The organism is Bradyrhizobium sp. LeoA1Lang (assembly GCF_055413685.1).
The window spans coordinates 1-57,671 of the sequence record NZ_JBVAPG010000001.1; the positions used below are offsets into that span (position 1 = coordinate 1).

45 protein-coding genes, 1 tRNA gene and 1 pseudogene (1 of these 47 running past the window's edge) are annotated in these 57,671 nt (G+C 63.3%); 22 read left to right on the forward strand and 25 right to left on the reverse strand.

Annotated elements, in window-relative coordinates:
• Positions 1–625: 625 nt before the first annotated feature.
• Both ACZYOF_RS00005 and ACZYOF_RS00010 read right to left on the reverse strand, forming a co-directional pair.
• A tRNA-Ile gene (locus ACZYOF_RS00005) sits at positions 626–701 on the reverse strand.
• An 85-nt stretch (positions 702–786) separates the two neighbouring features.
• The gene (locus ACZYOF_RS00010; protein WP_463714357.1) at positions 787–1,755 is read right to left on the reverse strand and encodes a Bug family tripartite tricarboxylate transporter substrate binding protein; all 969 of its coding nucleotides are present in this window, start codon (positions 1,753–1,755) and stop codon (positions 787–789) included.
• A 125-nt stretch (positions 1,756–1,880) separates the two neighbouring features.
• Here ACZYOF_RS00010 and ACZYOF_RS00015 point away from each other — a divergent pair, with 125 nt between their 5' ends.
• Positions 1,881–2,843, forward strand: coding sequence for a TAXI family TRAP transporter solute-binding subunit (locus tag ACZYOF_RS00015; RefSeq protein WP_463714358.1), 963 nt, complete (start codon positions 1,881–1,883; stop codon positions 2,841–2,843).
• 87 nt (positions 2,844–2,930) lie between these two features.
• Here the strand turns inward: ACZYOF_RS00015 and ACZYOF_RS00020 are convergent, their stop codons facing one another.
• A complete protein-coding gene (locus ACZYOF_RS00020) occupies positions 2,931–4,154 on the reverse strand; it encodes an ABC transporter substrate-binding protein (protein WP_463714359.1) in 1,224 nt (407 codons plus the stop codon).
• Between the two features lie 176 nt (positions 4,155–4,330).
• On the opposite strand from ACZYOF_RS00020, the gene ACZYOF_RS00025 reads away from it, so the two are divergent.
• Together ACZYOF_RS00025 and ACZYOF_RS00030 are read left to right on the forward strand one after the other, a co-directional pair.
• Positions 4,331–5,443, forward strand: a complete 1,113-nt coding sequence (locus ACZYOF_RS00025) for a molybdopterin-binding protein (protein ID WP_463714360.1) — start codon at positions 4,331–4,333, stop codon at positions 5,441–5,443.
• A gap of 8 nt (positions 5,444–5,451) precedes the next feature.
• The gene (locus ACZYOF_RS00030; RefSeq protein ID WP_463714361.1) at positions 5,452–7,398 is read left to right on the forward strand and encodes a molybdopterin biosynthesis protein; all 1,947 of its coding nucleotides are present in this window, start codon (positions 5,452–5,454) and stop codon (positions 7,396–7,398) included.
• A 702-nt stretch (positions 7,399–8,100) separates the two neighbouring features.
• Here ACZYOF_RS00030 and ACZYOF_RS00035 read toward each other — a convergent pair.
• Positions 8,101–8,517 carry a hypothetical protein gene (locus tag ACZYOF_RS00035; protein ID WP_394565777.1) on the reverse strand — a complete coding sequence of 139 codons (417 nt, stop codon included), beginning with the start codon at positions 8,515–8,517 and terminating at the stop codon, positions 8,101–8,103.
• On the opposite strand from ACZYOF_RS00035, the gene clcA reads away from it, so the two are divergent.
• Positions 8,407–9,672 (forward strand): H(+)/Cl(-) exchange transporter ClcA, encoded by a 1,266-nt coding sequence (gene clcA, locus ACZYOF_RS00040; RefSeq protein ID WP_463714449.1) that lies wholly within the window; start codon positions 8,407–8,409, stop codon positions 9,670–9,672. The genes ACZYOF_RS00035 and clcA overlap by 111 nt on opposite strands.
• A gap of 166 nt (positions 9,673–9,838) precedes the next feature.
• Here the strand turns inward: clcA and mobA are convergent, their stop codons facing one another.
• A complete protein-coding gene (gene mobA, locus ACZYOF_RS00045; protein WP_463714362.1) occupies positions 9,839–10,474 on the reverse strand; it encodes a molybdenum cofactor guanylyltransferase MobA in 636 nt (211 codons plus the stop codon).
• Between the two features lie 177 nt (positions 10,475–10,651).
• Positions 10,652–11,542: a formate dehydrogenase accessory sulfurtransferase FdhD gene (locus tag ACZYOF_RS00050; RefSeq protein WP_463714363.1), complete on the reverse strand. Its 891-nt coding sequence runs from the start codon at positions 11,540–11,542 to the stop codon at positions 10,652–10,654.
• 189 nt (positions 11,543–11,731) lie between these two features.
• On the opposite strand from ACZYOF_RS00050, the gene mobB reads away from it, so the two are divergent.
• The 7 genes from mobB to fdhF all read left to right on the forward strand — a co-directional run bounded on the left by mobB (position 11,732) and on the right by fdhF (position 20,810).
• Entirely contained in the window at positions 11,732–12,256 is a 525-nt protein-coding gene (mobB, locus tag ACZYOF_RS00055; RefSeq protein ID WP_463714364.1) for a molybdopterin-guanine dinucleotide biosynthesis protein B, read from the forward strand.
• A complete protein-coding gene (locus tag ACZYOF_RS00060; RefSeq protein WP_463714365.1) occupies positions 12,257–13,510 on the forward strand; it encodes a molybdopterin molybdotransferase MoeA in 1,254 nt (417 codons plus the stop codon).
• 52 nt (positions 13,511–13,562) lie between these two features.
• Positions 13,563–13,835, forward strand: coding sequence for a sulfurtransferase TusA family protein (locus ACZYOF_RS00065; protein WP_463714366.1), 273 nt, complete (start codon positions 13,563–13,565; stop codon positions 13,833–13,835).
• Positions 13,836–14,173: 338 nt separating this feature from the next.
• Positions 14,174–15,829, forward strand: a complete 1,656-nt coding sequence (locus ACZYOF_RS00070; RefSeq protein ID WP_463714367.1) for an OFA family MFS transporter — start codon at positions 14,174–14,176, stop codon at positions 15,827–15,829.
• Between the two features lie 88 nt (positions 15,830–15,917).
• Complete coding sequence (locus tag ACZYOF_RS00075) at positions 15,918–16,190, forward strand: hypothetical protein (RefSeq protein WP_463714368.1); 273 nt, start codon at positions 15,918–15,920, stop codon at positions 16,188–16,190.
• 151 nt (positions 16,191–16,341) lie between these two features.
• Complete coding sequence (locus ACZYOF_RS00080; protein ID WP_463714369.1) at positions 16,342–18,048, forward strand: NADH-ubiquinone oxidoreductase-F iron-sulfur binding region domain-containing protein; 1,707 nt, start codon at positions 16,342–16,344, stop codon at positions 18,046–18,048.
• Positions 18,045–20,810 (forward strand): formate dehydrogenase subunit alpha, encoded by a 2,766-nt coding sequence (fdhF, locus tag ACZYOF_RS00085; protein WP_463714370.1) that lies wholly within the window; start codon positions 18,045–18,047, stop codon positions 20,808–20,810. Before ACZYOF_RS00080 ends, fdhF begins: the two co-directional genes overlap by 4 nt.
• A 317-nt stretch (positions 20,811–21,127) precedes the next feature.
• On the opposite strand, the gene ACZYOF_RS00090 is transcribed toward fdhF, so the two are convergent.
• From ACZYOF_RS00090 to ACZYOF_RS00105, 4 genes and pseudogenes are all read right to left on the reverse strand, one after another.
• Positions 21,128–22,189: a fatty acid desaturase gene (locus ACZYOF_RS00090; RefSeq protein WP_463714371.1), complete on the reverse strand. Its 1,062-nt coding sequence runs from the start codon at positions 22,187–22,189 to the stop codon at positions 21,128–21,130.
• 166 nt (positions 22,190–22,355) lie between these two features.
• The gene (locus ACZYOF_RS00095) at positions 22,356–22,565 is read right to left on the reverse strand and encodes a cold-shock protein (RefSeq protein WP_130581396.1); all 210 of its coding nucleotides are present in this window, start codon (positions 22,563–22,565) and stop codon (positions 22,356–22,358) included.
• A 382-nt stretch (positions 22,566–22,947) separates the two neighbouring features.
• Positions 22,948–23,106, reverse strand: a pseudogene (locus ACZYOF_RS00100) (DUF1488 family protein); the annotation flags it as partial.
• 9 nt (positions 23,107–23,115) lie between these two features.
• Positions 23,116–23,358: a hypothetical protein gene (locus ACZYOF_RS00105; protein ID WP_028166547.1), complete on the reverse strand. Its 243-nt coding sequence runs from the start codon at positions 23,356–23,358 to the stop codon at positions 23,116–23,118.
• A 596-nt stretch (positions 23,359–23,954) separates the two neighbouring features.
• Between ACZYOF_RS00105 and ACZYOF_RS00110 the strand changes: the two genes are divergently transcribed.
• Positions 23,955–24,134, forward strand: a complete 180-nt coding sequence (locus tag ACZYOF_RS00110; protein WP_130581394.1) for a hypothetical protein — start codon at positions 23,955–23,957, stop codon at positions 24,132–24,134.
• A 114-nt stretch (positions 24,135–24,248) separates the two neighbouring features.
• On the opposite strand, the gene ACZYOF_RS00115 is transcribed toward ACZYOF_RS00110, so the two are convergent.
• Positions 24,249–26,207, reverse strand: coding sequence for a DEAD/DEAH box helicase (locus ACZYOF_RS00115; protein ID WP_463714372.1), 1,959 nt, complete (start codon positions 26,205–26,207; stop codon positions 24,249–24,251).
• Between the two features lie 339 nt (positions 26,208–26,546).
• Positions 26,547–27,497 carry a 4-hydroxy-tetrahydrodipicolinate synthase gene (dapA, locus tag ACZYOF_RS00120; RefSeq protein WP_463714373.1) on the reverse strand — a complete coding sequence of 317 codons (951 nt, stop codon included), beginning with the start codon at positions 27,495–27,497 and terminating at the stop codon, positions 26,547–26,549.
• A 245-nt stretch (positions 27,498–27,742) separates the two neighbouring features.
• On the opposite strand from dapA, the gene ACZYOF_RS00125 reads away from it, so the two are divergent.
• Positions 27,743–27,925 carry a hypothetical protein gene (locus ACZYOF_RS00125; protein ID WP_463714374.1) on the forward strand — a complete coding sequence of 61 codons (183 nt, stop codon included), beginning with the start codon at positions 27,743–27,745 and terminating at the stop codon, positions 27,923–27,925.
• On the opposite strand, the gene ACZYOF_RS00130 is transcribed toward ACZYOF_RS00125, so the two are convergent.
• From ACZYOF_RS00130 to ACZYOF_RS00150, 5 genes are all read right to left on the reverse strand, one after another.
• The gene (locus ACZYOF_RS00130; protein ID WP_463714375.1) at positions 27,926–28,354 is read right to left on the reverse strand and encodes a hypothetical protein; all 429 of its coding nucleotides are present in this window, start codon (positions 28,352–28,354) and stop codon (positions 27,926–27,928) included.
• Positions 28,355–28,391: 37 nt separating this feature from the next.
• Positions 28,392–28,787, reverse strand: a complete 396-nt coding sequence (locus tag ACZYOF_RS00135; protein ID WP_463714376.1) for a hypothetical protein — start codon at positions 28,785–28,787, stop codon at positions 28,392–28,394.
• Positions 28,788–28,868: 81 nt separating this feature from the next.
• Complete coding sequence (locus ACZYOF_RS00140) at positions 28,869–29,138, reverse strand: hypothetical protein (RefSeq protein WP_463714450.1); 270 nt, start codon at positions 29,136–29,138, stop codon at positions 28,869–28,871.
• A gap of 138 nt (positions 29,139–29,276) precedes the next feature.
• Positions 29,277–29,549: a hypothetical protein gene (locus tag ACZYOF_RS00145; RefSeq protein WP_463714377.1), complete on the reverse strand. Its 273-nt coding sequence runs from the start codon at positions 29,547–29,549 to the stop codon at positions 29,277–29,279.
• Positions 29,550–29,557: 8 nt separating this feature from the next.
• Positions 29,558–30,022 (reverse strand): hypothetical protein, encoded by a 465-nt coding sequence (locus tag ACZYOF_RS00150; protein WP_463714378.1) that lies wholly within the window; start codon positions 30,020–30,022, stop codon positions 29,558–29,560.
• Positions 30,023–30,506: 484 nt separating this feature from the next.
• Between ACZYOF_RS00150 and ACZYOF_RS00155 the strand changes: the two genes are divergently transcribed.
• The 7 genes from ACZYOF_RS00155 (at position 30,507) to ACZYOF_RS00185 (ending at position 39,076) form a co-directional block, all read left to right on the forward strand.
• Positions 30,507–30,596: a K(+)-transporting ATPase subunit F gene (locus ACZYOF_RS00155; protein WP_016846764.1), complete on the forward strand. Its 90-nt coding sequence runs from the start codon at positions 30,507–30,509 to the stop codon at positions 30,594–30,596.
• Between the two features lie 117 nt (positions 30,597–30,713).
• Positions 30,714–32,417 (forward strand): potassium-transporting ATPase subunit KdpA, encoded by a 1,704-nt coding sequence (gene kdpA, locus ACZYOF_RS00160; RefSeq protein WP_463714379.1) that lies wholly within the window; start codon positions 30,714–30,716, stop codon positions 32,415–32,417.
• Positions 32,418–32,440: 23 nt separating this feature from the next.
• Entirely contained in the window at positions 32,441–34,555 is a 2,115-nt protein-coding gene (gene kdpB, locus ACZYOF_RS00165) for a potassium-transporting ATPase subunit KdpB (protein ID WP_463714380.1), read from the forward strand.
• A gap of 149 nt (positions 34,556–34,704) precedes the next feature.
• Entirely contained in the window at positions 34,705–35,307 is a 603-nt protein-coding gene (locus ACZYOF_RS00170; protein ID WP_463714381.1) for a K(+)-transporting ATPase subunit C, read from the forward strand.
• 42 nt (positions 35,308–35,349) lie between these two features.
• Positions 35,350–38,073 (forward strand): DUF4118 domain-containing protein, encoded by a 2,724-nt coding sequence (locus tag ACZYOF_RS00175; RefSeq protein WP_463714382.1) that lies wholly within the window; start codon positions 35,350–35,352, stop codon positions 38,071–38,073.
• Positions 38,070–38,759 (forward strand): response regulator, encoded by a 690-nt coding sequence (locus ACZYOF_RS00180; protein ID WP_282528915.1) that lies wholly within the window; start codon positions 38,070–38,072, stop codon positions 38,757–38,759. The genes ACZYOF_RS00175 and ACZYOF_RS00180 overlap by 4 nt, the downstream gene beginning before the upstream one ends.
• Positions 38,760–38,827: 68 nt before the next feature.
• A complete protein-coding gene (locus tag ACZYOF_RS00185) occupies positions 38,828–39,076 on the forward strand; it encodes a DUF6496 domain-containing protein (RefSeq protein ID WP_463714383.1) in 249 nt (82 codons plus the stop codon).
• A 112-nt stretch (positions 39,077–39,188) separates the two neighbouring features.
• Here ACZYOF_RS00185 and ku read toward each other — a convergent pair whose 3' ends face one another.
• On the reverse strand, positions 39,189–40,073 hold the full coding sequence (gene ku / locus ACZYOF_RS00190) for a non-homologous end joining protein Ku (protein ID WP_463714384.1): 885 nt from the start codon (positions 40,071–40,073) through the stop codon (positions 39,189–39,191).
• 112 nt (positions 40,074–40,185) lie between these two features.
• On the opposite strand from ku, the gene ligD reads away from it, so the two are divergent.
• Positions 40,186–42,861, forward strand: coding sequence for a DNA ligase D (ligD, locus tag ACZYOF_RS00195; protein WP_463714451.1), 2,676 nt, complete (start codon positions 40,186–40,188; stop codon positions 42,859–42,861).
• 170 nt (positions 42,862–43,031) lie between these two features.
• Here the strand turns inward: ligD and ACZYOF_RS00200 are convergent, their stop codons facing one another.
• A complete protein-coding gene (locus tag ACZYOF_RS00200; RefSeq protein ID WP_084799604.1) occupies positions 43,032–43,196 on the reverse strand; it encodes a DUF3309 family protein in 165 nt (54 codons plus the stop codon).
• Between the two features lie 161 nt (positions 43,197–43,357).
• Between ACZYOF_RS00200 and ACZYOF_RS00205 the strand changes: the two genes are divergently transcribed.
• A complete protein-coding gene (locus ACZYOF_RS00205) occupies positions 43,358–43,669 on the forward strand; it encodes a polyhydroxyalkanoic acid system family protein (RefSeq protein WP_130224529.1) in 312 nt (103 codons plus the stop codon).
• Between the two features lie 10 nt (positions 43,670–43,679).
• Here the strand turns inward: ACZYOF_RS00205 and treY are convergent, their stop codons facing one another.
• The 6 genes in view from treY to ACZYOF_RS00235 are tightly spaced (at most 13 nt apart) and all read right to left on the reverse strand, a layout consistent with a single transcriptional unit that may run on beyond the window.
• Positions 43,680–46,454 carry a malto-oligosyltrehalose synthase gene (gene treY / locus ACZYOF_RS00210; RefSeq protein ID WP_463714385.1) on the reverse strand — a complete coding sequence of 925 codons (2,775 nt, stop codon included), beginning with the start codon at positions 46,452–46,454 and terminating at the stop codon, positions 43,680–43,682.
• A gap of 4 nt (positions 46,455–46,458) precedes the next feature.
• Positions 46,459–48,216, reverse strand: a complete 1,758-nt coding sequence (gene treZ, locus ACZYOF_RS00215) for a malto-oligosyltrehalose trehalohydrolase (protein ID WP_463714386.1) — start codon at positions 48,214–48,216, stop codon at positions 46,459–46,461.
• On the reverse strand, positions 48,213–50,288 hold the full coding sequence (gene glgX / locus ACZYOF_RS00220; protein ID WP_463714387.1) for a glycogen debranching protein GlgX: 2,076 nt from the start codon (positions 50,286–50,288) through the stop codon (positions 48,213–48,215). The genes treZ and glgX overlap by 4 nt, the downstream gene beginning before the upstream one ends.
• A 3-nt stretch (positions 50,289–50,291) precedes the next feature.
• Positions 50,292–52,439, reverse strand: coding sequence for a 1,4-alpha-glucan branching protein GlgB (glgB, locus tag ACZYOF_RS00225; protein WP_130578787.1), 2,148 nt, complete (start codon positions 52,437–52,439; stop codon positions 50,292–50,294).
• Positions 52,436–55,747: a maltose alpha-D-glucosyltransferase gene (gene treS, locus ACZYOF_RS00230; protein WP_463714388.1), complete on the reverse strand. Its 3,312-nt coding sequence runs from the start codon at positions 55,745–55,747 to the stop codon at positions 52,436–52,438. The genes glgB and treS overlap by 4 nt, the downstream gene beginning before the upstream one ends.
• Before the next feature lie 13 nt (positions 55,748–55,760).
• Positions 55,761–57,671 carry the 3' portion of an alpha-1,4-glucan--maltose-1-phosphate maltosyltransferase gene (locus ACZYOF_RS00235; RefSeq protein WP_463714389.1) on the reverse strand. 39 nt of this gene lie beyond the right edge of the window, so 1,911 of the gene's 1,950 nt are visible here — the last part of the coding sequence; its start codon lies beyond the right edge, outside the window; the stop codon is at positions 55,761–55,763.

Genomic DNA, 57,671 nt, shown 5'->3' on the forward strand with positions numbered 1-57,671 from the left:
CGCAAGATGGCCAAGCTGATCCCGATGCAAACCCTCAAGCCCGCATAAGAGGCTAGTACAGCCGTTCGGCCCGATCGGCACTGGCGCCAATACATCCGACTACTGCTGCCTTTTTCAACGAAATCGGACCAAGATCGACATAGGCTTTGCTAGTTTGAAGGTCCGTTGCTGATAACAGGGCGATCGTCGCGCTTCCTGAGTCAGATACTGTCATATCCGGCCCCATGCAGCACCGCAGTTTCTTCATCGCTCTAGCCGCACTACTGACCGCTGCGCCAGTGATCGCAGAAGACGACAAGGTTGCGCGATCCGAGCGGCGCGGGCGAGGGCTGTCTATTCGGCGGACTACTCCAGCGATGCGCGAGAGTTCGGGTGCCGGCCCGTCTGGACAGTAAGCGCCGTGTGTCTTCGTTACGGACCGAGCGTTCGGTTCCTCCACCCTATTTGCCGACTGGCTCTCAGCAGAACGGAGACGAGCGCCTGGCATGCGTCTTGCCGGCGAAGGCGGCTCTGGCCTGGATCAAACTTGCTTTCTTGAGACTATTACGCGAACGAAACGGCAATCGTTTCTGTGGCGGTAACCGAATCGTTAGGCGGCAGGCACGTCGTAAGCGCCTGTAATCCCTGGTGGGCCCGGCAGGACTCGAACCTGCAACCAGACCGTTATGAGCGGCCGGCTCTAACCATTGAGCTACAGGCCCCGCCGCGAGCCGCCACAACGCGTGGGCCGGCAACGGTGCCGGGTCCGTTTACAGGGTGAGGGGCGATCGGGCAATCCCGCCGGCTCTAGTCCACGGAAACCCCGGCGAATTCCACGACTTTCCGCCATTTCTCGGTTTCGTCGGCGACGAGCTTGCCGAATTCGGCCGGGGTCATCGGCTTGGGGATGCCGCCGACCTCGGCCAGGCGGGCGACGAGCTTGGGATCCTTCAGCGCTTCGCCGACCGCCTTGTTAAGGATCTCGATGACCTCCGGCGGCGTGCCTTTCGGCGCCGAGATGCCGTAGAACCCGACCGATTCGAAGCCCGGCACGGTCTCGGCGATGGCGGGGACGTCAGGCACGCTCGGCCAGCGCTTTGGCGAGGTGACGCCGAGCGCGCGGACATTGCCGCCGCGCGCCTGCTCCAGCGCCGATGGCAGGTTGTCGAAGATCAACTGCACCTTGTTGGAGATGATATCCGGAAAGGCGATCGCCGAGCCACGATAGGGCACGTGCTGCATCTCGCATTTGGTCATCGCCTTGAACAGTTCCGCCGACATGTGCACCGAGGTGCCGTTGCCCGACGACGCATAGGAGACCTTGCCCGGATTGGCCTTGCAGTAATCGATGAACTCCTGGACGGTTTTCACCGGCATCGCGTTGGAGATCACCAGCATGTTGGTGAGTTGCATAATGCTGGCGACCGGGGTGGTGTCGCGCAGGAAATCATAGGGCAGCTTCTTGTAGAGCGAGGTGCTGATCGCGTTATTGGGCGCAACGAACAGCAGCGTGTAGCCGTCGGCGGGCGAAGTGATCGCGGCGGCGGCCGCGATGTTGCCGCCGGAGCCGGTGCGGTTCTCGACCACGAATTGCTGACCGAAATGGTCCGACAGCCACTGGCTCATGATGCGGGCGACGATGTCAACCGGCCCGCCGGCGGCAAATCCGATCAGCCAGCGCACCGGGCGGTTTGGATAATCGGCGGCGGAGGAGGGGGCGACAAGGCTCAAGAGACAAATCAAACCAAGCGACGTCGCACGCAAAAAGCGAAGCATTATGTTTCCTCGTCATTTTCTTGTTACCGTTGCCGCCATGCTTTCATAAAATTCCGGCCTTGCCTACAACCTCTGCAGCATAAAGATCGATCAATCTCGCGCCGGAGATGTTGGGAGGTCGCCAAATGAAGTTCGCTTTGATGGTTTGCGCCGTTGTCCTGCTCACCGGCAACGCGGCCGCACAAGAGGGAGGCAAGACCATTTCCAAGACCACGATCACCCTGGGGACGGCGACGCCGGGCGGCGGTTTCCCGCTCTATGGCAATGCCTTTGCCGAAGTCATGAACGCGGCGGATCCGAGCCTCTCGATCGAGCCGCGCAATACCAAGGGCTCGAACGAGAACATTCCGCTGCTCGAAGCTGATAAGCTCGATATCGCGACGGTGGCCAGCGAGCCCGCCTATGAAGCCTTCATGGGCATCGGCCGGCCCGCGACCCAGCTCAAGATCCTGACCGCGATGTATTCGAGCCCTGGCATGTTCGTGGTGCGGGCCGACAGCCCGTACCGGACGATCCGCGACCTCGTCGGCCAGCCGGTTGCGTTCGGGGCGAAGGGCTCGGGCCTGCCGATCTTGTCGCGCTACATCCTCGACGGGATCGGATTGAAGCAGGACGAGGACTTCAAGTCGATCTATCTCGATCGCGCCGGCGATGGGCCAGCCATGGTGCAGGACGGCCGCGCCGCGGCGCTCTGGGGTGCCGGTGTCGGCTGGCCGGGCTTTGCTGCGATGGCGGAAAGTCCCACCGGCGCGCGCTTCATCGCGCCGAGTGCGGAAGAGATCGCGCGCATCCGCGCCAAGCACACCTTCCTGAAGCCGCTGACAATCCCGGCGAACAGCTATCCGAAGCAGACGGAAGCGATCGCCTCCGTCAGCTCGTGGAGCTTCATCCTAGTGCGCGAAAGCCTGCCCGACGAGGTCGCCTATCGGCTGGCGAAGACGCTGCATGGAATCGAAGGCGAGTTCTGCAGGAAGCTGGCGCAGGCCTGCGAGACGACGGCGGCGAGCACGGTGGCGGCGGCGCCGAATGTCGAGCTGATTCACCCGGGTGTGCTGAAGTATTTTCGCGAGATCGGAGTGGCGAAGTGAGAGGCGAATAGCGAATAGCGAGTAGCGAATGGATAACCACGCGCCGCCTTCCCCCATTCGCCATTCGCTACTCCCCATTCGCCCACCTCATTTCTTCACCAGCGCACACGCCGGGTCCGGCGGGCCGAACGCGTCTTCGCCGGAAATCTTGGTGAGAATCTTGTAGTAGTCCCACGGATATTTCGATTCCTCCGGCGACTTCACCTGTACGAGCCAGAGGTCGTGAACCATCAGATTGTCCTCGCGCAGCTTGCCGTTGCGGGCGAAGAAGTCCTCGATCGGCTTTTCGCGCATCTTGGCCGCGACCTTCAGCGGATCGTCGGTGCCGGTCTCCTTGATCGCGTTCAGGTAATGGATCACGGAGGAATAGACGCCGGCCTGCCACATCGTCGGCATCCGGTTCATCTTGGCGAAATAGCGCTTCGACCATTCGCGGGTCTGGTCATCCAAGTCCCAGTAGAACGACGTCGTCAGCAACAGGCCTTGCGCGGTCGGCAGTCCCAGCGAATGGATGTCGGTGATCAGCGCGAGCAGCGCCGCCATCTGCTGGCCGCCCTTGAACACGCCGAACTCGCCGGCGGTCTTGATCTCGTTCATGTTGTTCGGCGGGCCGCCGGCAATACCGATGATCTTGGCCTTCGAGGCCTGCGCCTGCAGCACGAAGGACGACAAATCCGGCGTCGCAAACGGCGGGCGCACCGAGCCCAGCACCTTGCCGCCATTCTTGGTGACGACGCTCGCGGCATCCTTTTCGAGCGAGTGCCCGAACGCATAGTCGTCGGTGATGAAGAACCAGCTATCGCCGCCGCGCTTCACCACCTCCTGCGCGGTGCCGACTGCGAGCGCCCTTGTGTCGAACACCCACTGCATGGCATAGGGCGAGCAGAACTTGCCGTGGAAATCGGTCGCTCCGGTCGAATGCGTGATGAACAGCCGCTTCCGCTCGTTGGCGACGTTCTGCACGGCGAGCCCGACTGCGGAGACCGGCACGTCGACGATCAAATCCACCTGATCGACGTCGTACCAGCGCCGCGCGATACTGGAGCCGATATCGGCCTTGAGCTGATGGTCGCCGACGATCACCGAGATTGGCTTGCCCAGCACCTTGCCGCCGAAATCGTCGATCGCCATCTGCGCCGCGGTGACCGAGCCCTGTCCCGTCGGCGTCGACGCCGGCCCGTTCATGTCGGTGAGCACGCCGATCTTGACGACGTCGTCGGAGACTTGCGCCAGCGCCGCCGTGGAAGCCAGCATGGCGCCGGCTAGCGCGCCGAGCATGGAAAATAGTTTACCGAACGTTATGCCGAACATTCTTGTCTCCCTCCCTGGACCGGCGCATTGGCCGTTATTGCTTGTTCCGGGACGTGAACCCGGCTGAATTGGTTTCTTTGCAACCGGTTTGGGGTCGGCGTCAACGCGTCCTTTCGGAGCAGGAACATCCGGCAGCACCTGTTTATTTCGCAGCCGATACAGTAGACAGGCCGGCCATGGTTCCGACCCAGCGCCTGCCGGCTTCGCTCACGCCACTGGAAACCGCGCTCAGCTCCCTGCTGCGCGGGCTTGAGCCGGTGCAGCCGGTCGAGTTGCCGCTTCCGGACGCGCTCTGCTGCATCGCGGCCGAGATGCCCCCGCTGCCGGCGCATCCGCCGCATGATGTTGCCGCCACCGATGGTTGGGCGCTGCGCGCCAATGATCTGGTCGGCGCTTCCTCGTACTCGCCGTTGCCATTGGCTGCGCCGCCCGCCTGGGTCGAAGCCGGTGACGCCATGCCTTCGGCTTGCGATTGCGTGCTCGATGCCGACCTGGTCGAGGCGGCCGGGCCGATTGCGCAGGTGCTTGCGGAAGCGATCCCGGGGCAGGGCGTCAGACGCAAGGGCCAGGACATCGCCGAAGGGAGTCTCATTGCCGAGGCGGGACGGCGCGTGCTGCCGCGCGATCTCCTCGTCGCGCGCGTCGCAGGGATCGAGCGCCTCAAGGTGCGACGGCCGCGATTGCACATCGTCAATATTCCCGGCGCGACGGCAACCGCGAACCTGGTCGCGGACAGCGCACGTTCCGCCGGCGCTGAGGTTATCAGCCACGAGGCCGGGGCCCGTGATGTCGGGTCGATCGTTGCCGCGTTTGAAGATGCTACCTGCGATCTCCTGGTGATCATCGGCGGCAGCGGCGTCGGCCGCACCGATGCGGTGGTGACTGCGCTCGCCGTGCGCGGCGAAGTCATCGCTCATGGCATCGCCCTGCAGCCTGGCCGTACCGCCGCCGTCGGCCGTATTGGAACAACGCCGGTCGTCGCGTTGCCCGGCGCACCGGACCAGGCATTTTCGGTGTGGTGGGCGCTGGCGCTGCCGGTGCTCGATCGGCTGACCGGACGGCAGCCGAGGAAGGCACTGTCGCTGCCGCTGTCGCGCAAGATCGCATCGCTCGTCGGCATTGCCGAATTCGTGCTGCTGGAGCGGCAGCGCGATGCATGGAGGCCGCTTGCGGTGGGCGAGCTCTCGTTTGATGCGATCGCGCGCGCGGAGGCCTTTCTGGTGGTGCCCGGCGGTTCCGAAGGATTTGCTGCGGGCATGCCGATCGATGCTTATATGTTGCGGGAATGAGTTCCGACATGACCAATACATCTGCGAAGGACCGCGGCAATTTCGATCAGGACCAGTTCCTGACCATCCTGTCGCGCGAGGAGGCGGTTGCGCGGTTCGAGGCTGCGTTGTTTCCGAGGGCAGTCGCCAGCGAAACACGACCGCTCGCGCAGGCGCTCGGCTGCGCGCTGGCTAACGATGTCGTCGCGCCGATCGACGTGCCGCCGTTTGACCGCTCCAATGTCGACGGCTTTGCGGTGCGCTCCGCCGATCTTGCGCAGGCGAGCGAGGCTACGCCGGTGCGGCTGGTGCTGAACGACGAGATCATCGCCTGCGGCACCGCGCCGGCGCGGCCGGTGCTGTCTGATACGGCGACCTCGGTCGCGACTGGCGGTCCGGTGCCGCGCGGGGCGGACGCGATCGTGATGGTGGAGCATACGCAGCCCGCAGGCCAACGCGCGATTGAGATCCGCCGCGCGGCTTCTCCCGGACAATTCGTGTCCTACGCCGGCTCCGACATCGCGCGCGGCGAAACCTTGCTGCGCGCCGGCACCATCATCGGCTCGCGTGAGATCGGCATGCTCGCTGCCTGCGGCATCGCGGAGGTCGGCGTCGCACGACGGCCGCGCGTCGCCATTCTTTCCACCGGTGACGAATTGGTGCAGCCGGGTCAGCCGCTGCGTCCGGCTGCGATCTACGACACCAACGGTGCCATCGTCACCGCAGCGATCTCCGAGAATGGCGGCGATGCCGTCTTCGTCGGCGCCATTGCCGACGACGAAGCGCAGCTCGAAGCCGCCATGCGCAAGGCGCTCGCTGGCAGCGACATGCTGGTGCTCTCCGGCGGCACATCGAAAGGCGCGGGCGATGTCTCCCATCGCATCATCGCGCGGCTCGGCAAGCCAGGCATCATCGCGCATGGCGTGGCGCTGAAGCCGGGTAAGCCGCTGTGCCTTGCGGTGTGCGACGGCAAGCCGGTGGTGATCCTGCCGGGATTTCCGACCTCGGCGATGTTCACCTTCCACGACATGATCGTGCCGGTGCTGCGGCGGATGGCGGGCCTGCCGCCGCGCTCGGATGCGAAGGTGACGGCAAAAGTGCCGGTGCGGATCGCCTCCGAACTCGGCCGCACCGAGTTCGTCATGGTGTCGCTGGTCGAAGGCGCGGACGGATTGATCGCCTATCCCTCCGGGAAGGGCTCGGGCGCGATCACCTCGTTCGCGCAGGCTGACGGCTTCCTGAAGATCGACGCGCTGGCCGATCAGATGCCGGCCGGCACGGAAGCCGAGGTGCCGCTGTTCACGCCACACGTGCGCGTGCCCGATCTCGTCATCGTCGGCAGCCATTGCACCGGGCTCGATCTCGTCACCGCGCCGCTCGCGCGTGCCGGGCTCTCGGTGCGCTCGATCGCGGTGGGCAGCCTTGGCGGGCTCGCGGCGGCCAAGCGCGGCGAATGCGATCTTGCGCCGATCCATCTGTTCGACGAGAACAGCGAGACCTACAATGTGCCCTATCTCACCGATGGGCTCGAGCTCGTGCCGGGCTGGCGGCGGATGCAGGGCATCGTGTTCCGCAGGGGTGACCGGCGTTTCGAAGGCCTGTCGGCACAGGATGCGGTGCGCGCCGTGCTCGCCGATTCCGTCTGCATCATGGTCAACCGCAACCAGGGCGCCGGCACGCGCATCCTGATCGACCGCCTGCTCAATGGCGCGCGTCCCGACGGCTACTGGAATCAACCGCGCTCGCACAATGCGGTTGCCGCCGCCGTCGCCCAGCATCGCGCCGACTGGGGCATGACGATTGCGCCGGTCGCACATGCGTCGGGGCTCGGCTTCATTCCGCTGGCGGAGGAGCATTACGACTTCGCACTGGTGACGGCGCGCAAGCATCGCCCGGCGGTGCAGGCTTTTCTGGAAGCGCTGGCCTCGGACGAAAGCCGCGCGGCGCTGGAGCAGGCGGGATTCCGCCCGGCGTAGCTCCCGCCACCGGCGCCATCCGGGGCGAACGTCAATGTCGCCCCTCATGGTGAGGAGCGCCAACGGGTCCGCGCAAGGCGCGGCCCGATGACAGGCTCCGCGCGTCTCGAGACGATGCTGCGCATTGCTCGGAGAACTATGAGGGCCCCGCCAGTGGCCTCGCCCTTCGAGACGACCGCTGCGCGGTCTCCTCAGGGTGAGCGGATAGGTGCAAGTGCGCCGCTCTATCCTCGTCATTGCGAGCGCAGCGAAGCAATCCATGCCTCCACACGCGGCGCGATGGATTGCTTCGCTGCGCTCGCAATGACGAGGTGAAGTCTGATTCAATTGTCGAACAGCGGAGAGGATGTGAGTTCGCGTTCTCGCGGCATGCACTGCCCGAGGTTTGCGTGGCCGTTACCCTCCTCGAAAGACAGAGGGCGCAGGGAAAGCCGGGTGCTGGTTGCACCCATGGGTCCCGTGCAACAAAAAGCACGGGGGTAGGACCACAGGTTCAACCGAAGCATTCCGGCTTTCCCTGCGCGATGGTTTACGGCTTACTTCGTGCTCTCCCCGGTGACCGGGCTTTCTTGCCACCGTCATCTCAAGCGCGAAAAAGTTCGCGCGAAAAACTTAGCGCCAGCGTCGGGGCGCCAGGACCACACGACTTCGCCGTCCGTGATGTGCGTGCTCGTCAGTCACACCCGTCACGTCCACCGCATCTCACCGCAACGTTCGTGACGATCGCGAGCCGCCCCTCATCCGCCGTGAGACGCGCGGGGTTAAATCACTGATTTGCCCGACGGCGAAAGCGGAATGTTTTTTGCGCGAGGACTGGACGGGGCAAATCAGCTTGAAATCGTTGAACAAATTTCCTTGCAAGAAATCGCTCTTGCCGGTTTCAATTCGCCGGCGATTTCGGCCAAACTTGTTCCGCGCGAAACACATGGAAAGTTCAGGGCAGCCGTGGACCACAAGCCTGACGATGAGCGCGTAGTCGCAGACGAAGGTCGCAGCCTGTTGGGCCTCGTGGCGGCGGCCCTCGTCGTTGGGGCCGTCACCGGATGCGTCGGGGCGAACTTCCGCCTCTTGCTCGGGCAGGCCGATCGCTTGCGCGATGCGACCATCGCCTGGGCGCATGGTCACGGCATCTTGGGATTCCTGATTGTCGTGGGCGCATGCGCTGGCGCGACGCTGCTTGCGGCGTGGATGGTGCGGCGGTTCTCGCCGCACGCGTCGGGCAGCGGCATTCCGCATGTCGAAGCTGTTCTGCACGGGCAGGTGCCGCCGGCTCCGTTTATCCTGGTGCCAGTGAAATTCATCGGCGGAATCCTGGCGATCGGTTCCGGGCTGGCGCTGGGCCGCGAAGGGCCGACCGTCCAGATGGGCGCCGGCATCGCGGCCTTCACCGCGCGCGTCGGCCGGCTCTGCTGGGCGGACGCCCGCCTGCTGCTGGCGGCCGGCGCCGGCGCCGGGCTGGCGACGGCATTCAACGCGCCGATTGCCGGGCTCGCCTTCATACTCGAAGAGCTGCTGCACAAATTCGAGCGCCGCGTCGCTGTCGCGGCCCTCGCCACGCTGGCCACGGCGATCCCGGTCGCAAGGCTGTTTATCGGCGACGCGCCCGACTTCCAGGTCACCCCACTGAACACTCCGAGCGCGGTATCTGCGCCGCTGTTCCTTGCGCTCGGGGCCGTCGCGGGCCTGCTTGCCGTCGCCTATAACCGCACGCTGCTCGCATTCATCGCTGCTAGCGACCGGTTCGCGCGGCTGCCGATCGAGCTCCGCGCCGGATTGATCGGCGCTAGCGTCGGCATATTGGCCTGGTTCGCGCCCGAGCTGGTCGGGGGCGGCGATCAGATCACGCAGCGCGCGCTGACCGGCCAGGATAGCGCTGCGATCGTCGCCTCCGCATTCCTGATCCGGTTCGCTCTGGGGGCTTTATCATACGCTGCCGCCACTCCCGGCGGGCTCTTCGCGCCCTTGCTGGTGCTGGGAGCCCAGTCCGGGCTGTTGTTCGGAGCAGCCTGCCGCTTTGTATTCCCGGACCTCGCGATCGAGCCGCATGCATTTGCGTTGGTTGGCATGGCCGCCTTCTTCGCGGGCGTGGTACGGGCGCCGGTGACCGGCATCGTTCTCGTCGCCGAGATGACGGGCAACGTGACGATGCTGCTGCCCATGCTCGGCGCCTGCTTCGTCGCGATGCTGCTGCCCCCGCTGCTGCACAATCCACCGATCTACGATTCCTTGCGCGAACGCACGCTGCGGCTGGAGCGGCAAATCAGACGGGAATGAGTGAGTGGAGGGCGGTCGCGCGGAAATGGCTCCGTCATTCCGGGGCGATGCGTTAGCATCGAGCTATGATGTGCAATTGCACATCAGAGAATCCATTCCTCCGCTCGCGTCTGCGGCCCGATGGATTCCGGGCTCGTCCTTCGGACGCCCCGGAATGACAGCGGTGTCAGTCTGGTGCTGCGTCGAGCGCCGCGAGACGTTCGGCCTCGGCTATATCCTCGACCGTGTTCGCGTTGAAGAAGGGGTCGAGCGGCTCGGTCGGCCAGGTCACAGTGGCGAGCCTGTAGCGGGCGGTCCAGCGGTCGATCTTCCTGACGTCTTCGACGACGAGGGCGTGGCGGAGTTCGTCGCGGAGCGACACGCTCCATAGTCCGATCACCGGATGCGACTGATCGCCGGAGGCCGCCACGGCCAATTGCGCGTTCTGCCTCGCCAGCGCGTCGTGGAGGCGTGAGACCAGATCGCGCGGCAGGAACGGGCAGTCGCCGGCCGCGCTCAGGACCAGCGACACCTCCGGCCGGTTCGCCGCCATCCAGTCCAGCGCCGCCAAAATGCCGGCGAGGGGCCCTGGGAAATCGGCGACGCTATCGGCGATGACGGGCAATCCAAACGCGGCAAAGCGCGCGGGATCGCCATTGGCGTTGAGGATGAGGCCGTCGCATTGCGGCGCGAGACGCGCGATCACGCGCTCCAGAATCGTGCGGCCGCCGATCGTGCGCATCGGCTTGTCGCCGCCGCCCATGCGCCGCGCGAGGCCGCCGGCCAACAGAACGCCGGGAATTCTGTCGCGTGAGGCCGCCATCTGCTTTACCTCTCCCGCTTGCGGGAGAGGTCGCTGTGCTCGAAGAGCGCGGCGGGTGAGGGCTCTCTCCACACGAAGAGTCTCGCCCGCGGAGACACCCTCACCCCAACCCTCTCCCGCAAGCGGGAGAGGGGGCGCGGCTCGTTCGTGGATGCAGCTCGACCTGAATTCATCATGCTAGTCGTCACGCGCTTCGCCCTTGCGCTTGTGGCGCGCGGATTCTTCCTCGATATAGTCGAGGTTCTGGTCGAACACGATGCGCTCCTGGCCTGACAGCGCGATGAAGCGTTTTCCGCGCGTGCGCCCGACCAGCGTCAGGCCGACCTGCCGCGCGAGTTCGACGCCCCAGGCGGTGAAGCCGGAGCGCGACACCAGGATCGGAATGCCCATCCGCACCGTCTTGATCACCATCTCCGAGGTCAGCCGCCCCGTGGTGTAGAGGATCTTGTCGCCGGGGTCGACGCCATGGCGGTAGATCCAGCCGGCGATCTTGTCGACGGCGTTGTGGCGGCCGACGTCCTCGGTGTAGCAGATCGGCGTTCCCTCCTTGCACAGCACGCAGCCATGGATCGCGCCGGCTTCGAGATAGAGCGAGGGCATGGTGTTGATCACATGCGTCATCTGGTAGAGCCAGGAGGTGCGCAATTCCGCCTTCGGCAGCGCCACGCTTTCGACCGCCTCCAGGAGATCGCCGAAGGCTGTGCCCTGGGCGCAGCCCGAGGTCTGGGTGCGCTTCTTCAGCTTCTGCTCGAAATTGGTGTGGTGCTCGGTGCGCACGACCACCACCTGCAGATCGTCGTCATATTCGACCTCGGTGACGACGTCGTCGTATTTGAGCATGTTCTGGTTGAGGAGATAGCCGAGCGCAAGATATTCCGGGTAGTCACCGATCGTCATCATGGTGACGATCTCCTGCGCGTTCAGGTACAGCGTCAGCGGCCGCTCCATCGGCACCTTGATCTCGACGCTGGCGCCGGTCTGGTCGGTCCCGGTTACGCGCTCGGTCAGGCGCGGGTCGTCCGGATTGGGGACGATCAGGGGAACGCGCGCTTTGTTGATCTTCATCATGGCGGTCAGGTTAGCATGACTTTACCTGCCATCCGATATAAGCATGTCGGAAGCTTAGGGAAATATGGGCCCCGCCCGTCATTGCGAGCGTAAGCGAAGCAATCCATCTGTCCCCGCGGAAACTATGGATTGCTTCGTCGCTTCGCTCCTCGCAATGACGGTGGTGGCGGTTCCGGAGAACAGATTGGCATGAAAAAAGTGATCGGACTCGCGGGCTGGAGCGGCGCCGGCAAGACCACCTTGCTGTCGCGCGTGATTCCGTATCTGCTGGGACAGGGGCTGCGCGTGTCCGTGATCAAGCATGCTCATCACGAGTTCGACGTCGACGTGCCCGGCAAGGATTCCTGGGTGCACCGCCAGGCGGGCGCGACCGAGGTGCTGGTCTCCTCCAGCCGGCGCTGGGCCCTGATGCATGAGCTGCGCGGCGCCCGCGAGCCGCGGTTGGCCGAGCTGCTCGCCAAGATGTCGCAGGTCGATCTCGTTGTCGTCGAAGGCTTCAAGCGCGAGCCGCTGCGCAAGATCGAGGTGCATCGGGCCGCCAACAACAAGCCGCTGCTGTTCCCGGATGATCCCGGCATTGTCGGGATCGCGACCGATGCGGCGATTGAAACCCGGCTGCCGACGGCCCATCTCGATGATGTCACCGCCGTTGCCGCCATGATGCAGCGTGCCGCTGTTACGGTCGACGAGATCCTGGCAAAGAGCGAGACCTGAATGGCGCAACTATCCGACGATTGCTTTGCCTCCAGCGGGCCGATGATGTCGGTCGACGAAGCCGTGCGCCTGATCGCAACGCGGGTGACGGCGATAGCTGATATCGAGACCGTCGCGCTTGCGGAGGCCGACGGGCGCATCCTCGCCAATGAGATCCTTGCGCCGCTGCCGCTGCCGCCCTTCACCAACTCCGCTGTCGATGGCTATGCGGTGGCGAGCCGCGATCTTCCCAAAGATTCGGAGCAGGCGTTTCCGATCAGTGGACGGGTGCAGGCGGGCGCCGCGGCGAATGCGCCGATCGAGCCCGGTCATGCGGTGCGCATCTTCACAGGCGCGCCGATGCCAGATGGCGCCGACACTGTGTTCATGCAGGAGGATGTCCGCATTGAAGACGACAAGGTCGTTTTGCCCGCAGGCCTGCAGCCGGGCGCCAATGTGCGGCCCGCGGGCGAAGACATCCCGCTCGGCCACGCCGCGTTGCAGATTGGAAGACGCCTGCGGCCACAGGATGTCGCGCTGGCCGCGGCATTCGGCCTTGTCAGGCTCGACGTGATCAGGCGGATCCGCGTCGCGGTGTTCTCGACCGGCGACGAGCTGGTTTCTCCGGGAGAGCGCCGTGCGCCGCCGCAGCTCTTCGATTCCAACCGCTTCATGCTGATGGCGATGCTGCGGCGACTTGGCTGCGAGGTCAGCGACCTCGGCATTCTGCGCGACGAGCCTGCGAGCCTCGCGCGCGCGCTGAAGGATGTCGCAGGCCACCACGATCTGATCCTCACCACCGGCGGCGTCTCGACCGGCGAGGAGGATCATGTCAAGGCCGGCGTCGAGAGCGTCGGCCGCCTGGTGCTGTGGCGAATGGCGATCAAGCCGGGGCGCCCCGTCGCGATGGGCATCATCGGCGGCACGCCGTTCATTGGCCTGCCCGGCAATCCCGTGGCGAGCTTCGTCACCTTCGTTCACGTGGTGCGGCCAACCATCTTGGCGCTGTCAGGCGGCGCGCCGGAGCCGCTGGTGCCGATGCCGGTCCGCGCCGGCTTCACCTACAAGAAGAAGATCGGGCGCCGCGAATATGTTCGCGTCAATCTGCACACAGCGCCGGACGGTACGCTCGAAGCCATCAAGTTCCCGCGCGAGGGCGCAGGGCTGTTGTCGTCGCTGGTCGACACCGATGGCCTGGTCGAGCTTGGCGAACACATCACACGCGTCGAACCCGGCCAGACCGTTGGATTCCTGTCCTATGCAAGCCTGATCTGAAGCCGTCGCGTAGCGATTGACGGTATGCGAATGCTTCGCCATGGTCACAAACATGAGCACGACAAAACTTGATCTCACCGGCCTCAAATGTCCGCTGCCCGCGTTGAAGACGCGCAAGGCATTGAAGACGGTTACGCCCGGTGATTTTCTTGAAGTGGTCTGCACCGATCCATTGTCGGTGATTGACATTCCGAATCTGATCCGCGAGACCGGCGACAAGGTCGAAATCACCGAGCGGAACGAGAGCCGCATCGTGTTTTTGATCGAGAAGACGAATGGGACGATAGAGAAAATCAATGATGCTTCGTCCGCATCGCAACAATAGCCGTGCGTTGCAATAATCGCTCTGGTTGACACCTACCTTTTTCCTATCGACACATTTCAGACCTTCTGTCCCAATTGAATCGCTCCGCAGGCGACGCAGCCGCGGAGCGTCGCTCGGGCACGAGCGATACGGGCAGGCATTTCTTTAACATCAGGGCTGACGCTGCACCGGGCGTATCGTGTGGCGTTGCGGGTTGGGAATTCTCGAGCGCGCTTAGCGATTCCCGGCGCATCGAGGGAATGTCGTGGAGCATGGCTGCTTCGCGACGCTGAACTTTAAGGATGGGATCACACAAGCGAGCACGCTCTCGATTGAAGAGCGGCCGCAGGGAGGATCGGATGACGACGATTAGCAGCACCGGCGCTGTGGCCGGCGCGGGGCTTGGTTTCCTCGACAAGGAGCACACGATTGCGACCGCCGGCTTCAACCGTTGGCTGGTGCCGCCGGCCGCACTCTGCATCCATCTGTGCATCGGCATGGCCTACGGCTTCTCGGTGTTCTGGCTGCCGCTGTCGCGCGCGATCGGATTGAACGCGCCGAAGGCCTGCCCCGATATCTCGCTGTGGCAGGAATTGTTCACCACCACCTGCGACTGGAAGGTGGCGAGTCTCGGGTGGATGTACACGCTGTTCTTCGTGCTGCTCGGCGTGTCCGCCGCGATCTGGGGCGGCTGGCTCGAACGCGTCGGTCCGCGCAAGGCCGGATTCGTCGCGGCGCTGTGTTGGGCCGGCGGCTTGCTGATCGGCGCGCTCGGCGTCTACGTCCATCAGCTCTGGCTGATGTGGCTGGGCGCCGGCGTGATCGGCGGCGTCGGTCTCGGGCTCGGTTACATCTCGCCGGTGTCGACACTGGTGAAATGGTTTCCCGATCGCCGCGGCATGGCGACCGGCATGGCCATCATGGGTTTCGGCGGCGGCGCCATGATTGGCGCGCCGCTCGCCAACCTCTTGATGAACTATTTCAAGACCCCGACCTCGGTCGGCGTCTGGGAAACCTTCCTGGCCATGGGCGTGATCTACTTCGTGTTCATGATGATCGGCGCCTTCCGCTATCGCATCCCGCCGACGGGCTGGCAGCCCGAGGGCTGGGCGCCGCCGGCCAAGGCCAACAAGATGATCTCGACCAACAACGTCCATCTCGACGATGCGCACAAGACGCCGCAGTTCTGGCTGATCTGGTGGGTGCTCTGCCTCAACGTATCCGCAGGCATCGGCGTGATCGGCATGGCCTCGCCGATGCTGCAGGAGATCTTCGCCGGCAAATTGATCGGATTGCCCGATGTCGGCTTCAACCAGCTTGATGCGTCGCAGAAGGCGCAGATCGCGGGCATCGCGGCGGGCTTCGCCGGGCTGTTGTCGCTGTTCAACATCGGCGGCCGTTTCTTCTGGGCGTCGCTGTCGGACAAGATCGGGCGCAAGAACACCTACTATACGTTCTTCCTGCTCGGCATCGCGCTCTATGCGCTGGCGCCGACCTTTGCGGCGATGGGCTCGAAACTGCTGTTCGTGCTCGGCTTCGGCATTATCCTGTCGATGTATGGCGGGGGCTTTGCGACCGTGCCGGCCTATCTCGCCGACATGTTCGGAACGCAGTTCGTCGGCGCCATTCACGGCCGGCTGCTGACGGCGTGGTCGACCGCCGGCATCATCGGCCCGGTCGTGGTGAACTACATCCGCGAGTTCCAGTTAGCTGCAGGCGTTCCGCGCGACCAGCTCTACAACACCACGATGTACATCCTCTGCGCCATGCTGATCGCGGGCCTGATCTGCAATTATCTGGTCAAGCCGGTCGATGCGAAGTGGCACATGAGCGAGGCGGAAGTGGCAAAACTGCAGGCGGCGAGCGCGAGCGCGGATGCGGCCGGCCCGCATGGTTCCTACGGCATCGGGTTCGGCGGGTTGGATGCCAAGGCCGTGCTGTTCTGGGCCTTTGTCGGCATTCCCTTGGCCTGGGGCGTCTGGAAGACGCTTGAGAGCGCGGTCAAGATCTTCTGATCGGAGCCGGCGCCGCGGGGAATGCTTTCGCTCGCGGCGCCTTTTTTCGTCCATTCAATTCAACGAATAGAACAAGGGAATTTTCTCGATGTTTCGTATCGGAACTGGTGCCACCGCCGCGCTGTTGATCATGGGTGTACTGACTGCGGCTTCGGCCCAAACCACCACGCCCGCGCCTGCCGCTTCGAGCGAGGTGAAGCCGTCCAGGGTGAAGCTCACGGCCGCGAAGCTGAAGGACATGAAGGCCAAATGGAGCGCCAACAGGGGCAAGCTGAAGGCCTGCCGCCAGGAGGTCAAAGCCAAGGGATTGGCGGGCGACGACCGCTGGTTCTACATCGAGGACTGCATGGGCAAGAGCTGAGGACAGGCTTGTCGCAGGGGAAAAGGGCAGAGGGGGCATGTCGCGGCGCATGCCCCTTAAATGCTTCTTTGGCCGCGATAATTTCCCTATTGGCATCTGGCATGCCAGAGTTTAGAGTTGATCTAAAGAGCGGTAAAGACGAGATGTTTCAATGACTGTCCAAGACGTGCACGAGGTTCGCACCTTCGAGCATCCTGGCGCCGGGCGGCGCAAGGCCAAGGCGACGCCGAAGGGACGCCAGATCGATCCGACGGCCGCGCATGACGTCGAGCAGTTGCTCGGCGACCGGCCGCGCCGGCGCGATCTGTTGATCGAATTTTTGCACCTGATCCAAGACAAGTACCACCAGATCTCGGCCGCGCATCTCGCCGCGCTCGCGGACGAGATGAGGTTGTCGTTCGCGGAAGTGTTCGAGACCGCGACCTTCTACGCGCATTTCGACGTGGTGAAGGAGGGCCAGCCGGATATCGCGCCGCTCACGATCCGCGTCTGCGATTCGCTCACTTGCGCGATGCTCGGCGGCGAAAGGCTGCTGGAGCAATTGCAGGACTCGGCCGGTCCCGGCATCCGCGTGGTGCGCGCGCCCTGCGTCGGTCTGTGCGATATGGCTCCTGTGGCTGAAGTCGGTCATCACTACGTGATGCGCGCGACCACAACCGAAGTGCTGGCGACGGCCGCGCGTGGCGAGATTGAACCCGATATCCCGACTTATGTCGACTACGATGCTTATGTGAAGGATGGCGGTTACAAGCTGCTGAACGATCTGCGCGCCGGCCGGGTCAGCAAGGAAGACATCCTGAAGGCGCTCGACGATTCCAGCCTGCGCGGGCTCGGCGGCGCAGGCTTTCCTACCGGCCGGAAATGGCGCGCGGTGCTCGGCGAGCCCGGGCCCCGGCTGATGGCAGTCAATGGCGACGAAGGAGAGCCCGGCACCTTCAAGGATCGGTTTTACCTGCTGCGCGATTTGCACCGCTTCCTGGAAGGTACGCTGATCGGCGCGCACGTTGTCGATGCCACAGATGTCTACATTTACATTCGCGACGAATATCCGGCGGCGCTCAAGATCCTGCCCCTCGAACTCGCCAAGCTGCCGCCAGGCGGTCCCACCTTGCACATCCGCCGCGGTGCCGGCGCCTATATCTGCGGCGAGGAATCTTCGCTGCTCGAGAGCATCGAAGGCAAGCGTGGTCTGCCGCGGCACAAGCCGCCCTATCCGTTCCAGGTCGGACTGTTCGGTCAGCCCACCCTGATCAACAATATCGAAACACTGTTCTGGGTGCGCGACATCGTGGAGAAGGGCGCGGGCTGGTGGAGTTCGCACGGTCGCAACGGTCGTCACGGTCTACGAAGCTATTCGGTCTCCGGCCGCGTCAAGAATCCCGGCGTGAAACTCGCGCCAGCCGGGCTGACGGTGCGTGAACTGATCGACGAATATTGCGGTGGCATGGCTGACGGACACACCTTCCATGCGTATCTGCCGGGCGGTGCCTCCGGCGGCATCCTGCCGGCGACGATGGACGATATCCCGCTCGATTTCGGCACGCTGGAAAAATACGGCTGCTTCATCGGCTCGGCGGCGATCGTGATCCTGTCACAGCATGACAGCGTAAAGGCGGCGGCGCTCAATCTGATGCGCTTCTTCGAGGACGAAAGCTGCGGGCAGTGTACGCCGTGCCGCGTCGGCACGCAGAAGGCGGCGCAACTGATGGAACGTCCCGTGTGGAACCGGGCGCTGCTCGAGGAACTGAGCCAGGCGATGCGCGATGCGTCGATCTGCGGTCTCGGTCAGGCCGCCTCGAATCCCCTGACCTCCGTGATTAAATACTTCCCCGACGAGTTCAAGGAAGCTGCGGAATGACGACGATCCAGTTCGAACTCGACGGCAAGCTGGTCGAGGCCAAGGCGGGCGAGACCATCTGGCAGGTGGCAAAGCGGCAGGGCCAGGAGATCCCGCACCTCTGCTATTCGCCGGCGCCCGACTATCGCCCCGACGGCAATTGCCGCGCCTGCATGGTCGAGATCGAGGGCGAGCGCGTGCTCGCCGCCTCCTGCATGCGCACTCCTTCCGTTGGTATGAAGGTGAAGACGGCGAGCAGCCGCGCCGTCGCCGCCCAGAAGATGGTGATGGAACTCTTGGTCGCCGACCAGCCGGCGCGCGAGACCTCGCACGATCCCGATTCGACGTTCTGGCACTGGGCGGAGAAGACGGGCGTCACCGAGAGTCGCTTCCCGGCCGCGGAGCGCTGGGAGGGCGATGCCAGCCATCCGGCGATGCGCGTCAATCTCGACGCCTGCATCCAGTGCGGCCTGTGCGTGCGCGCCTGCCGCGAGGTGCAGGTCAATGACGTCATCGGCATGGCCTATCGCAATGCCGACGCCAAGATCGTGTTCGATTTCGACGATCCGATGGGCGAGTCCACCTGCGTCGCCTGCGGCGAATGCGTGCAGGCCTGCCCGACCGGCGCGCTGATGCCCGCCGTGATGCTGGACGAGAAGCAGACCCGCGTCACCTATCCCGATCGCAAGGTGGATTCGCTTTGCCCGTTCTGCGGCGTCGGCTGCCAGGTGACCTATCAGGTCAAGGACGAGAAGGTGATCTACGCGGAGGGGCGCGACGGTCCAGCCAATCACAACCGGCTCTGCGTCAAGGGCCGCTTCGGCTTCGACTATATTCATCATCCGCATCGTCTGACAAAACCGCTGGTGCGGTTGCCGAACGCCAAGAAGGACGCCAACGACCAGGTCGATCCGGCCAATCCGTTCACGCATTTCCGCGAGGCAAGCTGGGAAGAGGCGCTCGATATCGCCGCGCACGGTCTCGTCAAGATCCGTGACGAGATGGGTGTGAAAGCGCTCGCCGGCTTCGGTTCGGCGAAAGGATCGAACGAGGAAGCCTATCTGTTCCAGAAGCTGGTGCGCATCGGCTTCGGCTCCAACAATGTCGACCACTGCACGCGGCTGTGCCACGCCTCATCGGTCGCGGCGCTGACGGAGGGATTGAATTCCGGCGCGGTCTCGGCGCCGTTCTCGGCGGCGATGGATGCCGAGGTGATCATCGTGATCGGCGCCAACCCGACCGTGAACCATCCGGTAGCCGCGACCTATATCAAGAACGCGGCCAAGCGCGGCGCGAAACTGATCGTGATTGACCCGCGGCTGCAATCGCTGTCGCGCCACGCCACTAAGCATCTCGCCTTCAAGCCGGGAAGCGACGTTGCGATGCTGAACGCGATGATCAACACGATCATCACCGAGGGCCTGACCGACGATCAGTATATCGCCGGCTACACCGAAGGTTTCGACGAGCTGAAGGCCAAGATCGCGGACTTCACGCCGGAGAAGATGGAGCCGATCTGCGGCATCCCGGCCGACACCCTGCGCGAAGTGGCGCGGCTCTACGCCCGCGCAAAGTCGTCGATCATCTTCTGGGGCATGGGCATCAGCCAGCATGTCCATGGCACCGACAATGCGCGCTGCCTGATCGCGCTCGCGCTGATCACCGGCCAGGTCGGCCGTCCCGGCACCGGCCTGCATCCGTTGCGCGGCCAGAACAATGTGCAGGGCGCCTCCGACGCCGGCCTGATCCCGATGTTCCTGCCGGACTATCAACCGGTCGGCCGCGTTGACCTGCGCGGCAAGTTCGAGGAGCTCTGGCAGAAGAGCCTCGACCCGGTCCGCGGCCTGACCGTGGTCGAGATCATGAATGCGATCCATTCGGGTGAGATCCACGGCATGTATATCGAGGGCGAAAACCCCGCGATGTCCGATCCCGATCTGCAGCATGCGCGGCAGGCGCTTGCCATGCTCGATCATCTCGTGGTGCAGGATCTCTTCGTCACCGAGACCGCGTTCCATGCCGACGTGATCCTGCCGGCTTCGGCCTTTGCGGAGAAGTCCGGCACCTTCACCAACACCGACCGCCGCGTGCAGCTCGCGCGCGAGGTGATCAAGCCGCCGGGCGACGCGCGGCAGGATCTCTGGATCATCCAGGAGATCGGAAAGCGCATGGGTTTGCCGTGGAATTACAGCGGCCCGGCCGATGTCTTCGCCGAGATGACGGAGGTGATGCCGTCGTTGAATAACATCACCTGGGAGCGTCTCGTGCGCGAGGGCGCGGTGACCTATCCGGTCGACGACCCGCACAAGCCCGGCAACGAGATCATCTTCACCACCGGCTTCCCGACCGCGAACGGCCGCGGCAAGATCGTGCCGGCCCATGTCATTCCGCCGGATGAATTGCCAGACGCCGAATATTCGATGGTGCTTTCGACCGGCCGCGTGCTGGAGCATTGGCACACGGGATCGATGACCCGCCGCGCATCCGTACTCGACCAGATCGAGCCGGAGGCGGTCGCCTTCATGTCGCCGAAGGACATGCGGCGCATGCAGCTCTGGCCCGGCGATTTCATCCGGCTCCAGACGCGCCGCGGCGCCGTCGAGGTGAAGGTGCGCTCCGACCGCGACGTGCCGGAGAACATGGTGTTCATGCCGTTCTGCTACGCGGAAGCGGCGGCCAATCTCTTGACCAATCCCGCGCTCGATCCGTTCGGCAAGATTCCGGAATTCAAGTTCTGCGCCGTGCGCGCGGAAAAGGCCGAACTCCGCTCGGCCGCGGAGTAGGCGCTGCTGCTACCCCGCAACGTTAGGGTATCACCTTCTGATAGATTGCGGACTGTCGATCTCAACCAGGCCAGTAGAGGTCGAACAATTTAGGACACCCGCAGATTCAATTTGAGACACTTGTTGGGACACTTGGGCTCAAATACGGACAGCACCCCTTCCTCATATAGAAACGGATCACCCCTAGCAGCAGGCGCCAAAGCTATCTGGCTCGACGCTTAGGGCCCAACAGCCGACGTCGGATGCCCAGAGCCCACGGCCGAGGTGATGCGCAAACCGTGGCACTATCACGATCGAGGAAAGCGCGGCCGCTATGGCTATGGTGCGGCGAGCTTTGGCGCCGTTCCCTGAAACTCTCGGGCTCTGATTTCACGGAACGACACCAGGCGGCGCTGAGCCTCGTCCCACAGCACAAGCCTTACGCACCGAAAGCTCTGCAGGAGCGTTATGTGACCGACCTCGCGCAGTTCCGGGTGGTCGCGCAACACGCGCGGCAGCTGGTAAAAGGGAATACGACTGCAAAGATGGTGCACGTGGTGGATGCCGATGTTGGCTGTGAACCAGCGCAGCAATACCGGAAGATCGTAATGTGAGCTGCCGTATAGGGCGGCCTGATGCAGATTCCAGCGCTCGTCGCGCTCCCACGCGGTTTGCTCAAATTGATGTTGCACATAGAACAGCCATACGCCGGTCGTGGCGGCGAGCAGCATGATCGGAAGATGCACGAGCAGGAACGCCTTAATGCCGATGAGCCATGTGAGCGCGGCGGCGATCACGGCAATGGCGAGATTGGTCGCCATTGTGCTGGTCCAAGGCTGCCAACCGTCGCGCATGAGGCCGACCGGGAGACGGTGTTGCAGGAGAAACAGATAGGCTGGTCCGACCACGAACATGACCAGTGGGTGGCGGTAAAGTCTGTATTTCAGACGGCCCCACCACGAACGGGCCTGGTATTCGCGAACTGTCAGGGTATCGATATCGCCGATACCGCGGCGGTCGAGGTTGCCGGTGGTGGCATGATGGATCGCATGCGTGCGGCGCCACCAGTCGTAAGGCGTCAGCGTGAGCACGCCAATGACGCGGCCGACCCAGTCGTTCGCCAGACGATCGGCGAAAAAGGTGCCATGGCCGCAGTCGTGCTGGATCATGAACAGGCGCAAGAGAAAGCCGGCGGCTGGAATCGCGATAAGCAATGAAGCCCAAGCATAGCCAAGGGAGAACGTGAACCAAGCTGCCGTCCATAACGTCACGAGCGGCAAAGCCGTGATCACCAACTCGGCAACGCTGCGCACGTGATTTGGCGTCCGATAGCCGCCCAGAATGCTCGTCCAACGCCGAGTGTCGGGCGTCGCCAGACCTGAGTTATGTTTAATGCTCAAGTGATGATATCCGAGGCCTGCCGATCGCGCGCTGCTTCGGCGCAGCCGCAATGATTGCGGCCAAATAAAAAATCCCGCGTGCCGACGGATCGGCCGCGGGACTCCGAAACCACAAGCTCTGCCAATACATCCGTGGTCAGAGCAGCATGGCCCTTCGCGCAGTCGCTCAGACAGCGCGCAGATTTTCAGCGGCAGATTTGCCGGTCCGGCGGTCTGCGACGATGTCAAAGCTGACATTTTGCCCCTCATTGAGGGTGCTCATGCCGGCGCGTTCAACCGCGCTGATATGAACAAAGACGTCATTGCCGCCATCGGCGGGCTGAATGAAGCCGAAGCCCTTTTGGCTGTTAAACCACTTCACAATTCCTGTAGTCACGGAGAATGTCCTTTCACTGACAACGTACACGTAAGACTTAGCCGCCGAGGGATCGGAATCCTTCGTCGGCTGATCGATTTTGGAGAAGGGGTCTGAAACGTGCGCGCCTGTCAGTAACGAGGCGAAGCGGCCCAGGTCGTTCGGCCAAGTGTCGATTAGCACCATATATGGACACGAATTGGAGTGACGTCAAGGTCTGCAGGCCTTTGCCTTGCCCGATGTCCGCTTTTGGGTCTTGTCTGTGCAAGACATGGTCGATCAAAACTCGCCGCCTTCGTTAACCCGAACACCCCAACTCGCCTTGTGCAAGGTCAAACCACAGCGGGTTCTCGATGGGATGCCGATATCCCCTTGTGCATCAGCCCTGCCGCGTCCTTTGGAACTAATTTTGGAAGTCGATACTGCGCAAGATAATGCCCGGAGGAGTGCCTTCGAACTCCATTGCAAGGAATTTGCGAGCGGCACGCTCTTCAATCCGATCGCGGAGTCCGATGAATTGGGCCTCACGCTGGTTCGGCTGGGACCGCGCCGCCCTTTCCAGATGATGGCCTTACTTCGAGGCTTTGGTGATCTTGTGCTCCAAGTGGCCGGTCTCATGATCACGGCGGAGTTGGCTCAACGATGTCTCGTTCAGCTTAAGGAGAACCTCGCGGAGCTTCTCGGTGTCAGGATAGCCAGCCGCGAAACTCTGGCCGTACACCTTGCGCAACGTGCGAATAAGGGTGTTTCCGTGTTTGGCGCTGATTTCTCCGTCCTTGTTGCGATGGCGATTGTCAAGAGTTGCCTTGCTCATGCTGCCCTCCTTTGTGCCCGCGCCGACAGCATCCACCCGCCGAGACCAAATCGCAACAACGCGTGCTCGGGAAATGCACTTTGCACTGCATAGCTTTTGGTAGCAGCGGGCGATTGGCTCGAGGAGCGCTTGTTTAGCTCGTCCCGCCTCCGTTCAATGCGACCACGGACACTAAAAAGTATGTTCGGGACGTATTAGGTCAACGTTGCTGACGCGCTTCTGCCCTCCTTAGACCGCGAAGCTGACCGCCGCAGCGCTCGTTCTTGCTTTCACGGGCCTGGGCCGGAGGGCAACAGGATGCATTGCATTACAGCATGCTCCACGCTAGAGCAGCCGTGACTTTTAGAGGTAGACACATGTCATATGCCTATAAGCTGAATGAAGACGTTCACCACCAGCCCCAAGGTCCACGAGGACGTGCCTCCACTGAGGCACCAATGATTTACACCATCGTTCAACTTATGCCCATCGAGGCAGATGGACGTCTTAGATACCGCATCAAGAGCAAGTCGGATAATATAGAGCGTGTCGTTACGGAAGATCAGCTTTCGTATTCTCAGTGATTTAGCGCGCTTGATGACGGTAGGAGCCTAGTCGTGCTGAATGATCGAGAAAATATCCTGCGTGCGCTCCGCGAGAAGCCGCTCAAAGTTCACGAGGTCATGAAACGCGCCAATGTCGTGAATGAAGAAGCTTGCCAATCCCTCCTGTTGAAAATGCGAGACGAAGGTCTGGTGAAGTTCGATATCCACAAAGGGCGATGGCTCATCGGATGATTCGTGAAATTGCGGGCGACCGTCCAGCGTTGATCACAGAAGACTCGCTGCGGCGATTAGGAACACGCTCAGACTTGAAGAATTGAGCGTCCCGCAGCCCCCGACGGCAACAGATCAGCCGCGAAGATTCTTCCTTGCCTTCTTTCCGGGTGCGGCTTTCGCAGGCGACGTGTTTGCCGGCTGCCGTTGTCCAGCATGGCCGGACTTGTTCCGGTGTTTCTTTTTCTTCCCGAAACCCGGCTCGCCGCCAAATTTCGACCCGCTTTCGCGGTGAGGCTTGCCGCGTTGCTTCGGTCCTGTCGCGTCACGAGAATTGTCGCTTCGACGAGCATTGTGATCGGAGTCGCCGGCTTCGCGCCAAGGCGAGTGTGACTGCTTTTCCGAACGTGCCTGACCTGGGGGAGTGTCTGCCAGCGGCTCGATGCGGATGTTGTCTTCCTTATCCGGACGTCGGATCTTGGCGGCGAAGGATCCTGCGACCCGCTCGGAAATTTCGAACTCGGTGGTGGTGTCCAGAATCCGGATGGCGCCAATGTCACGCTTGTCGATGCCGCCACGACGGCAAATCATCGGCAAGAGCCAGCGCGCTTCCGCATTCTTTTTTCGTCCGATGGTAGCCCGGAACCATACGCTGGCTTCCGCCATTCCGTGACGCGACGATGATCTTCCCGTTTTCGATCGGGGCGCGGTGGGGCGTTCATCGCCGCGCGATGTCCGAATGTGTTCTCGACCGCGGTCGTCACGAGGTCGGCTGCGATCCTGGCCGGGATCGAGAATGTCTTCGGGCGAAGGAAGCCGCGCGCGATAAAGCCGCGCGAGCGCCGCCGCGATGTCCTCAACCGACCGCTCGGCAAGCAATGCCCGCGCCAGCACCAGATCGTCGGCGGTCGTTTCCTCGGTGAACACCGCATCCTGCAGCATGCGTTCATGATCGAGCTTGCGGATTTCATCGGCCTGAGGAGCCGTGCCCCAGACGGCATCAATGCCAGCCAGATTCAGCAGCAATTCCGCGCGCCGTTTTCGGGCGGGCGGCACCAGCAGGATGCTCACACCCTTGCGGCCCGCACGGCCGGTGCGGCCCGAGCGGTGCTGCATGACCTCCGCGTCCTTTGGCAGATCCGCATGAATGACGAGGTCGAGGCTCGGCAGGTCGATGCCGCGCGCTGCCACGTCGGTCGCCACGCAGACGCGGGAACGTCCGTCGCGCAACGCCTGCAGCGCCAGGGTTCGCTCGTTCTGCGTCATTTCACCGGAGAGAGCGACCACGGAAAACCCACGCTCAAGCAGCGCCGCCTGCAAATGCCTGACCGCATCTCTTGTGTTGCAAAACACAAGTGCGCTCGGCGATTCGAAAAAGCGCAATACGTTGACGACCGCGTGCTCGACATCATCAGGAGCGATCCGGATGGCGCGGTACTCGATATCGGCATGACCGCCTTCGTCGCCCGCGACCTCGATCCGAAAGGCCTGTTGCTGGTACTGCTTTGCCAGCGCAACGATGCCGCGCGGAAAAGTCGCCGAGAACAACAACGTGCGGCGCGTGTCGGGCGTGGTCTTGAGGATGAATTCCATATCCTCGCGAAAACCGAGATTGAGCATTTCATCGGCCTCGTCGAGGACGACGGCCTTCAATTCCGAGATGTCGAGATGGCCGCGCCGCAAGTGATCGCACAATCGGCCTGGCGTCCCGACCACGATGTGAGCGCCCGCGGCAAGCTCGCGCTGTTCGCGGCGCGGATCCATGCCGCCGACGCAGGAGACGACGCGCGCATCCGCGTATTGATAAAGCCATGCGAGTTCGCGATGGACCTGCAAGGCGAGTTCGCGCGTTGGCGCGACGATCAAGGCAAGCGGCGCGGCAGCCCGCTGAAACCGCTCGTCCCTGCCCAGAAGATTCTTTGCAATTGCCAGCCCGTAAGCGACGGTCTTGCCCGAGCCTGTTTGGGCCGAAACGAGAAGGTCGCGGTCGACAGCTTCTTCCGCAAGCACGGCGATCTGAACAGGGGTCGGCCGATCGTAGCTGCGCTCGGCTAAAGCTCGGGCGAGCGGCGGACTTGTGGTCGGGAATGACACGAGATGGAAACCTTTGTTGGCTCAGGCGCAGAACGTCGAGCCGAGTGACTTGAAGCTGCGTGCCCGGCAGACGGCACAGCCGCGCGCGTGGCGATTTGATTCAGATGCTTTACGCCAAGAGAAGCCAAATCACCATGGCCCCGTATGCCACATCGCATTGGCGGACGCAGAGAGAAGCCCCGCCGGCCTGCCCGAACCTACTACATCCAGCATGTTGGAGCCCTTTCGCCGCATATTGAGGGCCTTTACGAATGTCGAGGGAAACTGTTAATGCCGGGGCTCGGCCAAGAACTGGCGTTTGGCCGGATGCCTGTGCTTCAAATTGGCCTACACAACTTGCTACGATCGCTTCGTTCGCTGGTGGCGCGCCGGTGCGGCGGGCAAAGTATCCTCCACGCCAGACCATTCTTCATCACCGAGGTCGGCAATCGCTTCCTTGATCTCGGCCTTGGCCGCGTCGTTCAACTGGACGATCGGCAGGCGCGTATTCGGCCGGATCAGCCCAAGCAGCGACAGCGCGTATTTCAGCGCCGCCGGATGCTCGGCGGCGAGCAGCCCGGCAATCGGGACCAGGCGGCTGAATAGATACCTGGCCGATTGCAGCCGTCCTTCCTTGAAGCTTGCAAAAACCGCCTGGCACAGTTCCGGCACGAGGTTCGCCACCGCGGAGATGCAACCATGACCGCCGGCGGCCATGAACGGCAGCGCGGTCAAGTCATCGCCTGACAGCAAGCGGAAATGCAGCGGCAACGACGTCCGTATGTGGACCAGGCGTCCGACGTCGCCGCTGCTGTCGCGCAATCCGATGAACTGCTCGGATTCAGCGAGGCGATTAAGCGTTGCGTCGGAGATTTCGCGAAGGGTGCGCGAGGGAACGTCGTGCAGGATGACCGGAAGCGCGGTCGCCTCGGCAACCGCGCGGAAATGCGCGTAGATACCTGACTGCATTGGCTTGTTGTAATAGGGAACGACCGACAGCACGGCGTCGGCACCGGCGACCTCGGCATGCCGCGTCAGTTCGACCGCGCGATCCGTGGCGTTGGATCCGGCGCCGGCGATGACGCGGATGCGGCCACGCGCGACCTCGACGGCGCGGCGAACGAGGCCAGCCTTCTCTCCCGTCGTCAGGGTCGGCGCCTCGCCCGTGGTCTCGCCGACCACGATCGCGCTGGCCCCGGATGCGATCTGACGCTCGCATAGCTGTGCAAAGGCGTCGAAATCGACTTCACCATCCTCACCGAACGGTGTCGGAAGGTCGGGGACATAGCCTGTGAGCCAGTCGGATTTCATGGTTACTTCCTACAAATATGACGCGTTCAATGTTTCCGCAGGCGGATATGAATTCGAGGAGGACAAGCCAGCGATCTCATAAGGATCGCATAAGGCCGCGCAGCGTGGCCGAATCGAATGGTCAGAGCTCGGCGCCCTGCATTTATGCCAGGCCTATACCTGGGTGCGGGGCGCCGGCTCGATTTCCTATGCGCCGCCCGCGCATCCTTGTTCGCGGTAATCGCGGCAGATGAATGGGCCATTCCATGGCAACGACGTCACTGAAAGCCTCACTCCTGCGCAATGCGGTCGGCGCGCTGCTGAGCTTCCTGTTTCCGTCCTGGTACGGACCGCAAAAGAAGTACCGTCCGGAAGACCACTATATGCGCGGTCCCGGACCGAAATGGCGTGCGAAGCATCCCTCGAGTGGTGCAGGGGCGAGTTCATAGCTAGCCAGTGCGTCGACGTGCAGCAGGCGGCGCAGCATTGGGGCGCGGTGCCAGTCCGCGCCATAGCCAGTTGTTGACCTTGGGCTTTCTTATGCGCGGCGGCGCCGCATCGATTTCGATTTCGACAGCGCTTGCGAATGCCCGCTTCAGGCGCGGATCCTCGATCCGCTCAAGATACTGACGCAAGGTGGCATCGGCGGCATCGTTCTGCTGCAGAATGGCGTTGCAAAGGTCGGCACTGATCTTGCGGAAGAAGCCGAAATTCGCTTGCTCCTCCTCATAGCTGCGGCCGCCGCGGTCGATCTCGGCGGCAACCGCCATCACGTTCAACCGATCGGCATTATCGAGCGTTACGGCAAAGCGCAGGAGCGCCAATTGCCAGGCGCGCAGCAGTCTGCTGTGCCATTCAACCGGATCCTGCGATTGCATTCGTAGCGCCTTCCCAGCCGCGCAAGTGCTTCGCGGTTCACGCCGCTCTTTCCATTTGCGCGAAACCCTGGCGGTGAGCGGCAAGCACGAGGCCGCGTTGGCACCTCACGCCTGCCTCGATCCGAAAACCCATCTGCTCCAGCTTCCTTCGGATGTTGAGGCAGAATTCGCCTTCACGGGAGTCGATCAGGATCGCAATTGTGGCGTTGGCGCTGAGGAACTGCGAGATTTCCAGGAGCGTCGCCTCGATCGCTGCCAGGGTTTTTTCGCCTGTCAGCAGGCCGATGCTATGCTGCCTCCTGGGCAGTCGGCATGTTGCAGATGTCGCGACCTGAACGAAGCCGCGCCGGCGCAGCGAAAGATAGAGCTCCATGGCTCCACTTCCCGCGATGATCGTGCGGTGCAGGTTCGACAGGTGCGTCAGCGTGATCATCGTATCGACGACCTGGTCGCGGTCGGCAACTAAACAAGGCTGCATCATCTGACTCCTCCTGAATATGGGCCGCGAACCGGATCAGGCGACGCGTCGCGTGGCTGTTGGTTGCGAGGGCGCGGGAGAGGAACTTCTGTTCATGTCGAGTTCGAATTCGCGCGACAGTTCGACGATGGTTTCTGGATGATGCCCGTTCTCGAACAGCGCGTACTTGACGGCCTGGGCGCGATTGACGAACAGCCCGCCGTAGAGGCCGTTCCGTTCCTGGGCGACCCACTGGCCGCGCCGGTTTCTTCCGATAAAGACGATGGTCGACGCGGAGCTACACGATGGAGGTTCGTCGAGTTCTATGTTCACGAGTTTCATTTTTGTGATTCCTTCACGAGACTTGGTAACGCGTTCAATATCTTTGCGAGTGGATATGAAATCGAGGAGGGCGGGTAACCGATCTCATAGGGGACGTATAAGGTCGCTAGGCCGGTCGCAGGATCACCGGCCGGTGGCCGAAGCGAGCGCGCAAAGCGCGGCATAGGCTGCCATCTCGTCCCAATGGTTGAGATCGGCGCCCATGAATTGCTCCCGCCGCATCAGGGCGATGACGGTACAAAGCACGACGGACATCCAGAGTAGCGCTATGAGGCTACGGCCAAAGCCGACGCTCCCGAACAGCGCGAAACCAGTCAGGATCAGCAACCGAAACACAAATCGAACCAGGACCTGGGCCGATTTCAGTTTTTGCGGTAGGTTTGGCAACGGCTGCACGGGATTGCTCAGGCGAAATTGTCGCTCAGCATCGGCTGGTAGAAGCCATCAGCATGACGCTCGACGCTCGGCACGCTGGGCCTGCTCGACGGCGCGGTGATCTGCTGTGCCTCGACGAACGCGCAGAGGATGGCGAGCGCCAGGTCGGCGTGATGCGTCTCGATCGATTGATCGAGCCAGTCGGGCAGTTCGCGTTCGCGCGACAGCGAGCAGTACCATTCGCCGTCGTCATAGGCGAGGCGACGGACCTGCCATTGCGGCAGCTCGAGGTCGAGCAGCGCCAGCGCAGCATCGGTCCACGCGCCCAGTTTGATCAATCCCTCGACGCGCGCAGTCTTGGCGCGTTGCCCCTGTGAGGGAAAGCGCCGGCAACAGTCGCGGATGAGGTCGGATATCAGTTCGACTGTCACTCTACCGGCGTCCCTCAGCCGGTGGCTGAGGTCGGCGGTCAAGGGTTCTGAAAGCAGTGACATGGCGAGACCCATCGATCATGCGGCTTGACGAAATGCCGCACGTCAAAGGTGGTCAAAACGCCATTTGAAAACGAGACGGGACGGCGACCGGAAATATAAGGATTCCATAAAGATGGGCAGGAAGCGCGATGGGGACGTCACGCCTCGTCCTGGCGAACGCAGGACCCACAATCACCACTCTGTGTTTGGAAGCGCACTGTGGCAGTCCCACTTTGCGCAACATGGACAGCGTTCGTTATGGATCCCGGATCAGCCGGGACGACGGCGATCTTTATAAGATTCCTATAACATCCGCGCAGCCTACATCTCGAAAACCTATGCGGCGGGTGGCACCTCACCTCGGAACCAAAACGGGCCTTTTGTCGGCCCGTTATGCATAGGAGCCTCCAATGCTTGATCTCGTCATGCTGGTGCTCATCGCGGCATTTTTCGCAGCCGGCATAGGCTACGCCTACGCCTGCGAACGGCTGTGAGGGGGCGCGCCATGATCTTCGACTATTCGCTCGCCGGCCTCGTCTCGCTCGGCCTTCTCTTCTACCTCACCTATGCGCTGCTGCGCCCTGAGCGGTTTTGATCAACGCCATGTTCATGATCGGCCAGCTTCTCGTGGCAGATGCGGCGCTGACCATCCTGTTGGTCGGCGTGCTTGCCATGCTGCTGCGCTCAAAGCCCATTCGAAAGGTTTAATGCCATGACCGCCATCGGCTGGTTTCAAATTATCCTCTACTGCGCGATCGTCGTCGCGCTGGTCAAGCCGCTCGGCTGGTACATGACGCGCGTCTTCAACGGCGAGGCGACCTTCCTGTCGCCGGTGCTGCGCCCGGTCGAGCGCGGGTTCTATTGGATCAGCGGCGTCGACGAAAGGCGTGAACAGCACTGGCTGACCTATACGGTCGCCATGCTGCTGTTTCATATCGGCGGCTTCCTGATCATCTACGGCGTGATGCGGTTGCAGGCCATGTTGCCGTTCAATCCGGCGGACCAGGCCGCCGTCGCCCCGGATCTGTCGTTCAACACCGCGGTCTCCTTCCTCACCAACACCAACTGGCAGAACTACGGCGGCGAGAGCACGGTGTCGTACCTGGTCCAGATGCTTGGCCTGACGCACCAGAACTTCCTCTCGGCTGCGACCGGCATCGTGCTCGCGGTGGCGTTGATCCGCGGCTTCGCGCGCGCGTCGGTGCGCACGATCGGGAATTTCTGGGTCGATATCACGCGCTGCACGCTCTACATCCTGCTGCCGATCTGCATCGTCTATTCGTTGTTCCTGGTGTCGCAGGGCATACCGCAGACGCTCGGGCCCTATGTCGATGCGACCACGCTAGAAGGTGCCAAGCAGACGATCGCGGTCGGCCCCGTGGCCTCGCAGGTTGCGATCAAGATGCTCGGCACCAATGGCGGCGGCTTCTTCAACGCCAATGCTGCGCATCCGTTCGAGAATCCGACCGCGCTGTCGAACTTCGTGCAGATGATCTCGATCTTCGCGATTGGCGCCGCGCTGACCAACGTGTTCGGCCGCATGGTCGGCAACCAGCGCCAGGGCTGGGCGATCCTCGCGGTGATGGGCGTGCTGTTCATCGCCGGCGTTTCTATCTGCTACTGGTCCGAGGCCAACGGCACCACCGCGCTGCATGCGCTGGGGCTCTCCGGCGGCAACATGGAAGGCAAGGAAGTCCGCTTCGGCATCGTTGCGTCCTCGCTGTTCGCAGTCATCACCACCGCCGCTTCCTGCGGCGCGGTCAACGCCATGCATGACAGCTTCACCGCGCTTGGCGGCATGATCCCGCTGATCAACATGCAGCTCGGCGAAATCATCGTCGGCGGTGTCGGCGCCGGTCTCTATGGCATGCTGCTGTTCGTCGTGCTGGCGATCTTCGTCGCCGGCCTGATGGTCGGCCGTACGCCGGAATATGTCGGCAAGAAGATCGAGGCCCGCGAGGTCAAGATGGCGATGCTCGCGATCCTGGTGCTGCCGCTGATGTATCTCGGCTGGACCGCGGTCGCGGTCGTGCTGCCGTCCGCGGTGGCTTCGATGGCGAACGCCGGCCCGCATGGCTTCACCGAGGTGCTCTATGCCTTCACCTCGGCGACCGGCAATAACGGCTCCGCCTTCGCAGGCCTGACCGGCAACACCTTCTTCTACAACTTGACGCTCGCCAGCGCGATGTTCGTCGGCCGCTTCTTCATGATCGTGCCGGCGCTGGCGATTGCAGGTTCGCTGGCGCAGAAGAAGTCGGTCCCCCCGTCGGCGGGCACGTTCCCGACCACCGGCGGCCTGTTCGTCGGCCTCGTCGTCGGCGTGATCCTGATCATCGGCGGCCTCACCTTCTTCCCGGCGCTGGCGCTCGGACCGATCGTCGAGCACCTCGCCATGAACGCCAACACCCTGTTCTGATCGAATTGACTGGAGTCACATCCATGGAAACCATGAAACTGCAAAAGCAGGTGAGCGCGTCGACCATGCTCGACCCCAAAATCCTCGTACCTGCGATCAAATCGTCTTTCGTCAAGCTCAATCCGCGGCTGATGGCGAAGAACCCCGTGATGTTCGTGGTCGAGATCGTCGCCGGGCTCACCACGGTGATCTTCCTGCGCGACCTTGCTACCGGCGCGGAGGGCCTCGGCTTCACCTTCCAGATCATCCTCTGGCTCTGGTTCACGGTGCTGTTCGCCAATTTCGCCGAAGCCGTCGCCGAGGGCCGCGGCAAGGCGCAGGCGGATTCGCTGAAGAAGACCCGCACCGAGAGCCAGGCCAAGCTGCTGGATGGTTCGGGGCGGAACTATCGCCTCGTTCCCGGCACCACGCTCAAGGTCGGCGACATCGTGCTGGTCGAGGCCGGCGACATCATCCCCTCCGACGGCGAGGTGATCGAAGGCGTGGCCTCGGTCAACGAAGCCGCGATCACCGGCGAGTCCGCGCCCGTCATCCGTGAATCCGGCGGCGACCGTTCGGCGGTGACCGGCGGGACGCAGGTGCTGTCCGATTGGATCCGCGTCCGCATCACCGCGGCGCAAGGCTCGACCTTCATCGACCGCATGATCCGCCTGGTCGAGGGCGCCGAGCGGCAGAAGACGCCGAACGAGATCGCGCTGAACATCCTCTTGGCCGGCCTCACCATCATCTTCGTGTTCGCGACCGTGACGATCCCGAGCTACGCGTCCTATGCCGGGGGCTCGATCTCGGTCGTGGTGCTGGTGGCGCTGTTCGTGACGCTGATCCCGACCACGATCGGCGCGCTGCTCTCGGCGATCGGCATCGCCGGCATGGACCGTCTGGTGCGCTTCAACGTGCTGGCGATGTCGGGCCGCGCGGTGGAAGCCGCCGGCGACGTCGACACGCTCCTGCTCGACAAGACCGGCACCATCACGCTCGGCAACCGCCAGGCGACCGCGTTCCGCCCCGTGCGTGGCGTCACCGAGCAGGAACTCGCCGATGCGGCGCAGCTTGCCTCGCTCGCCGACGAGACGCCGGAAGGCCGTTCCATCGTCGTGCTGGCCAAGGAAAAATACGGCATCCGCAGCCGCGAGATGCATGAGCTCGCCGCGACCTTCGTGCCGTTCACGGCACAGACCCGCATGAGCGGCATCGATGCCGGCTCGTCCGCGGTCCGCAAGGGCGCGGTGGATGCGATCCTCAACTATATCGGCGGCGGCACCGCTCAGTCGTTGTCAAGCGGCAATGCGGTCCGCGCCATCCAGGCCAACGTCAACACCGACGCGGCCCGCGAACTGCAGGGCATCGCCGACGAGATCGCCAAGGAGGGCGGCACGCCGCTCGCCGTGGCGAAGGACGGCCGGCTGCTCGGCGTCATCCACCTCAAGGATATCGTCAAGGGCGGCATCCGCGAGCGTTTCGCCGAACTGCGCCGCATGGGCATCCGCACCGTGATGATCACCGGCGACAATCCGATGACTGCGGCGGCGATCGCGGCCGAAGCCGGGGTCGACGACTTCCTGGCGCAGGCAACCCCCGAGGACAAGCTCAAGCTGATCCGCGACGAGCAGGCCAAGGGCAAGCTGGTGGCGATGTGCGGCGACGGCACCAACGACGCGCCCGCGCTCGCGCAGGCTGACGTCGGCGTCGCCATGAACACCGGCACGCAAGCAGCGCGCGAAGCCGGCAACATGGTCGATCTCGACTCCAACCCGACCAAGCTCATTGAGGTGGTCGAGATCGGCAAGCAGCTCCTGATGACGCGCGGTGCGCTGACGACGTTCTCGATCGCGAACGACGTCGCGAAATATTTCGCGATCATCCCGGCGATGTTCCTGGCGTTCTACCCGCAGCTCGGCGTGCTGAATATCATGGGTCTTTCGAGCCCGCAGAGCGCCATCCTGTCGGCGATCATCTTCAACGCGCTGATCATCGTCGCGTTGATCCCGCTGGCGCTGAAGGGCGTGGCCTATCGCGCGATCGGCGCCGGCGCGCTGCTCCGCCGCAACCTGATGATCTACGGCTTAGGGGGCATCATCATCCCCTTCATCGGCATCAAGGCGATTGACCTCGTGGTCGCTGCCTTGCACCTGGCTTAATGAACACCGTCATTGCGAGCCACCGGGTCGGCGCGTAGCGCCGCCCGATGACAAGCTCCGCGAAGCAATCCATCTCTCCCCGTGCTGAACCATGGATTGCTTCGTCGCTTCGCTCCTCGCAATGACGGAGAACACTTTGGAGACGTAACATGCTTAGAGAAATTCGTCCCGCCATCGTCCTTCTGCTGTTGCTGACGGCGGTCACGGGCCTTGCCTATCCGCTCGCGATCACTGCCATCGCCGGCGCGATCTTCCCGTCCCTGGCGCAAGGCAGCCTGATCGAGAAGGACGGCAAGGTCATCGGCTCCGCCCTGATCGGGCAGGAGTTCAAGGAGGATAAATATTTCCACGGTCGGCCGTCGGCGACGCTGGCGCCGGATCCGAACGATTCCTCCAAGACCGTGCCTGCGCCCTATAACGCGGCGAATTCCGGCGGCTCCAACCTCGGCCCGACCAGCAAGGCGCTGAACGACCGGATCAAGGAGGATGTCGAGAAGCTGAAGGCGGAAAATCCGTCCCAGCCGGTGCCGATCGACCTCGTCACCACCTCGGGAAGCGGCCTCGATCCCGACATTTCGCCGGAGGCGGCGCTCTTCCAGGTGCCGCGGGTGGCAAAAGCGCGCAATCTGCCGGAGACGCAGGTCCGCCAGCTCGTCGAAGCCAACACCAAGGGCCGCTTCATCGGCGTGCTCGGCGAGCCGCGGGTGAATGTCCTGGCGCTCAACCTCGCCCTGGATGGTGCTTCGAAATAAAGGCGGCTAGGCCGAATGGCGTGACGCGACTATATTTGGCCTATGGCAAATGAGCATCGCGACCTTGAGAAGCGACCCTCGCCGGATGCGCTATTGGAAGCCGCCCGGCGAGAGAACGATGCGTCCGGGCGGCTGAAGATCTTCGTCGGCGCCGCCCCCGGCGTCGGCAAGACCTACGAGATGCTGCAGAGCGCGCATGCCAAGCTCAAGGGCGGCGCCGACGTCGTGGTAGGTCTTGTCGAGACCCACGGCCGGGCCGAGACCGAGGCGCTGCTGCAGGGGCTCGAGGTGATCCCGCGCAAGCGGATCACCTACAAGGACCAGATTCTCGAGGAGATGGACCTGGATGCGCTGATCGCGCGCCGCCCGCAGCTTGCCATCGTCGACGAACTCGCCCACACCAACGCGCCCGGCAGCCGGCATCCGAAGCGCTATCTCGACGTCGAGGAACTGCTCTCCCACGGCATCGACGTCTACACCGCCGTCAACATCCAGCACATCGAAAGCCTCAACGACGTCATAGCCCAGATCACGCATGTGCGGGTGCGCGAGACGGTGCCGGATTCGATCTTCGACCGTGCCGACGCGATCGAATTGATCGACCTCCCGCCCGACGACCTGATCCAGCGATTGAAAGAGGGCAAGGTCTATGTGCCCAAGCAGGCGGAGCGGGCGCTTCAGCATTATTTCTCGCCCGGCAACCTGACCGCGCTGCGCGAACTGGCGCTGCGGCGCACGGCCGACCGGGTCGACGAGCAATTGCTCAACCACATGCAGGCCAATGCCATCGCCGGTCCCTGGGCCGCGGGCGAGCGTATATTGGTCTGCGTCAGCGAGGATCCGCGCGCTGCCGGCCTCGTGCGCTACGCCAAGCGGCTTGCCGATCGCCTGCACGCGCCCTGGACCGCGATCAGTATCGAAACCCGGCGCAGCCTGCAGCTCTCGGACGAGCAGCGCGACCGGCTCGCCGATACGATGCGGCTTGCCGAATCGCTCGGCGGCGAGGCGCTGACGATTCCCGCCGTGCATCGGCATATCGCGGATGATCTGATCAATTTTGCGCAGTCCACCAACGTCACGCATGTCGTGATCGGAAAATCGTCGCGTTCGCGCTGGTTCGAGATCCTGCGCGGCTCGGTGGTGCACGAGCTGGTACGGCGCTCCGGCAACATCAGCGTGCATGTCATCGCCGGCGAGGATCTGCCTGCCGGCCTAGAGAGAGGGCCGGCGGTGCAGACGGCGGCGCGGACCGAGCCGTTCAACCTCAGGCCTTACCTGCACTCGCTCCTGATCGTCGGCCTGGGGCTCGGCGCCGCCACGCTGGTTCATCCGCGCTTCGGCGTCGAGAACGTCGATCTGGTGTTCCTCACCGCGGTTGTCGTGGTGGCCGTGCGCTATGGCCTGTGGCCGTCATTGCTAGCGAGCGTCGTGGCTTCGCTGTGCTACAATTTCTTCTTCCTGCCGCCGGTCTACACCTTCACGATCACCGACCCGACCAATATCGCGGCGTTCTTCTTCTTCATGCTGATTGCGCTGCTCGTCTCCAACGTAGCCGCGCGGGTGCGGGTGCAGGCCGATACGGCGATCAGCCGCGTGCGTATGACCGAGTGGCTTTACGCCTTCAGCCGCAAGCTCGCGGGCACCGCGACGCTGGACGACGTGCTGTGGGCGACCGCCTATCAGATCGCGCTGATGCTGAAGGTGCGCGTGGTGCTGCTGCTGCCGGAAGACGGGCTGCTTGTGGTGAAGGCCGGCTATCCGCCGGAAGACCAGCTCGACGACGCCGATCTCGCGGCCGCGAACTGGGCCTGGTCCAACGATCGGCCGGCCGGTCGCGGCTCGGACACGCTGCCCGGCGCCAAGCGCCTGTTCCTGCCGATGCGGACCGGCCGCGGACTGATCGGCGCCATCGGTATCGACAATGACAAGACCGGCCCGCTGCTGACGCCGGACCAGCGCCGCCTCCTGGATGCGCTGGTCGACCAGGGCGCGCTCGCGATCGAGCGCGTGCTGCTGGTCGAGGACATGGACAAGGTCAAGCGAACGGTTGAATCCGAACGCCTGCGCTCGGCGCTCCTGACCTCGATCTCGCACGACCTGAAGACCCCATTGGCCTCCGTGCTCGGTGCCGCCTCGACGTTGCGCGATCTCGGCGGCAACCTTACGGATGCGCAGAAGCACGATCTGATCGCGACCGTGATCGACGAGTCCGAACGGCTGAACCGCTTCATCGCCAATCTGCTCGACATGACCAAGCTCGAATCGGGCGCCATCGTACCAAATACGGCGCGGCATGACGTCGGCGAAATCGTCGGCAGCGCGCTGCGTCGCGCCGGCAAGATCCTGGTGCGGCACAAGGTTTCGCTCGATCTCGCCGCCGATCTGCCGATGCTGGAGCTCGACGCGGTGCTGTTCGAGCAGGTGCTGTTCAACCTGCTCGACAACGCGGCGAAATACGCCCCTGCCGACACCACGATCTCGATCCGCGGCTGGCAGGATCGGGATGCGATCGTGCTGCAGGTCATGGACGAGGGCAGCGGCATTCCGCCGGCCGAGCTCGAAAGCATCTTCGACAAGTTCTACCGCGTGCAAAAGGGCGATCATGTCCGCCCCGGCACTGGCCTCGGTCTTGCGATCTCCCGCGGATTCGTCGAAGCCATGCATGGCACGATCTCGGCCGCCAACCGCACCGACCGGAGCGGCGCCGTGTTGACAATCCGGCTGCCGATCCCGGCGGCTACCGCTGTGCTGGATACCGCCGCATGAATGCAACACCGATCAAGGTCCTGGTCATCGATGACGAGCCGCCGATCCGCAAATTGCTGCGCATGGGGCTGAACACGCAGGGCTACGAGATTCTCGAAGCCTCCAATGGCAAAGCCGGGCTGGAGATGCTCGCCCAGGGGCCGGCGCTGATCATCCTCGATCTCGGCCTGCCGGATATCCAGGGCCATGACCTCCTGCGCATGATCCGCGCGCGCAACGAAAGCGTGCCGATCGTGGTGCTGTCGAGCCGCGGCGACGAGGCGGGCAAGGTGCAAGCGCTCGACCTCGGCGCCGACGATTATCTGACCAAGCCGTTCGGAATGGATGAGCTCTTGGCACGCCTGCGCGCGGCGCTGCGCCATCAATTGCAGGTGCAGGGCGAGCGGCCGGTGTTTCGCACCGGCGATCTCTCGGTCGACCTCGTGCGCCGTATCGTCAAGGTCGGCGATCGCGAAGTGAAGCTGTCGCCGAAGGAGTATGACCTGCTCCGTGTGCTGGTGCAGCACGCCGGCAAGGTGCTGACGCATCGTTTCCTGTTGAAGGAATTGTGGGACGAACTCACCGACGCGCAATATCTTCGCGTCTATGTCCGTCAGCTTCGCCAGAAGATCGAAGCCGACCCCGAGCGTCCGCAATTCGTGCTGACGGAAACTGGCATCGGCTATCGCTTGCGCGCACCGGACTGAACCCGGTTGCATGTGCGGAACTTTCTCTGGGTGAGGAAATTAATCTCCCTCAACCGGGAGACACGCCAATGGCACGAAAATATTCCAGGAAAGCATCCGGCGATGTCAGGCGCGCGATGAAGAAGCGCAAGGCTGGCACGTTGAAGAGCGGCCGGTCGGGCCGCAAGGTCAAGAGCCGCAAACAGGCGATCGCGATCGGGCTTTCGGAAGCACGCGCCAAAGGCAGGAAAGTCCCGAAGAAGGCGTCAAAGAAGAAAACTTCCAAGAAGACGACGAAGAAGCGGAAGAGCAGCAAGAAGCGGAAGACGAAACGGTAGTCGGGCTTCGTGCTTCTCTTCGTCATGCCCGGGCTTGTCCCGGGCATCCACGTTCTCTGCACCAGAAGGAAGACGTGGATGGCCGGGACAAGCCCGGCCATGACGGTATAGTTTACCCCGCCTTGCGTGCGCGCGCGGTTGAGCGATGGGCTTTCCGCGGCGCGCGGCGGTGAGGCGACCGGCGGCGAGCGGTGGAATGGCCGCGCTTCTTGCCCGCCGAACGGCCCTTCAGGCTCTGCTTCAGCGCATCCATCAGGCTGATGACGTTGCTCGGCCGCTCCTCGGGCTCCGGGGCCTCGATCGGCTTGCCGGCCGCCTTGCGCCGCACCAGCGCCTTCAGCGCGTCCTCATAATCATCCTTGAATTTCGACGGGTCGAAATGGGCCGCCTTGCTGTCGAGGATGTGGCCCGCCAGCTCGACCATGTCCTTGGTGATCTTCGGCGTCTTGATGTCTCCGAAATAATCGGCCTCGTCGCGCAGCTCGTAAGGGTAGCGCAAGGTGGTGCCGAGCAGGCCCTTGCCGAGCGGTTCGATCGCCATGACGTGCTCGCGGTTGGTCAGCACAATGCGCGCCAGCGCCACGCGCTCCTGGTCCTTCATCGCGTCGCGGATCACAGCGAAAGCGTCGACGCCAACCTTGCCGTCGGGCGCGATGTAATAAGGATGGTTGAGATAGCGCTTGTCGATCTCGTCCCTGGGCACGAAGCTTTCGATATCAATGGTATGGTTGCTCTCGATCTGGACGGACTCGAGCTCCTCCGGTTCGATCTCGACATATTTCCCTTTTCGGAGCTCATAGCCGCGCGCCTTCTGGTCGGCTTCGACGACGTCGCCGGTCTCGGCATCTACCATCTGCTGCTTCAAACGGTTGCCGGTCTCCTTGTTGATCATGTGGAAGCGGGTTTTCGCAACCGAGGTCGAGGCCGGATACAGCAGCACCGGGCACGCCACCAGCGAGAGCTTCAAGGTGCCTTTCCAATAGGCGCGAGGAGCCATTACATTCTCCAGATATTGCAGAGTATGGGAACTTCAACCGATGCGAGGGGTTTTGGTTCCTGGTATATACCGTCGCGTAAGGCGGCGGCCATTTGCGTGAGGTGCACCCGTGCTGCAGAGAAACCTGTCCACCTACCGCAAGAAGCGCGACTTCTCCAAGACCGAGGAGCCCTCCGGCGAGGTCAAGGTCGCGCCGTCCAAACACCGGCGCTTCGTGATCCAGAAGCATGACGCCACGCGGCTGCATTACGACCTCCGTCTCGAAATGGACGGGGTCTTCAAGTCATGGGCGGTGACGAAGGGGCCCTCGCTCGATCCGCACGACAAGCGGCTTGCGGTCGAAGTCGAGGACCATCCGCTCGATTACGGCGATTTCGAAGGTACCATTCCGGAAGGCCAGTATGGCGGCGGCCCGGTGATGTTGTGGGACCGCGGCTACTGGGAATCGGATGATCCCGAAGCCGGGTTCAAGAAGGGCGACCTGAAGTTCACCCTGGATGGCGACAAGCTGCATGGAAGCTGGGTCTTGGTGCGGATGCGCGGCGACCGCTTCGGCGGCAAGCGCACCAATTGGCTCCTGATCAAGCACCGCGACGAATACGCCAGCGAGGAGGGGGAAAGCATCCTCGATCAGGACCGTTCTGTCGCTTCAGGCCGCACGATGGAGCAGATCGCAGCAGGCAAGGGCAGGGCGCCGAAGCCGTTCATGCTGGCGAAGAATGGCCGCGCGAGGGCGAAGGCCGATGCCGTCTGGCAATCCAACCGGGAGGAGACCAGCTCGGCGCGTCCGAGGACGAAAGCGCCGGCGCCCAAAACGCTGGTATCCAAATCGCGCGCCTCCGCCAAAGCCGAGATAAAGAAGATCGAGGCGAAGAAGGTCGAGGCGATGCCCGACTTCGTCGCGCCGGAGCTCTGCACCGCGGTCGATCGTCCGCCCGGCGGTGCGGGCTGGTGCCACGAAATCAAGTTCGATGGCTACCGCGTGCAATTGCGCGTCGAGGACGGCGAGGCCACGCTCAAGACCCGCAAGGGTCTCGACTGGACCGACAAGTTTAGCGCCATTGCCAATGAGGGCGGCAAGCTGCCGGATATTATGATCGACGGCGAGATCGTCGCGCTGGACAAGGACGGCACACCGGATTTCTCGACGCTGCAGGCGGCGATCTCGGACGGCAAGACCGACGATCTGATCTTCTATGCCTTCGACCTGCTTTTCGCCGAGAATGAGGATCTGCGTGCGCTGCCGCTCGCCGAGCGTAAGGCGCGGCTGAAGCGGCTTCTGGAAGCACGAAAAGGCAAGGGCAAGCTGATCCACTATGTCGAGCATTTCGAGAGCAGCGGAGATGCGGTGCTGCAGTCGGCCTGCAAATTGGCGCTGGAGGGCATCGTCTCCAAGAAGCTGGATGCGCCCTATCGCTCCGGCCGGTCCGAACTGTGGACCAAGGCGAAATGCCGCGCCGGGCACGAAGTCGTGCTGGGCGGCTGGAAGACCACCAGCGGAAAATTCCGCTCGCTGATGGCCGGCGTCTATCGCGGCGATCATCTCGCCTTTGTCGGGATTGTCGGCACCGGCTTTGGCCAGGACAAGGTCCGCCGGTTGTTGCCGGTGCTGAAGGCGCATGAATCCGATGAGAGCCCGTTCGGCGGCGAGAATGCGCCGCGCAAGACGCGCGATATCCATTGGCTGAAGCCCGACCTCGTCGCCGAGATCGAATTCGCCGGGTGGACCGAGGGCGGCAATATCCGGCAGGCCGCGTTCAAGGGCCTGCGGCAGGACAAGCCGGCCAAGGAGGTGGAGGCCGAAGAGCCGGCCAAGACCGAGATTGCCGAACCGAAGCCGGGCAGGGCTGCGGCGAAAGCTGCGAAATCGGCGGCGGATAAATCCTCTGTCGTCATGGGCGTCGTGATCTCGAAGCCCGACAAGGAGCTGTGGCCCGACGCCTTCGACGGCGAGGCCGTGACCAAGCTCGATCTCGCGCGCTATTTCGAGGCGGTCGCTGAATGGATGATCGTCCATCTCAAGGGCCGACCGTGCTCGATCGTGCGCGCGCCCGACGGCATCAACGGCGAAAAGTTCTTCCAGCGCCATGCCATGCAGGGCATGTCGAACCTGCTGGAGCTCGCAAAGATCTCCGGCGACCGCAAGCCCTATGTGCAGATCGATCGCGTCGAGGGATTGGCAGCGGTTGCGCAGATCGGCGGCCTTGAACTGCATCCCTGGAATTGTGCACCCGATATCTACGATACGCCGGGACGACTGGTGTTCGACCTCGATCCCGCGCCGAACGTCGAATTTTCTGATGTCATCGAGGCCGCCAAGGACATGCGGCAACGGCTCTCAGCCGTCGGGCTCGAGAGTTTCTGCAAGACCACCGGCGGCAAGGGCCTGCATGTCGTGGCGCCATTGCTGTATGGCGCGAAGGACCGCGTGACCTGGAAAGAAGCCAAAGCGTTCGCGCAGGCGATCTGCCAGTGGATGGCCAATGACGATCCCGAGCAGTATCTGCTCAACATGTCGAAGAAGCTGCGCAAGGGAAAGATCTTCCTCGACTATCTGCGCAACGACCGGATGTCGACCGCGGTGGCCCCGCTGTCGCCACGCGCACGTGAGGGCGCCACCGTCTCGATGCCGCTAACCTGGGCGCAGGTGCGCGACGATCTCGATCCGAAGAAATACACGGTGCGCACGGTGCCGTCGCTGCTCACCAGGAGCAAGGCCTGGGATGGCTATGACGATGCCGCCACGTCGATCAAGGCGGCGATGAAGAAGCTGGCGGCGAAGAAGTAGGGTGGGCAAAGCGAAGCGTGCCCACCCTACGATTCTACGAGTCGTCATTGCGAGGAGCGAAGCGACGAAGCAATCCATCGCTCCACGTGCGGAGGTGCACGTGCGGAGAGATGGATTGCTTCGCTTACGCTCGCAATGACGGGAAACGAATCGGCGGATTCGTGTGTGCCTCAGATCCTCCCGAGCAATAGCAGGATCAACAGGATGACGATCACGAGTCCAAGCCCGCCGCCGCCGTAGTAGCCGGTGCCGTAGAACGGTCCGCCGCCGACGCCGCTGAAGCCGCCCAGCAAGAGGATGATCAGAATGATGAGTATGATCGTTCCAAGTGACATATAAGTCTCTCCTCAGCCCGGAGGGCTTGGTTGCTGCGTTCTGCCCTTCTTGAGGAAAACGAACCTAAATCATGAAGGTTCCGGCTTTTGCGCTGCACGTATCGGCCTTCTGTTCGGCGGAGGTGGCACTACATGCAGTTGATCATGGGAGGATTTTTGCAATGTCTGCTCCATTGGTCGTTTCGATTCCGCATAGCCTTGGCCGCGAGGAAGCGATGCGTCGCTTGAAGACGGGACTCTCCCGCGCCGCGAACAGCGTGCCGGTGCTCAAGGTCGACGAGGAGCGCTGGGAGGACAATCGGATGATCTTTCGCGTGCGTGCGCTCGGGCAGGCCGCGACCGGCCATGTCGATGTCAACGAAGATAATGTCAATGTGGAAGTGACATTGCCCTGGCTGCTGCAGCGCTTTGCCGAAGTCGCGCAAACCGCGATCCGCAATCGCGGCCGCCTGCTGCTGACGAAACGCAATTGATGCGTTCAGTCTAAGCGCGGACGCGCTTTCGTGCCGGCCTTGATGCGGCGACGACCTTTGCCTTGAGGGATGCAACAGGCAAATGCCGGAAGAGCGTGGAGAGCCGAAGCTCGTTCTCGCCGGCATCGGTGACGTAGCCCTTGATACTGACCGCGCCGTCAAAAGCGTTCGCGCTTGGCCAGACACGGCCGACTTCGGTCAAAGGCGCAAAGGACTTTGCAGCGACGACGATGACTGCGTCGCGTTCCCATTGTCGCGCAAAGGCGATGACGTGATCGCGGTGTGGTCCGCTCGTCTCCAGCGGCAGATAGTTGCCTTGCGTGAACACGTCCGGTAGTTCGCTGCGAAGCCGCAGCAGGTGCCGGGTCCAGGCGAGCTTCAGCCGACCATCGGGCCATTCCTGCACAAGCCGACCCCAATCCGGCGTGTCGAGCGCGGCAAGCGCGGATGCGCGTGCGGCGAAGTCGACCGGACGGCGATTGTCGGGATCGACGAGGGAGAAATCCCAGAACTCGGTGCCCTCATAGAAGTCGGGCACGCCGGGAAGCGTCGCCTTCAGCGTGAGCTGGCTCAGCGAATTCAGCGCACCCAACAGCGATAGCCGCCGCGCCAATGTTTCCAGCGCGTTCAGGAATTCGGCCGAACGCGAACGGTCGAGAATGCGCTCGAGGAACGTCTTGACCCCGGCCTCATAGGCCTGGTTCGGATTGAGCCAGCTCGTCTCCTGCTTGCCTTCGCGAGAGGCTTTCAGCGCATAGGCCTGCATGCGAGCGAGGAAGTCGGGATCATTAGGCTGCCATGCGCCAAGCAGCGCCTGGTAGAGCATGTACTCAGAGGTCGCCGACGGTGCGCGAAATTCGCCGTCGACCAAAAGATGCGGCGCGTTGAGGACTTTCCAGCGCGATACGGCGCTCGTCCACTCGCCGGGAATTTCCGCCAGCGCCATGATGCGGGTACGGGCGTCCTCGCCGCGCTTGGTGTCGTGGGTCGCGGTCGCGGTCATGCCGTGCGGCGATTCATTGGCGCGCTTGCGCATCATCTGGTGAAATGCGTCGATCGACAACGCTTTTGCGGCAGGATCGCCGCCGACCTCGTTCAGCGCGAGCAGGCGGTGATAGCGGTAGAAGGTGGTGTCCTCCAATGACTTTGCCATCATCGGCCCGGTGAACTGCTGCACCTTCTGCGCAAAGCGCCGGACGCGCGGCGCGCTGTGGGCGGCGCGGCCGGGCTTGATCAGGTCCATGGTCAGCGCGTCCTGGAGGAAATCGAAAATGCCTTCGTCGGCGGCGAACCAGTCGGCGCGCGCCCGCTCGATCGTGTGGGCGATCAATGCGCGATCATGCGGCGTCGGGCCGGAGGCAGTGAGATAAGTGCGATAGACCGGGAAGTGCAGCACGTAAAGCTCGAGCGCCTGTCGCAGGCTGTCGGCGGAAAAATCGCGGGTCGAGTAGTGGCCGTTCGCGATCCGCGCGAGCAGCCGCCACAGCACGGTGAACTCGCTGGTGAGCAGCGTCTCGAGCACGCGGCGCTTTCCCTCTTTCAGCACTGGCGCGAGCCTTGGCGAGCGGTTGCTGATCTGCCGCCAGATCTCGTCGAGCGGCTCCAGGCCCTTGCCTTCGACCAAGGCTTGCGTGATCGCGTTCATCCATTCATAGCCGGTGGTGCCGTGAACGCCGGCAAGCGCGGGCAGCCTCTCGTGCTCGCCGAGGATCTTTTCGATCACCAGATAGAACGGCCGGCCGCCACCTTGCGCATGACGGATCAGGCGGCGCAGCCGCTGGCAATATTGCGCGGGATCGCACAGGCCGTCGATATGGTCGAGCCGCAATCCCTGCAGCTTGCCTTCGGCGATCAACCGCTGCACGAGCACGTGGATCGCCTCGAACGTGCCGGCGTCCTCGACGCGGATGCCGGCGAGGTTGTTGACGTCGAAAAAACGGCGGTAGTTGATGTCGCTGGAGGCGAGCCGCCAATGGCCCAGTTTGTAGTGCTGGCGTTCGAGCAGATGATGCAGCGCGAGCGTTTGCGCCGGGCGGCCTTCGCCGGCGCGATAGGCCGATAGCCCGCGCGTGATAATCTCGGCGGCATCAGCGATCGACTTCAGTTCCGCCTTGAAGGTCGGTGTTTCCTTTCGATTGGGATGCCGAAATCCTGTGTAGCGCGACGCGAGCGCGAGGATATCCTTGCCGGCATCGCTCTCGGCCGCGTCAGCTTCGCGCACGATCGTTCGCAGCACTTCGCCGTAGCGCTCCGGCGCGATCGGCAGGCGATGCTCGAAATACCAGGCGGAGAAGCTGCCTTCTTCGGCATCGTAGCGCAGCTCGATCTCGCCGCGCTCCAGCGCCTGCCCATAGGACGAGCCGAGGATCGGCAGCAGCACGCCGCCGCGGGCGCGGTAAGGCAATTGCTCCCAGTCGATGTCGAAGGAGGCCGCGTGCGGCGAGGTGGGTCCCCACTCGAGCACGTCGAGCCACCAGGGATTGTCATCGAAATGCACGCCCACATGATTGGGAACGAAGTCCAGGATCAAGCCGATATCGTGCTGCTTCAGCGCCGCATTCAAGCGCTCGAACCCGGCTTCGCCGCCGAGTTCCGGATTGAACTTGGTGTGATCGACGATGTCGTAGCCGTGGGTCGAGCCCTTGCGCGCCTTCATGAAGGGCGAGGCATAGAGATGCGTGATGCCGAGCGCCTTGAGATAGGAGACGACTTCGGCGGCGGCATCGAAGTCGAAATCGGCGGTGAGCTGCAACCGATAGGTCGCGATCGGAATCGCGGGGGGCATTTCTCTATCCGACGTGCCAGCACACCGACCAAGGAGGGATGTTATCGTCCAACGCACTGCCCCAGATCAAAGTTCCCGCAGGCCGGTCTTTTGGCGCCGCGATCTCGCGGTCCCCGAGATTGGCAGTCAGCGATAGCCGCCGGCCTTCGCCCATGCGCCAATGTGCCGTCAGCAGGCTGTTGTCTGCATGCGCGTTGCCGAAGCTGGCGCCGGCAAGCCGCGGCGTGATTTCGCGGTGGCGGATCGCAAGCAGGTTCCTGACCAGCGCCAGCCGCGTCCTTCCCGGCTCGCGGTCGCACTCGGTCCAATCCAGCACGGCCGATTGAAAGGTCGATTGCTTCAGCGGATCGGGAACCTCGTCGCCATATTTGGCGTAGGCCCAGGCATATTCTTCGCGCCTTCCTTTGCGGACGGCGTTGGCGAGATCGCCGTGGAAATCGCAGAAGAACGGAAATGGCGCCTTCGAGCCCCATTCCTCGCCCATGAACAGCATCGGCGTCATCGGCGCCAGCAGCGTGATCGCGAGCGCGGCCTCGATGGCCCTGGGATCGGCGAGGCTCTCCAATCGGTCGCCGAAGGGGCGATTGCCGATCTGGTCGTGGTTCTGCAGGAAGTTGACGAAGCAGGTCGGCGACAGCGCGCCGCTCGGCTCGCCGCGGCGGATGCCGCCCCAGAAGGCCGAGACCTCGCCCTGGTAGACGTAGCCGGACGCGAGCGCCCGGGCGAGGTCGCTGCGCGGTGAACTCTGGTAGTCGCCGTAATAGCCTTGCGCCTCGCCGGTCAGCATCACGTGCCAGACGTGGTGATAGTCGTCGTTCCATTGCCCACGATATTTGCCGCGCGGCGGGTCCTCGGTGGCGTCGAGCAGGCTGGCGCGATTATCGCTGTTCTCGAGCACCATGTTGACGTGCCGGCCGGTCTCCGCCGCAAGCTTGCCGACGGCGACGCTGAGATCATGCAGGATCGGGATTTCGCCAGCCTCCACGATGGTGTTGACGGCGTCGAGCCTCAGGCCGTCGAAGCGGTAGTCGCGCAGCCAATGCACCGCGTTCCCGATCGCGAAGTCGCGCACTTGCTTGGCGCGATAATCGATCGCGCTGCCCCAGGGCGTGTGCGCGTCAGTGAAGAAGTTGGGCGCATAGCGGCCGAGATAATTTCCTTCGGGGCCGAAATGATTGTAGACGACATCTAACATCACCATCAGCCCGCGCTGATGGGCGGCGTCGATCAGCGCCTTCAAATCCTCCGGCCGGCCATAGGCGCTGTCGGGCGCGTACCACAAGACGCCGTCATAGCCCCAGTTGCGAGTGCCAGCGAAATCGGCGAGCGGCATCAATTCCAGCGCGGTGATGCCGCACGCGACGAGATGGTCGAGCCTGTCGATGATCGCGCGATAGGTGCCCTCTGATGTGAAGGTGCCGACATGCGCCTCGATGACAACAGCCTCACGCCACGGCCGCCCGCGCCAGTCGGTGGCGCGCCACGGGAAGGCGTCGTGATCGATCACCTCGCTCGGGCCGAAGACGTCGTCGGGCTGGAACGCGGAAGCGGGGTCGGGGACATCGATCTCGTCATCGATGCGGAATTTGTAGCGCGCACCGGCCGCGACGCCGGGAATTTCGCCGGTGAACCAGCCATCGTCGCCGCGGCTCAGCGCATGCGGCTTGTCGAGCAGCACGTCGACGCGCTTGGCCGCCGGCGCCCACAGGCGGAACAGCGCGCCGTCCTTCGTCAGCAGCGGGCCGAAGTGCCGCTCATTCATGCCGAGCCCGCAAAGGCGAGCACCGAGCGGGGAGGCGCCTTGGTGTCGGCGCCGGATGCGAAATCAACGGGCATCTGCTTGTTCTCGGTGGTGTTGAGCACCTGGCGCCAATTCCTGTATTCGGGCATGACTGGCATCTTGAACGCGATCTCTTCCGGTGCGGCATTCAGCACAATAAAGATCGGCGCGTGCCCTGGTTCCATCGGTCCGAGCACATAAGAGAGAAAACGCCCCTCAGGAAAATTCCAGTCGGACTCCTTCATGTCTTCCGCCGCCGGCGTCAGCCACAATACGCCGTAGGAGCCGTCGGCGCGGCGGCCGTCCAGCCAGCGTTGCGAGCGAAGCTGGGCGAACCTGCGGCGCAGCCCGGTCAAATGGCCGATGAAGTCGGTGAAGTCCTCGGTGTCGTCGCCGAAATTGTCCCAATTGACCCAGCCGACCTCGTTGTCCTGGCAGTAGGCATTGTTGTTGCCGTTCTGCGAATTGCTGACCTCGTCGCCGGCGAGCAATAGCGGCGTGCCTTGCGCCAGCAAGAGGCTGGCGAGCTGGTTCTTCCGCAACTGGCGGCGCAGCGCGATGATGTCAGGATCGTCGGTCGGGCCTTCGACGCCGCAATTGTTGCTGTGGTTGTCGTTGGAGCCGTCGCGATTGTCCTCGCCGTTGGCTTCGTTGTGCTTCTGGTTATAGCTGAAGAGGTCCATCAGCGTGAAACCGTCGTGCACGGTGATGTGATTGATGCTGGCGCGCGTCGCGCGGTTGTCGTGATTGAACAGGTCCGATGACGCCGTCATGCGGCGCGAAACTTCGCCGATCAGGCTGCCTTCGCCGCTCCAATAGCGCCGCATGGCGCTGCGATAGCGGTCGTTCCATTCCGACCATTGCGAGGTGAACGCGCCGACTTGGTAGCCGCCAAGGCCGAGGTCCCAGGGTTCGGCGACGAGCTTGACGGTGGCGAGCACCGGATCCTGCCTGACCGCGGTGAGGAAGGACGCGCTGCGGTCATAGCCGTTCGGTTCGCGCGCCAGGGTGGTCGCGAGATCGAAGCGGAAGCCGTCGACATGGCAGACCTCGACCCAATAGCGCAGCGAGTCCATCACCATCTGCAGCACGCGCGGATGGGTGAGCCTGACCGAATTGCCGCAGCCGGTGAAGTCGTCGTAGTAGCGCGGATTGTCCGGCTTCAGCCAGTAATAGGAGGCATTATCGATACCGCGGAATGACAGCGTCGGGCCCATATGGTTGCCCTCGGCGGTGTGATTGTAGACGACGTCGAGCATCACCTCGATGCCCGCATCGTGCAATCGCGCCACCGTGGTGCGGAAGGAATCGAGCGCATTATCCTGCGCGTAGCGCGGCTCCGGCGCGAAGAAGGCGAAGGTGTTGTAGCCCCAGTAATTGACGAGCTTCTTCTCGACCAGGATGCGGTCGTCGATCAGGCCGTGGATCGGCAATAGTTCGATCGTGGTGACGCCGAGCCGCTTGAGATGGTTGATCATCGCGGGCGAGGACAGTCCGCCATAGGTGCCGCGCAGGTTCGGCGCGACGTCCTCGCGCTTCTGCGTCAGTCCCTTGACATGCGCCTCGTAGATGATCGTGTCTTCCCAGGGGATGTGGGGACGGATTTCGCGGCGGCCCCAGTTGAAGGTCTCGTCGACGACGACCGCCTTCGGCATGCCGCGGGCATTGTCGCGGCGGTCAAAGGAGAGGTCCTCGCGCGCGCTGCCGGTGCGGTAAGCGAAATGCGCGTCGCTCCACACCAGCCGTCCAGAGAGCCGCTTGGCATAGGGATCGAGCAGGAGCTTGTTGGCATTGAACCTGTGGCCGCGCTCCGGCGCGTAGGGGCCGTAGACGCGATAGCCGTAGAGCTGGCCCGGCGAGACGTCGTTGAGATAGCCGTGCCAGACGTCCTCGGTTCGTTCCGGCAGCACGATGCGTTCGAGTTCGCGGCGGCCCTGGCTGTCGAACAGGCACAGCTCGACCTTCTCCGCGTTCGCGGAGAACAACGCAAAATTGGTACCCCTTCCGTCCCAGCTTGCTCCCAGCCGGGACGACGTTCCCCCAGTCAGTCGCATACGTCAGCTTTCAGGTACGAGGAAGATCGCAGCCAGCGGCGGAATGGTCAGGCTGAGCTCGGGCACGATGCCTTCCAGCGTGACCACCTCGCCGATATTGCCGACATTGCTGCCGCCATAGTGGGAGGAATCCGAATTCAGCACCTCGCGCCATTTTCCGGCAAAGGGCACGCGGACGCGATAATTGTGATAGACGTTCGGCGAGAAGTTGACCACGACCAGGCAGCGCGAACGCGCGTTGTTGCCCTTGCGGATCCAGGCGAACACGTTGTGGTCGGCGTCATCGGTGATGACCCATTCGAAGCCGGCCGGATCGCAATCCAGTTCATGCAGCGCCGGCAGCGCGCGATAGAGCCGGTTGAGATCGCGCATCAGCGCCTGCACGCCGGCATATTTCGGCTGCTCGAGCAGATGCCAGTCGAGCGAATGTTCGTGCGCCCACTCGCGCTCCTGGCCGAACTCGCAGCCCATGAACAACAGCTTCTTGCCGGGATGGCCGAACATGAAGCTGTAATAGGCGCGCAGGTTCGCGAAACGCTGCCATTCGTCGCCGGGCATGCGGCCCAGGATCGAGCGTTTGCCGTGCACGACTTCGTCATGCGAGAGCGGCAGGATGAAGTTCTCCGAGAAAGCGTAGTGCAGGCCGAACAGGATGTCGCCGTGGTGATATTTGCGGTGAACAGGCTCCTTGCCGATGTAGCGCAAGGTGTCGTGCATCCAGCCCATGTTCCACTTGTAGCCGAAGCCGAGCCCGCCGAATTCGACCGGGCGCGACACCTGCGGCCAGGCGGTCGATTCTTCCGCCGCGGTCGTGGCCTGCGGGAAGCGCCCGAACAGTTCGGTGTTGAAGCGGCGCAGGAAGTCGATCGCCTCCAGGTTCTCGCGGCCGCCATATTTGTTCGGGATCCAGCCGCCCGGAGGGCGGCTGTAATCGAGATAAAGCATGGAGGCGACCGCATCGACGCGCAGGCCGTCGATGCCGTAGCGGTCGAGCCAGAACAGCGCGTTCGAGACCAGGAAATTGGTTACCTCGGTGCGCCCGTAATTATAGATCAGCGTGCCCCAGTCGAGATGGCGGCCCTGCAGCGGGTTGGCGTGCTCATAGAGCGCGGTGCCGTCGAAATGGCCAAGGCCGTGCGGATCGTCGGGGAAGTGTCCGGGCACCCAGTCGAGCAGCACCCCTAACCCTTCGCGATGACAGGCATCGACGAGCGCGGCGAAGTCGGCAGGCGAGCCGAACCGGCTGGTCGGCGCGAACAGACCTGTTGGTTGATAGCCCCAGGAGCCGTCGAACGGATGCTCGCTGACGGGGAGGAATTCGAGATGGGTGAAGCCCATGTCGCGCGCATAGGCAGGAAGCTGCTCGGCGAGCTCGCGATAGGTCAGCCACTCATTGTTGCCCTTGCGCCGCCATGAGCCGAGATGGACCTCGTAGATCGAGATCGGCGCGCCAATGGCGTTGATGCCCGACGGCGCCGCCTGTGGACGCGGGATGTGGTCGAGGTCGACCACGATCGAGGCGGTCTTCGGGCGCAGCTCCGCGCCAAACGCCATCGGATCTGACTTCAGCGGCAGATGCTGGCCGTTGGGGCCGATGATGTCGAACTTGTAGTGGTCGCCGGCGCGGGCATGCGGGATGAACAATTCCCAATAACCGACGCCGCGGACCCGCATCGGATGCCGCCGCGCGTCCCAGAAGTTGAAATCGCCGACCACGCTGACCCGCCGCGCGTTCGGCGCCAGCACCACGAACGCGATGCCGTCGACGCCGTCAAGCGTCATCGGATGCGCGCCGAGCTTGTCATAGATGCGCTGGTGGGTGCCTTCGCCAAGCAGATAGAGGTCGAAGTCACTGAGGACCGGCGGGAAGCGGTAGGGGTCGTCGAGATCGACGACATTGTCGCCGAAGCGGGCGCGGAGCTGGTAGCGCCGCGAGCCGTTGGGCAGCGCGCCGGCGAACAGGCCGGCATCATGGATGCGCGCGAGCGGTGCGGTCTCACCATGCTCGCCGATCGCTTCGACCTTGGACGCTTCCGGCAGGAAGGCGCGCACGACGCTCTGGTCGCCCTCGGAGTGGAGCCCGAGATAGCGGAAGGGATCGGAATGGCGACCTTCGATGATCGCGTAAGCTTCAGCAGGCAATCTGGTCATTGCGGCTCATGCGGTTGTTGCGCCAGGATGCGGAGCATCCCGGTCAGCGGGACGCGCAGCCAGTCGGGCCGGTGCGCCAGCTCATATTCGATCTCGTAGAATGCTTTCTCAAGCAGGAAGAAGTTGAGCAGCCGCTCCGCGGCTTCGGGATCGGCCGGCCACAAGGGCTGGCCCGCCATGGTCTCGCGATAGGCGGCCAGGAATGTTGCGGTAGCCCGGTCCCGCCAGTGGGCGAGCGCCAGCGCGAGCTTGCCCTGCTCGTCGGGGGCGACCTTCAGCGCCCGATCGAGCGCAGCGGTGACGGAGTAGTCGATCGAGCGGACCAGGCCGGCGACATCGCGCGCCGCCGGGGCCTTGCGCCGTCGCTCAGTGATGCTCCGTCGCGGCTCGCCCTCGAAATCGATGATGAAGATGTCGTCCTTGACGATCAGCATCTGGCCGAGATGGAAGTCGCCGTGATGGCGGATGTTGAGGCCGTCGATGTCCCCGGGGAGCAGCGCCTTCAGCCGGGCCGGCAAGCTATCCTGCTGCGCCAGAAACTGCGCCACCAGCGGGCGATCGGCCTCTTTCAGCGTATCCCGCCGCTGCGTCAGTGTCTCGAAGACGCGATCGGCACGGGCCAGGATGTCGTCGGTCCAGCGCTGCACGTCTTCCGGCCTGGTCGGTTCCGGGACGAACTCGGGCAGGTCGCGGTTGCTCGCCAGCGCAATGTGCAGTTCGGCGACCCGTTTTCCCGTTTGCGCCATGTAGCGCAGATAGGAGATCTGCTGTTCGCTTTGCTTCGTCTCATGGTTGGTCGCGAGCAGCCGCTGCTCCTCGACGAAGCGGTCGAGATAGGCTGATGTTACGGTCCATGCCTCGCCCTGGTTGGTGACAAAGGCGTGGACGATGCCGATCGCGCTGCGCTTCTCGCCCTCGACAAGCTCGACCGTGCCGAGCAGCGCCGGCGTGTTGGCGAAGCCTGCGACGTCGGTGAGGAAGCGTCCCATCTCGATCTCCGGATTGATGCCGGGCTCGAGCTTGCGATAGATCTTGACGACGTAATCCTCGTCGACCAGCGCGGTGCTGTTGGACTGCTCGGTCTCTACGGCGCGGATGCGCTGGGGCTGCTTGATCGGCTTGTCCGTGAAGCGGCTGGTCGGGCGGAATTCGAGGCGTAGCGCGATGCCCAGCTCCTCGTCCTCGACCGTCAGCGATTGCGCCAGATTGCGGAGCAACAGTGCGATGAAGATCTCATCGGTCGCGACGTCGAGCAGCGTGCCTTCGCGCGCGCCCTGCCGTACCGCGGCAAGTGCGCGCGGATTGTAGCGCTCGCGGTCGAAGCGCACCCATTCGATCCGGATCGGCAACACGTAGCGTGAGGTGGCGCTGCGCTGCGTCGTCTGGAAGAAAGTGAGCCAGGGGCGGTTGTCGCCGATGTCGCAGAAGGGAATGGCGGAGACGAGCTGCGGCTGGATCGCTTTCGGCAAGCTCTCGGGATACCAGCGCGCCCGCGACAGGTGGCCCGGCAGCACGTCGCGCTCGAACACGCCGCGGGCGCGCGCCAGCGACACCCAGGTCGAATTCAGCGGCACGACCAGCGTCTCGAATTCCGGCACTGCGCGCCGCGGCATGGCGATGGTCTTGTCGGGCTCCTGGAGCTGGAACCAGTAGAAGCCATACGGCGCCAGCGTGACCATATAGGGCAGTTCGCCGATCGTCGGGAAGCGCGTGCGGCCGAGCATCTCCAGCGGAATGCGTCCCTTGAAGGCGGAAAGGTCGAGCTCGGTCGCCTGCGCCGAGCGCGACAGGTTGGCGACGCAGAGAATGACCTCGTCCTGATACTGCCTGACATAGGCGAGCACCGAGCGGTTCTCGGGGCGAATGAAGGTCATGGAGCCGCGGCCGAAGGCCAGCGTCGACTTGCGCACCGCGATCAGCCGCTTGGTGGCGCTGAGCAGCGATGACAGGCTGCGCGACTGCGCTTCCACGTTCACGGCCTCATAGCCATAGACGGGGTCCATGATCATGGGCGCGTAGAGTCTGGCCGGGTCGGCGCGGGAGAAGCCGCCATTGCGGTCCGGGCTCCATTGCATCGGCGTGCGGACGCCGTTGCGGTCGCCGAGATAGATGTTGTCGCCCATCCCGATCTCGTCGCCGTAATAGATGATCGGCGTGCCCGGGAACGAGAGCAGCAGCGAGTTCATCAGTTCGATCTTGCGCCGGTCATTGTCCATCAACGGGGCGAGGCGGCGGCGAATGCCGACATTGATGCGGGCGCGGGGATCGTTGGCATAGGTCGACCACAGATAGTCGCGCTCGACATCGGTGACCATTTCCAGCGTCAGCTCGTCATGATTGCGCAGGAACAGCGCCCATTGGCAACTGGCCGGGATATCCGGCGTCTGCCGCAGGATGTCGGTGATCGGAAAGCGGTCCTCCTGCGCGATCGCCATGTAGATGCGCGGCATCAGCGGGAAGTGATACGCCATATGGCATTCGTCTTCGCGGCCGAAATATTCCTGCACGTCCTCCGGCCATTGATTGGCTTCGGCGAGCAGGACCTTGCCCTTGGCGTAGGTGTCGAGCTCGCGCCGCAGCAATTTGATGATGGCGTGCGTCTCGGGGAGGTTCTCGTTATTGGTGCCTTCGCGCTCGCAGAGATAGGGGATGGCATCGAGCCGGAATCCGTCGACGCCGGTGTCGAGCCAGCGCTTCATCACCTGCACGATGGCGCGCACCACGCGCGGGTTGTCGAAGTTCAGGTCCGGCTGGTGCGAGAAGAAGCGGTGCCAGTAGAACTGGCCCGCTTCCGGGTCCCAGGTCCAGTTCGACTTCTCGGTATCGGTGAAGATGATCCGCGTGCCCTGGTATCTCTGGTCGGTGTCGCTCCAGACATACCAGTTGCGCGCGCTCGAGCCGGGATGGCTGCGGCGCGCGCGCTTGAACCAGGCGTGCTGGTCGGAGGTATGGTTGATGACGAGCTCGGTGATGACGCGTAGGCCGCGCTTCTTGGCTTCATGGATGAAGCGCTTGAAGTCCTTCATCGTCCCGAAATCGGGATTGATGTCGCCGTAGTCGGCGATGTCGTAGCCGTCGTCGCGTCCGGGGGACGGATAGAACGGCAACAGCCACAGCGTGGTGACGCCGAGATCCTGCAGATAACCAAGCTTCTCGGTCAGCCCTGCGAAATCGCCGATGCCGTCGTTGTTGCTGTCGGCGAAGGCCTTGACGTGGAGCTGGTAGATGATGGCGTCCTTGTACCAGAGTTCGTCCGCCGTCTCGGTGGCCACCAGTTCCTTCGTCTCGACCGCTGAAAGCACGTTCATGGCACCGCCCCCTTCAGGCCAGGCAGCGGAACAGCACCGCCGGATCGCGCATCGGATCAATCCGCACCCGGATGCCGCCCCAGTCGAGTGCGTAGCGTTCGCCGGTGATGAGGTTCTCGACCGCGGAGACATGGCGGCGCTCGTCGCCGGCACCTAGCTGGACGTCGCCGAGCGGCAGCCAGACTTCATGGGCGTCGCGCGACAGTGCAATCGCGACCGCAACCGTGTTGCTCCCATCGACGGCTTCCTTGACGAACCCGATCACATTGCTGTCCTCGATGGGCAGGAAACGCAGATTGCTGGTCTGCTGCAGCGCTGCGTTGGCGCGGCGCGCCAGGTTGAGGTCGCGGATATAGGGCTTGATGTTGCCGGGCTGGTCCCAGTCACGCACCTTGATCTCGTATTTCTCGGAATCGAGATATTCCTCCCGCCCGGGGATCGGCACGTGCTCCAGCAATTCGAAGCCGTTGTAGATGCCGTAGGTGCCGGACAGCGTCGCCGCCAGCGCCACGCGGGACTTGAACATCCAGGGCTCGCCGCCCTGCAGATGGAAGGGCAGGATGTCGGGCGTGTTGACGAAGAAGTTCGGCCGGTAGAAGTCGTGTTCGGGATAGCCGGTCAGCTCGATCAGGTATTGCTCCAGCTCCCAGCGCTGAGTGCGCCAGGTGAAGTAGGTGTAGGACTGGGTGAAGCCGAGTTTTGCCAAACCCTTCATCAGCTTCGGCCGCGTGAAGGCCTCGGCAAGGAAGATCACGTCGGGATGGTGCAACTGCACCTGGTGGATCAGCCATTCCCAGAACGGGAACGGCTTGGTGTGGGGATTGTCGACGCGGAAGATCTTCACGCCCTGGTCGACCCAGAACAGGATCACGTCCCGCAGCGCGTTCCACAGCGAGCCTGAATCCTCACAGCCGAAATCCGGGTTGACGATGTCCTCATATTTCTTCGGCGGATTCTCCGCATAGCGCATCGAACCGTCGGGGCGCTTCTTGAACCATTGCGGATGTTCCTTCAGCCAGGGATGGTCCAGCGAACATTGCACCGCGAAGTCGAGCGCGACTTCCATGTTGTGTTCTTTGCATGCCAGGACAAAGGCGCGGAAATCCTGCAGCGTCCCCAATTCCGGATGGATGGCGTCATGACCGCCTTCGGCCGAGCCGATCGCGTAGGGGCTGCCGGGATCGCCGTCCTTGGCGGTCACCGCATTGTTGCGTCCCTTGCGGTTGATCTTGCCGATCGGGTGGATCGGCGTGAAGTAGACGACGTCGAACCCCATCGCCGCGATGTCGGGCAACCGATCGATGCAGTCGCGGAAGGTGCCGTGCTGGCCGGCCACCTTGCCCTGGCTGCGTGGAACCATCTCATACCAGGAGCCGAAGCGTGCCCGCGGCCGGTCGGCGACGAACGGGAAAAGCTGTGAGCGCGTCAGGTCGGGCCGCGACTGGCTTTCGGCCATCGCGTCCTGCAATTCGGGTGTGAGCAGCGGCGCCGGATCGCCGGTCTGGAGGTAGGTCTCGCACTGCTTGAGGATGACGGCCGCAGCCGCTCGTCCGCCGGCCTGCGCCTTGGTCAGCATGCCCGCGCCTTCGATGGCATCGAGTGTCACATCAGTGCCGGCCTTCTGCTTCAGCTCAAAGCCGTGGCGCCAGGTGGCGAATTCGTCGGTCCAGGCCTCGATCGCATAGAAATAGCGGCCGGGTGTGTCGGGGGCGAAGGAGCCAAACCAGCGGTCGTTGCCATGCATGGTCATCGGCTCGCGCCGCCACTCGTGGTCGAGCTCGCCGCGCCAAATCAGTTCGGCGGCGACGATATCATGCCCGTCGCGGTAGACGTCGGCCCAGACCTCCACGCGCTCCCCCGCGATGCGTTTCACGGGGAAACGGCCGCCGTCGATCAGCGGATAGACGTCTTCGATATGAAAAGT

Bases quoted from the DNA above. Each gene is read 5' to 3' on its own strand.
- treZ (WP_463714386.1), bottom strand. From the start codon at position 48,216: ATGAATGAGCGGCACTTCGGCCCGCTGCTGACGAAGGACGGCGCGCTG.
- kdpB (WP_463714380.1), top strand. From the start codon at position 32,441: ATGGAAACCATGAAACTGCAAAAGCAGGTGAGCGCGTCGACCATGCTC.
- ACZYOF_RS00155 (WP_016846764.1), top strand. From the start codon at position 30,507: ATGATCTTCGACTATTCGCTCGCCGGCCTCGTCTCGCTCGGCCTTCTC.
- ACZYOF_RS00170 (WP_463714381.1), top strand. From the start codon at position 34,705: ATGCTTAGAGAAATTCGTCCCGCCATCGTCCTTCTGCTGTTGCTGACG.
- ACZYOF_RS00050 (WP_463714363.1), bottom strand. From the start codon at position 11,542: ATGATGAAGATCAACAAAGCGCGCGTTCCCCTGATCGTCCCCAATCCG.
- ACZYOF_RS00025 (WP_463714360.1), top strand. From the start codon at position 4,331: ATGGTTCCGACCCAGCGCCTGCCGGCTTCGCTCACGCCACTGGAAACC.
- ACZYOF_RS00080 (WP_463714369.1), top strand. From the start codon at position 16,342: ATGACTGTCCAAGACGTGCACGAGGTTCGCACCTTCGAGCATCCTGGC.
- ACZYOF_RS00130 (WP_463714375.1), bottom strand. From the start codon at position 28,354: ATGCAATCGCAGGATCCGGTTGAATGGCACAGCAGACTGCTGCGCGCC.
- ACZYOF_RS00015 (WP_463714358.1), top strand. From the start codon at position 1,881: ATGAAGTTCGCTTTGATGGTTTGCGCCGTTGTCCTGCTCACCGGCAAC.
- ku (WP_463714384.1), bottom strand. From the start codon at position 40,073: ATGGCTCCTCGCGCCTATTGGAAAGGCACCTTGAAGCTCTCGCTGGTG.
- treY (WP_463714385.1), bottom strand. From the start codon at position 46,454: ATGCCCCCCGCGATTCCGATCGCGACCTATCGGTTGCAGCTCACCGCC.
- ACZYOF_RS00105 (WP_028166547.1), bottom strand. From the start codon at position 23,358: ATGAGCAAGGCAACTCTTGACAATCGCCATCGCAACAAGGACGGAGAA.
- ACZYOF_RS00060 (WP_463714365.1), top strand. From the start codon at position 12,257: ATGGCGCAACTATCCGACGATTGCTTTGCCTCCAGCGGGCCGATGATG.
- ACZYOF_RS00030 (WP_463714361.1), top strand. From the start codon at position 5,452: ATGACCAATACATCTGCGAAGGACCGCGGCAATTTCGATCAGGACCAG.
- ACZYOF_RS00070 (WP_463714367.1), top strand. From the start codon at position 14,174: ATGACGACGATTAGCAGCACCGGCGCTGTGGCCGGCGCGGGGCTTGGT.
- kdpA (WP_463714379.1), top strand. From the start codon at position 30,714: ATGACCGCCATCGGCTGGTTTCAAATTATCCTCTACTGCGCGATCGTC.
- ACZYOF_RS00020 (WP_463714359.1), bottom strand. From the start codon at position 4,154: ATGTTCGGCATAACGTTCGGTAAACTATTTTCCATGCTCGGCGCGCTA.
- mobA (WP_463714362.1), bottom strand. From the start codon at position 10,474: ATGGCGGCCTCACGCGACAGAATTCCCGGCGTTCTGTTGGCCGGCGGC.
- ACZYOF_RS00150 (WP_463714378.1), bottom strand. From the start codon at position 30,022: ATGTCACTGCTTTCAGAACCCTTGACCGCCGACCTCAGCCACCGGCTG.
- ACZYOF_RS00200 (WP_084799604.1), bottom strand. From the start codon at position 43,196: ATGTCACTTGGAACGATCATACTCATCATTCTGATCATCCTCTTGCTG.
- fdhF (WP_463714370.1), top strand. From the start codon at position 18,045: ATGACGACGATCCAGTTCGAACTCGACGGCAAGCTGGTCGAGGCCAAG.
- ACZYOF_RS00125 (WP_463714374.1), top strand. From the start codon at position 27,743: ATGGCAACGACGTCACTGAAAGCCTCACTCCTGCGCAATGCGGTCGGC.
- ACZYOF_RS00035 (WP_394565777.1), bottom strand. From the start codon at position 8,517: ATGCGCCCAGGCGATGGTCGCATCGCGCAAGCGATCGGCCTGCCCGAG.
- glgB (WP_130578787.1), bottom strand. From the start codon at position 52,439: ATGACCAGATTGCCTGCTGAAGCTTACGCGATCATCGAAGGTCGCCAT.
- ACZYOF_RS00065 (WP_463714366.1), top strand. From the start codon at position 13,563: ATGAGCACGACAAAACTTGATCTCACCGGCCTCAAATGTCCGCTGCCC.
- dapA (WP_463714373.1), bottom strand. From the start codon at position 27,497: ATGAAATCCGACTGGCTCACAGGCTATGTCCCCGACCTTCCGACACCG.
- ACZYOF_RS00175 (WP_463714382.1), top strand. From the start codon at position 35,350: ATGGCAAATGAGCATCGCGACCTTGAGAAGCGACCCTCGCCGGATGCG.
- ACZYOF_RS00180 (WP_282528915.1), top strand. From the start codon at position 38,070: ATGAATGCAACACCGATCAAGGTCCTGGTCATCGATGACGAGCCGCCG.
- treS (WP_463714388.1), bottom strand. From the start codon at position 55,747: ATGAACGTGCTTTCAGCGGTCGAGACGAAGGAACTGGTGGCCACCGAG.
- ACZYOF_RS00010 (WP_463714357.1), bottom strand. From the start codon at position 1,755: ATGCTTCGCTTTTTGCGTGCGACGTCGCTTGGTTTGATTTGTCTCTTG.
- ACZYOF_RS00075 (WP_463714368.1), top strand. From the start codon at position 15,918: ATGTTTCGTATCGGAACTGGTGCCACCGCCGCGCTGTTGATCATGGGT.
- ACZYOF_RS00185 (WP_463714383.1), top strand. From the start codon at position 38,828: ATGGCACGAAAATATTCCAGGAAAGCATCCGGCGATGTCAGGCGCGCG.
- mobB (WP_463714364.1), top strand. From the start codon at position 11,732: ATGAAAAAAGTGATCGGACTCGCGGGCTGGAGCGGCGCCGGCAAGACC.
- ACZYOF_RS00205 (WP_130224529.1), top strand. From the start codon at position 43,358: ATGTCTGCTCCATTGGTCGTTTCGATTCCGCATAGCCTTGGCCGCGAG.
- ACZYOF_RS00135 (WP_463714376.1), bottom strand. From the start codon at position 28,787: ATGATCACGCTGACGCACCTGTCGAACCTGCACCGCACGATCATCGCG.
- glgX (WP_463714387.1), bottom strand. From the start codon at position 50,288: ATGCGACTGACTGGGGGAACGTCGTCCCGGCTGGGAGCAAGCTGGGAC.